Annotated in this window: 48 protein-coding genes (1 of these 48 running past the window's edge); 37 read left to right on the top strand and 11 right to left on the bottom strand. The window is 64.5% G+C overall.

The genetic code is table 11. From position 1 onward, the window contains the following. The 25 genes from icmH to dctM all read left to right on the top strand — a co-directional run. Nucleotides 1-482 carry the 3' portion of a type IVB secretion system protein IcmH/DotU gene (gene icmH, locus F753_RS39285; protein WP_014822128.1) on the top strand. The gene continues 400 nt to the left of window position 1, outside the view, so the window shows 482 of its 882 coding nt (coding positions 401-882); the start codon falls outside the window, past its left edge; it ends in the stop codon at nucleotides 480-482. 1 nt (nucleotide 483) lies between these two features. After that, on the top strand, nucleotides 484-4,023 hold the full coding sequence (gene tssM / locus F753_RS39280) for a type VI secretion system membrane subunit TssM (RefSeq protein WP_023444230.1): 3,540 nt from the start codon (nucleotides 484-486) through the stop codon (nucleotides 4,021-4,023). Beyond that, entirely contained in the window at nucleotides 4,023-4,754 is a 732-nt protein-coding gene (locus F753_RS39275; RefSeq protein ID WP_023444231.1) for a PP2C family protein-serine/threonine phosphatase, read from the top strand. The genes tssM and F753_RS39275 overlap by 1 nt, the downstream gene beginning before the upstream one ends. Then, nucleotides 4,751-5,728, top strand: coding sequence for a serine/threonine-protein kinase (locus F753_RS39270; protein ID WP_023444232.1), 978 nt, complete (start codon nucleotides 4,751-4,753; stop codon nucleotides 5,726-5,728). The genes F753_RS39275 and F753_RS39270 overlap by 4 nt, the downstream gene beginning before the upstream one ends. A gap of 21 nt (nucleotides 5,729-5,749) precedes the next feature. After that, nucleotides 5,750-7,798: a type VI secretion system Vgr family protein gene (locus tag F753_RS39265; RefSeq protein WP_023445803.1), complete on the top strand. Its 2,049-nt coding sequence runs from the start codon at nucleotides 5,750-5,752 to the stop codon at nucleotides 7,796-7,798. A gap of 48 nt (nucleotides 7,799-7,846) precedes the next feature. Continuing rightward, nucleotides 7,847-10,144, top strand: coding sequence for a lysozyme family protein (locus F753_RS50040; RefSeq protein WP_023445802.1), 2,298 nt, complete (start codon nucleotides 7,847-7,849; stop codon nucleotides 10,142-10,144). Next, a complete protein-coding gene (locus tag F753_RS39260; protein WP_023445801.1) occupies nucleotides 10,144-10,554 on the top strand; it encodes a lysozyme inhibitor LprI family protein in 411 nt (136 codons plus the stop codon). The genes F753_RS50040 and F753_RS39260 overlap by 1 nt, the downstream gene beginning before the upstream one ends. A gap of 160 nt (nucleotides 10,555-10,714) precedes the next feature. Continuing rightward, a complete protein-coding gene (locus F753_RS39255; RefSeq protein WP_023445800.1) occupies nucleotides 10,715-12,586 on the top strand; it encodes a di-heme-cytochrome C peroxidase in 1,872 nt (623 codons plus the stop codon). A 26-nt stretch (nucleotides 12,587-12,612) separates the two neighbouring features. Next, a complete protein-coding gene (locus F753_RS39250; RefSeq protein WP_023445799.1) occupies nucleotides 12,613-13,749 on the top strand; it encodes a catalase family protein in 1,137 nt (378 codons plus the stop codon). A 127-nt stretch (nucleotides 13,750-13,876) separates the two neighbouring features. After that, nucleotides 13,877-15,025 carry an MlaE family ABC transporter permease gene (locus tag F753_RS39245; RefSeq protein WP_031297882.1) on the top strand — a complete coding sequence of 383 codons (1,149 nt, stop codon included), beginning with the start codon at nucleotides 13,877-13,879 and terminating at the stop codon, nucleotides 15,023-15,025. Continuing rightward, nucleotides 15,022-15,807 (top strand): ABC transporter ATP-binding protein, encoded by a 786-nt coding sequence (locus F753_RS39240; RefSeq protein WP_023445797.1) that lies wholly within the window; start codon nucleotides 15,022-15,024, stop codon nucleotides 15,805-15,807. Before F753_RS39245 ends, F753_RS39240 begins: the two co-directional genes overlap by 4 nt. Nucleotide 15,808: 1 nt before the next feature. Further along, nucleotides 15,809-16,747, top strand: coding sequence for an MlaD family protein (locus F753_RS39235; RefSeq protein ID WP_023445796.1), 939 nt, complete (start codon nucleotides 15,809-15,811; stop codon nucleotides 16,745-16,747). After that, nucleotides 16,744-17,370 (top strand): ABC-type transport auxiliary lipoprotein family protein, encoded by a 627-nt coding sequence (locus F753_RS39230; RefSeq protein ID WP_023445795.1) that lies wholly within the window; start codon nucleotides 16,744-16,746, stop codon nucleotides 17,368-17,370. Before F753_RS39235 ends, F753_RS39230 begins: the two co-directional genes overlap by 4 nt. A gap of 117 nt (nucleotides 17,371-17,487) precedes the next feature. Next, nucleotides 17,488-18,564: an HlyD family secretion protein gene (locus F753_RS39225; RefSeq protein WP_023445794.1), complete on the top strand. Its 1,077-nt coding sequence runs from the start codon at nucleotides 17,488-17,490 to the stop codon at nucleotides 18,562-18,564. Then, nucleotides 18,561-21,302 carry a ribosome-associated ATPase/putative transporter RbbA gene (gene rbbA / locus F753_RS39220; protein WP_023445793.1) on the top strand — a complete coding sequence of 914 codons (2,742 nt, stop codon included), beginning with the start codon at nucleotides 18,561-18,563 and terminating at the stop codon, nucleotides 21,300-21,302. The genes F753_RS39225 and rbbA overlap by 4 nt, the downstream gene beginning before the upstream one ends. A gap of 1 nt (nucleotide 21,303) precedes the next feature. Continuing rightward, nucleotides 21,304-22,431 carry an ABC transporter permease gene (locus tag F753_RS39215; RefSeq protein WP_023445792.1) on the top strand — a complete coding sequence of 376 codons (1,128 nt, stop codon included), beginning with the start codon at nucleotides 21,304-21,306 and terminating at the stop codon, nucleotides 22,429-22,431. Between the two features lie 204 nt (nucleotides 22,432-22,635). After that, nucleotides 22,636-23,706 carry a dTDP-glucose 4,6-dehydratase gene (gene rfbB / locus F753_RS39210; RefSeq protein ID WP_023445791.1) on the top strand — a complete coding sequence of 357 codons (1,071 nt, stop codon included), beginning with the start codon at nucleotides 22,636-22,638 and terminating at the stop codon, nucleotides 23,704-23,706. Next, the gene (gene rfbA / locus F753_RS39205) at nucleotides 23,703-24,575 is read left to right on the top strand and encodes a glucose-1-phosphate thymidylyltransferase RfbA (RefSeq protein WP_014822145.1); all 873 of its coding nucleotides are present in this window, start codon (nucleotides 23,703-23,705) and stop codon (nucleotides 24,573-24,575) included. The genes rfbB and rfbA overlap by 4 nt, the downstream gene beginning before the upstream one ends. Further along, nucleotides 24,572-25,117, top strand: coding sequence for a dTDP-4-dehydrorhamnose 3,5-epimerase (rfbC, locus tag F753_RS39200; RefSeq protein ID WP_023445790.1), 546 nt, complete (start codon nucleotides 24,572-24,574; stop codon nucleotides 25,115-25,117). The genes rfbA and rfbC overlap by 4 nt, the downstream gene beginning before the upstream one ends. Further along, nucleotides 25,114-26,028 carry a dTDP-4-dehydrorhamnose reductase gene (gene rfbD, locus F753_RS39195; RefSeq protein ID WP_023445789.1) on the top strand — a complete coding sequence of 305 codons (915 nt, stop codon included), beginning with the start codon at nucleotides 25,114-25,116 and terminating at the stop codon, nucleotides 26,026-26,028. The genes rfbC and rfbD overlap by 4 nt, the downstream gene beginning before the upstream one ends. Before the next feature lie 125 nt (nucleotides 26,029-26,153). Continuing rightward, the gene (locus F753_RS39190) at nucleotides 26,154-27,962 is read left to right on the top strand and encodes a sensor histidine kinase (RefSeq protein ID WP_023445788.1); all 1,809 of its coding nucleotides are present in this window, start codon (nucleotides 26,154-26,156) and stop codon (nucleotides 27,960-27,962) included. After that, nucleotides 27,959-29,353, top strand: a complete 1,395-nt coding sequence (locus tag F753_RS39185; RefSeq protein WP_023445787.1) for a sigma-54-dependent transcriptional regulator — start codon at nucleotides 27,959-27,961, stop codon at nucleotides 29,351-29,353. Before F753_RS39190 ends, F753_RS39185 begins: the two co-directional genes overlap by 4 nt. A gap of 345 nt (nucleotides 29,354-29,698) precedes the next feature. Then, on the top strand, nucleotides 29,699-30,694 hold the full coding sequence (gene dctP / locus F753_RS39180) for a C4-dicarboxylate TRAP substrate-binding protein DctP (RefSeq protein ID WP_023445786.1): 996 nt from the start codon (nucleotides 29,699-29,701) through the stop codon (nucleotides 30,692-30,694). Nucleotides 30,695-30,958: 264 nt separating this feature from the next. Beyond that, nucleotides 30,959-31,585 carry a TRAP transporter small permease gene (locus tag F753_RS39175; protein WP_023445785.1) on the top strand — a complete coding sequence of 209 codons (627 nt, stop codon included), beginning with the start codon at nucleotides 30,959-30,961 and terminating at the stop codon, nucleotides 31,583-31,585. Continuing rightward, a complete protein-coding gene (gene dctM / locus F753_RS39170; RefSeq protein WP_023445784.1) occupies nucleotides 31,585-32,865 on the top strand; it encodes a C4-dicarboxylate TRAP transporter large permease protein DctM in 1,281 nt (426 codons plus the stop codon). The genes F753_RS39175 and dctM overlap by 1 nt, the downstream gene beginning before the upstream one ends. A 76-nt stretch (nucleotides 32,866-32,941) precedes the next feature. On the opposite strand, the gene F753_RS39165 is transcribed toward dctM, so the two are convergent. Then, a complete protein-coding gene (locus tag F753_RS39165) occupies nucleotides 32,942-33,550 on the bottom strand; it encodes a 2OG-Fe(II) oxygenase (RefSeq protein WP_023445783.1) in 609 nt (202 codons plus the stop codon). Nucleotides 33,551-33,704: 154 nt separating this feature from the next. Here F753_RS39165 and F753_RS39160 point away from each other — a divergent pair, with 154 nt between their 5' ends. After that, on the top strand, nucleotides 33,705-34,469 hold the full coding sequence (locus F753_RS39160; RefSeq protein WP_023445782.1) for a hypothetical protein: 765 nt from the start codon (nucleotides 33,705-33,707) through the stop codon (nucleotides 34,467-34,469). A 5-nt stretch (nucleotides 34,470-34,474) separates the two neighbouring features. On the opposite strand, the gene bipL is transcribed toward F753_RS39160, so the two are convergent. Beyond that, nucleotides 34,475-35,413, bottom strand: a complete 939-nt coding sequence (gene bipL / locus F753_RS39155; RefSeq protein ID WP_023445781.1) for a phospholipase BipL — start codon at nucleotides 35,411-35,413, stop codon at nucleotides 34,475-34,477. A gap of 84 nt (nucleotides 35,414-35,497) precedes the next feature. Here bipL and F753_RS39150 point away from each other — a divergent pair, with 84 nt between their 5' ends. The 6 genes from F753_RS39150 to F753_RS39125 all read left to right on the top strand — a co-directional run bounded on the left by F753_RS39150 (nucleotide 35,498) and on the right by F753_RS39125 (nucleotide 42,095). Then, entirely contained in the window at nucleotides 35,498-36,067 is a 570-nt protein-coding gene (locus tag F753_RS39150; RefSeq protein WP_023445780.1) for a DUF6436 domain-containing protein, read from the top strand. Between the two features lie 113 nt (nucleotides 36,068-36,180). After that, nucleotides 36,181-38,244 (top strand): TonB-dependent receptor plug domain-containing protein, encoded by a 2,064-nt coding sequence (locus F753_RS39145; protein WP_023445779.1) that lies wholly within the window; start codon nucleotides 36,181-36,183, stop codon nucleotides 38,242-38,244. Then, on the top strand, nucleotides 38,244-39,236 hold the full coding sequence (locus F753_RS39140) for an ABC transporter substrate-binding protein (protein ID WP_023445778.1): 993 nt from the start codon (nucleotides 38,244-38,246) through the stop codon (nucleotides 39,234-39,236). Before F753_RS39145 ends, F753_RS39140 begins: the two co-directional genes overlap by 1 nt. Then, complete coding sequence (locus F753_RS39135; protein ID WP_023445777.1) at nucleotides 39,233-40,024, top strand: ABC transporter permease; 792 nt, start codon at nucleotides 39,233-39,235, stop codon at nucleotides 40,022-40,024. The genes F753_RS39140 and F753_RS39135 overlap by 4 nt, the downstream gene beginning before the upstream one ends. Further along, nucleotides 40,021-40,845, top strand: a complete 825-nt coding sequence (locus F753_RS39130; protein ID WP_023445776.1) for an ABC transporter ATP-binding protein — start codon at nucleotides 40,021-40,023, stop codon at nucleotides 40,843-40,845. Before F753_RS39135 ends, F753_RS39130 begins: the two co-directional genes overlap by 4 nt. Beyond that, a complete protein-coding gene (locus F753_RS39125) occupies nucleotides 40,839-42,095 on the top strand; it encodes an NnrS family protein (protein WP_023445775.1) in 1,257 nt (418 codons plus the stop codon). The genes F753_RS39130 and F753_RS39125 overlap by 7 nt, the downstream gene beginning before the upstream one ends. Before the next feature lie 200 nt (nucleotides 42,096-42,295). Here the strand turns inward: F753_RS39125 and F753_RS39120 are convergent, their stop codons facing one another. From F753_RS39120 to F753_RS39085, 8 genes are all read right to left on the bottom strand, one after another. Then, nucleotides 42,296-43,198, bottom strand: a complete 903-nt coding sequence (locus tag F753_RS39120) for an ABC transporter permease subunit (RefSeq protein ID WP_014822162.1) — start codon at nucleotides 43,196-43,198, stop codon at nucleotides 42,296-42,298. Then, nucleotides 43,195-44,091 carry an ABC transporter permease subunit gene (locus F753_RS39115; RefSeq protein WP_023445774.1) on the bottom strand — a complete coding sequence of 299 codons (897 nt, stop codon included), beginning with the start codon at nucleotides 44,089-44,091 and terminating at the stop codon, nucleotides 43,195-43,197. The genes F753_RS39120 and F753_RS39115 overlap by 4 nt, the downstream gene beginning before the upstream one ends. Then, complete coding sequence (gene potA, locus F753_RS39110) at nucleotides 44,088-45,239, bottom strand: polyamine ABC transporter ATP-binding protein (protein ID WP_023445773.1); 1,152 nt, start codon at nucleotides 45,237-45,239, stop codon at nucleotides 44,088-44,090. Before potA ends, F753_RS39115 begins: the two co-directional genes overlap by 4 nt. A 151-nt stretch (nucleotides 45,240-45,390) precedes the next feature. Continuing rightward, nucleotides 45,391-46,476 (bottom strand): polyamine ABC transporter substrate-binding protein, encoded by a 1,086-nt coding sequence (locus tag F753_RS39105; protein ID WP_023445772.1) that lies wholly within the window; start codon nucleotides 46,474-46,476, stop codon nucleotides 45,391-45,393. A gap of 207 nt (nucleotides 46,477-46,683) precedes the next feature. Further along, the gene (locus F753_RS39100; protein ID WP_023445771.1) at nucleotides 46,684-47,781 is read right to left on the bottom strand and encodes a polyamine ABC transporter substrate-binding protein; all 1,098 of its coding nucleotides are present in this window, start codon (nucleotides 47,779-47,781) and stop codon (nucleotides 46,684-46,686) included. Between the two features lie 218 nt (nucleotides 47,782-47,999). Then, nucleotides 48,000-49,358 carry an aspartate aminotransferase family protein gene (locus F753_RS39095; protein ID WP_023445770.1) on the bottom strand — a complete coding sequence of 453 codons (1,359 nt, stop codon included), beginning with the start codon at nucleotides 49,356-49,358 and terminating at the stop codon, nucleotides 48,000-48,002. Nucleotides 49,359-49,443: 85 nt separating this feature from the next. After that, complete coding sequence (locus F753_RS39090; protein ID WP_023445769.1) at nucleotides 49,444-50,802, bottom strand: glutamine synthetase family protein; 1,359 nt, start codon at nucleotides 50,800-50,802, stop codon at nucleotides 49,444-49,446. 42 nt (nucleotides 50,803-50,844) lie between these two features. Next, nucleotides 50,845-51,591, bottom strand: a complete 747-nt coding sequence (locus F753_RS39085; protein WP_023445768.1) for a gamma-glutamyl-gamma-aminobutyrate hydrolase family protein — start codon at nucleotides 51,589-51,591, stop codon at nucleotides 50,845-50,847. Nucleotides 51,592-51,831: 240 nt separating this feature from the next. On the opposite strand from F753_RS39085, the gene F753_RS39080 reads away from it, so the two are divergent. From F753_RS39080 to F753_RS39060, 5 genes are all read left to right on the top strand, one after another. Beyond that, nucleotides 51,832-53,205, top strand: coding sequence for a glutamine synthetase family protein (locus tag F753_RS39080; protein ID WP_014822170.1), 1,374 nt, complete (start codon nucleotides 51,832-51,834; stop codon nucleotides 53,203-53,205). Between the two features lie 74 nt (nucleotides 53,206-53,279). Continuing rightward, the gene (locus F753_RS39075; protein ID WP_023445767.1) at nucleotides 53,280-53,930 is read left to right on the top strand and encodes a TetR/AcrR family transcriptional regulator; all 651 of its coding nucleotides are present in this window, start codon (nucleotides 53,280-53,282) and stop codon (nucleotides 53,928-53,930) included. 132 nt (nucleotides 53,931-54,062) lie between these two features. Then, nucleotides 54,063-54,944, top strand: coding sequence for an N-carbamoylputrescine amidase (gene aguB, locus F753_RS39070; protein WP_014822172.1), 882 nt, complete (start codon nucleotides 54,063-54,065; stop codon nucleotides 54,942-54,944). A 65-nt stretch (nucleotides 54,945-55,009) separates the two neighbouring features. Next, a complete protein-coding gene (gene aguA, locus F753_RS39065) occupies nucleotides 55,010-56,116 on the top strand; it encodes an agmatine deiminase (protein WP_023445766.1) in 1,107 nt (368 codons plus the stop codon). 43 nt (nucleotides 56,117-56,159) lie between these two features. Beyond that, nucleotides 56,160-56,564 carry a VOC family protein gene (locus F753_RS39060; protein ID WP_023445765.1) on the top strand — a complete coding sequence of 135 codons (405 nt, stop codon included), beginning with the start codon at nucleotides 56,160-56,162 and terminating at the stop codon, nucleotides 56,562-56,564. A 27-nt stretch (nucleotides 56,565-56,591) separates the two neighbouring features. Here the strand turns inward: F753_RS39060 and F753_RS39055 are convergent, their stop codons facing one another. Continuing rightward, nucleotides 56,592-57,590 (bottom strand): GGDEF domain-containing protein, encoded by a 999-nt coding sequence (locus F753_RS39055; RefSeq protein WP_023445764.1) that lies wholly within the window; start codon nucleotides 57,588-57,590, stop codon nucleotides 56,592-56,594. Nucleotides 57,591-57,671: the final 81 nt, after the last annotated feature.

Below are 57,671 nucleotides of genomic sequence, written 5' to 3'. Positions count from 1 at the left end.
GGGGCAACGAGAGCGAATGGTCGCAGATGAGCCTGCTGTCCTCCTTCCACAACGAAACCTTCGGCGGCGAGAAGTTCTTCCAGCTGCTCGAGCGGCTATCGCGCAACCCGGTCAAGCACCTGCCGATGCTCGAACTGATGTACCTGTGCCTGTCCCTCGGCTTCGAGGGCAAGTACCGCGTGTTGCCGCGCGGCATGCTCGAGCTGGAAGCGGTGCGCGACAGCCTCTACCGGCAGATCAGGCAGATGCGTGGCGACATACCGCGCGAGCTGTCGCCGCACTGGGAGGGCCTCAAGGACACCCGCCGGCGCCTGGTGCGCATCGTGCCCTGGTGGATGGTCGCGCTGTTCACCCTGATGTGCCTCGGGGTGATCTACAGCGGTTTCGCCTGGGTGCTGGGCGAACAACGCGAGAGCGTGCTGCAACCCTATCGCTCGCTGGACATGGATGCCGGCGATTCCACCTTTTCAGGGATGAAATGAGATGAAGACGTTCTTCGGCAAACTCGGCGCCGTGCTGCGCCGAACCTGGGTCTGGAGCCTGCTGCTGGTCCTGCTGCTGGCGGTTCTGGTGTGGTTCGTCGGACCGCTGCTGGCGGTGAATGACCACCGCTTCTGGGAGTCATCCAGCAGTCGTCTGCTGAGCATCAGCGTCCTGTTCCTCGGCTGGGGCCTGGCCATGGTCTTCGCCAGCTGGCGCGCCAGCGCGCGCAAGAAGCGCGATGCCGAGGACCAGGACATTCAGGAGCAGCTGCGCCGCGACGGCCTGATCGGCGAAGAGCAACAGGAGCTGCGCCATCGCTTCAGGCAGGCGCTGCGCACCCTGAAAACCTCCAGCCTCTACCGCGGGCGCAGCGAGAAATGGCGCAGCGAGCTGCCCTGGTACTTGCTGATCGGCCCGCAGGGCAGCGGCAAGACCAGCCTGCTGGATTTCTCCGGGCTGGATTTCCCGCTCAATCGCAGCGAGCAGCAGCGCCTGACCAAGGACGTCTCCGGCACCCGCTACGCCGACTGGTATTTCGCCGATCATGCCGTGCTGATCGATACTGCCGGCCGTTACCTGACCCAGCCCGACGCCGCCGTCGACGGTAGCGCCTGGGACACCCTGCTCGGCCTGCTGCGCAAGCGCCGTGCCCGACCGCTCAACGGCGTGCTGGTCAACCTGCCGTTGGATCAGCTGCTAGGCGGCAATGAACTGGAGTTGGAGCACCTTGCGCGTCAGGCCCGCCAGCGTCTGCATGAGATTCACCAGCGACTGGGCGTCGATGTACCCGTCTATCTGGTGCTGAGTAAGGCCGATCGGATTCTCGGTTTCGACGAGTTCTTCGATCAGCTGTCCCGCGAGGAAAGCGATCAGGTACTCGGTGCCAGCTTCCGTAAGGAGCAGAATGGCAGCGATGCGCAGGTGGTGCGCGAGGAGTTCGAGGAACTGCTGCGCCGGCTGAACAGCCAAGTGATCATGCGCATGCACCAGGAACGTGACAGCCAGCGCCGCGGACGCATCCTCGACTTTCCGCATCAGCTGGGGCAGATCGGCGAGCGCCTGAGCCTGTTCATCGAACTCGCGTTTGCCGGCAACCGCTATCAGCGTGCCAGCCAGCTACGTGGCTTCTACCTGACCAGCGCGCCGCAGCTACGCGAAGGTCTCGACCCGCTCACTGCCGGCATCGGCCGCCAGCTCGGCCTGGCCAGCAGCGCACTGCCGACCTTCCGCAGCGGTCGTGCACGCTTCATCAATCAACTGCTCAGCCGGGTGATCTTTCCCGAAGCCGAACTGGCGGGCCTCGATCAGCGCGAGGTTCGCCGCATCGACTGGGGCCAGCGCGCGCTTTATGCAGGCGCCTTCGGTTGCCTGGTGCTGTTCGGCGGCGCCTGGGCACTGAACTTCTCCAGCAACCACGAGCGCCTCGAACAGCTGCGCGGCATCGCCCAGACGCTGGGCGGCGAACGCAAGACCATCAAGGTGGAAGACGAAGCACTGCGCACCCTCAAGGTGCTCGATGGCAGCTACGCGGCAACCGAGGTATTTCCGCCCAGGGACGATGTGTCCTGGCTACGCCGTGGTGGCCTGTATCAGGGCGAGGCGGTCGACCCGACATTGCACGACGCCTACCGTCGCAATCTGGAAACGCTGCTGCTGCCACGGGTCGGTCGGCAGCTGGAAGCGCAGATCCGCGCCAACCTGAATGATCGCGAACAGCTGCTCGGTAGCCTGCGCGCGTACCTCATGCTGAACCTTGCCGAGCGCCGAGATGCGGCCTTCCTCAAGGACTGGCTGGCCGCCGACTGGTCGCTGCGTCATAGCGGCAACGCGGTTGCCCAGCAAGGCCTGAACACCCATTTTGCCCGCCTGCTGGAGGAGTCGTTCGCACCCTATCAGCTGAACGACAACCTGGTGGCCAAGGCCCGCGCCCAGCTACGCAGCGAATTGCTGGCGGCAGTGGTGTACCGCATGCTGCGCGATCAGGCGCGCAACCTTCCCGACTACCGACTGAACACGCAGCTCGGCCCGCAGGCGTCCCTGTTCGTCGGCGGCGACTATGCGATTCCCGGCTTCTACACCCAGCGCGGCTATCAGGAGCTGTTCGTCGCCCAGGGCGCCGAGCTGGTCAGCGAAATCCTGCGCGACAACTGGGTGCTGGGTGAAGGTGACAGTCTCAGCGCCAAGGACCTCGGGCGCCTGCTGGTGGAAATGGAACAGCTTTACTTCCGTGACTACGCCACACATTGGAGCGAGGCAATCACCCAGCTGAACGTCCTCCCGGCGGGAAGTGCGGCGCAGGGTGCCACGCAACTCGCCGGGCTCACCGCTGCCAACTCACCGCTGCTGCAACTGCTGCTTGCGGTGCGCGAAAACACCCGCTTCGCCGGCCTCGCCGACGCGACTGAGGAGGCCGGCGACCTGGCCGATGCCGCCCAGAGCGACGGCGGCAAGCTTGGCAAGGCGGCCAAGCTGGCCACCGCCGCAGCGGAGCAGGCCCAGGCCGCGCTGCTGAAAAACGTACCGGACACCGCGCGCAAGACCCTCGAACGCCGTTTTGCACCGCTGCACCAGCTGCTCGACGAAAACGGCGCGGCTGGTCCCGAGCTGACGGCAAGCCTGCAGGCACTCGACGCCCTGCAATTGCAGCTGGCCTCGCTGGCCCACGCCAGCGCACCGGAACAGGCCGCATTCGAGATGGCCAAGGCACGCATGGGCGGTCAGCGCGACGCCATCAACCAGCTGCGCAGCAGTGCTTCACGGCTGCCGCAACCAGTCGGCAAGTGGCTTGGTCTGCTGGCCGAGGACAGCTGGTCGCTGGTGCTCAGCGACGCCTATCACTACCTCAACCAGCGCTATCGCAACGAACTCTACGCCAGCTATCGCGGTTCGCTGCGCGAGCGTTATCCGTTCAGCGCACACAGCGCCAGCGACGTCGCCCTCGCCGACTTCCGCGAGTTCTTCAAAGCACAGGGCCTGGCGGACAGCTTCTTCGAGCGCTACCTCAAACCCTTCGTCAGCGGCAGCGCAGGCCAGTACCGGTTACGCCGGGTAGACGGTCGCGGCCTGCCACTGTCCGAGCAGTTCCTCGCGCAGATGAGCCGGGCGCAGACCATTCGCCGCAGCTTCTTCGCCGAGAACCCCAACGAGCCGCTGATCCTGTTCAAGCTGGAGCCCTATTCGCTGGATTCGAGCCTCGGTCGTGCCGACTTCCGCTTCGGTAACCAGCAGATGGAGTATCGCCACGGTCCGATCGTGCAGACCGCATTCCGCTGGCCAGCCGAGGCCGACGACGGGCGCACCAGCCTGGTGGTGGAAGAACTCGGCGGCCGTCGCGTCGGCATCGAGAAGAACACCGGCCCTTGGTCGCTGTTCCGCATGATCGACCTGATGCAGGTCGACTACCACAGCGGCCGCGACGTGCTGATGCTCAAGGCCGATCTCGGCGGCCTGCGCGCCAACTACCTGCTGCACGCGCAGCGCTCGCCGAATCCTTTCGACCTCGCGCTGCTGCGCGGCTTCAAGCTGCCGGCGACGCTGTGATGAGCGCGACGGCGTGTAGCTGGCGCAGCACGGCGCGCACCGACACCGGCAAGGTGCGGGCGCGCAACGAGGATGCCTTCCTCGACCTGCCGCAGGCCGGGTTGTGGGCCGTGGCCGACGGCATGGGCGGACACCAGAACGGCGCGCTGGCGAGTCGCCTGATCGTCGAGCAGCTGGCCGATCTGTCCACTACGGGCGACCTGCCTGAGCGGGTGCTGGCGCTGCGGTGCTGCCTGCACGAGCTGAATCGCCGGCTCAGCCAGGAACTGACGGTCACCGCCGAACGCCCCGATCCGGTGATCGGCAGCACCGTGGTCGCCCTGCTCGTGGTGGATGACCGCGCGGCATGCATCTGGGCGGGCGATAGCCGCTGTTATCTGTGGCGCAGCGGGCGGCTCTATCAGCTATCGCGGGATCATTCGCTGTTGCAGCAGCTGCTCGACGAGCAACAACTGAGCCCCGAACAAGCAGCCAGACATCCCGCGTCCCATGCGCTGACCCGCGCCATCGGGGCCAGTGAAGAGCTGGAGCTGGATATCCTCGAGTTCGACGTGTTTCCCGGGGACACGCTGCTGCTATGCAGCGATGGGCTCTACCAGAGCATGTCCGCCGACGCCCTCGGTGCGGCACTTAGCCTGCCATCCACACACCTGGCACTGGAGCGGCTGTTTCGCCAGGCATTGAAGGGGCCGGCACGGGACAACCTCAGCGCCGTGGTGATCCGCCGATGAACGCACCGCAATTGCAGGCCAGCGACCTCACCTACTTTGCCCTGGCGTCCACCGCGGCCACGCCAGCAGCGGTCAAACCGAAGACAGCCCCTGGCGAGCTGCCGGACGTGCTCGGTGGCCGCTACCGGATCGAGCGCCTGCTCGGCGTCGGCGGCATGGGTGCGGTCTATCGCGCGCGCGATCTGCTGCGCGAACAGTTTGGTGATCCGGAACCTTACGTGGCGCTGAAGACGCTCAGCGAGGATTTCGCCGAATACCCCGACGCCAGCGCGCTGCTCTACAGCGAGTACGCACTGACGACACGCCTCAGCCATCGGCATGTGGTGCGCCTGTACAACTTCGATATCGACCCGGCCAGCCAGCGCGCCTTCATCACCCTGGAGCTCCTCAAGGGGCCAACCCTCGACCAACTGCTGTGCGAACGCCCGCAGGGCATGGCCTGGAGCGAACTGCAGGGCATCGCGCTACCGCTGCTGGAAGCGCTGAGCTATTCCCACAGCCTGGGCGTGCTGCATGGCGACCTGAAGCCGAGCAACGTGATGCTCGCCGAGGACGGCCTGCGCCTGTTCGACTACGGCCTCGGCCAGCCGCTGGAAGGCCTGCTACCCGGCCTGCCGCGCCTGTGTCGCACGCGTTTTGCGGCCTGGACGCCGCGCTATGCGGCACTGGAACTGCTCGACGGCGGCGAGCTGACCGCCAGCGCCGATATCTATGCGCTGGCCTGCGTGCTCTACGAACTGGCCAGCGGCAGCCATCCGTTTCGCCGGCTCAGCGCTCGCCAGGCCAAGGCGATGGAGCTGGACCGCGCCCTGCAACGGCCGCCTCAGCTGCCCGCGCACTGCTGGCCGGCACTGCGTCTGGCGCTGGCATTCGACGAAGCGCAGCGCAGCATCGATGCGGCAGGCTTGCTGCAGGCCTTCAGCCGCCCCGCACCGAGCCGTCTGCGGCGCTGGTTCGGGCACTCCCACGGATGACATCAGGACAAGGAAAGCCCCATGTTCAACGCGGCCAATGAAACCCACTTCAGCCTGACGCTCGAAGGCGTGGAGCACGACCTGCAGGTCCTCGCCTTCAGTGGTCGGGAAGCCATCAGCCAACCGTATCGCTTCGACCTCGAGCTGGTCAGCGAGCTGCCTGATCTGGATCTGCAGGCGCTGCTGCATAAACCCGCCTTTCTCGCTTTCGACCCCGCCGGCATGGGCATCCACGGCCTGGTCCACCGCATCGCCCAGGGTGAATCGGGCAAACGCTTGACCCGCTATCGCCTTACGCTCGTTCCGCAACTGGCCTACCTCGCGCACCGGACCAACCAGCGCATCTTCCAGCACCTCAGCGTGCCGCAGATCATCGCCCAGGTGCTCGAGGAGCATGGCATCCAGGCCAACGCCTACCGCTTCCAGCTCGGCCCGGTGATCTACCCGCCGCGCGAATATTGCGTGCAGTACGACGAAACCGACCTGCACTTCATCCAGCGCCTGTGTGAGGAAGAAGGTATCCATTACCACTTCGAGCACAGCACCAGAGGTCATGCGCTGGTTTTCGGCGATGACCAGACCAGCTTCGCCAGACTCGGCCAGCCGACCGCCTATCTGCAGGACAACGGCATGACGGCCGACGAGCCGGTGATCAAGCGCTTCGCCGTGCGCGTCGCGACACGCACCAGCCGGGTCAGCCGCCGTGATTACGACTTCGAACAACCCAGGCTGCTGATGGAGGCAGCCCACCGCGGCGAACCGGCGGCAAACGCCATGCCGCAGCCCGACCTGGAGGACTACGACTACCCCGGCCGCTTTGCCGCGCGCGCCCGCGGCAAACACCTCTCGCAACGCGCGCTGGAGCGCCACCGCCACGACTACCGCCTGGCCGAGGGCAACAGTGACCAGCCGCGGCTGGTCAGTGGCCATCTGCTGGAAATCTCCGACCACCCGCGCCGCGAATGGAACGACCTGTGGCTGCTTACCGAAGTGCTGCACGAAGGCAAGCAGCCACAGGTGCTGGAAGAGTCGGTCACCAGCCATGTCGATACCGGTGACGGTTTCACTCAGGGCTACCGCAACCACTTCACCGCTACGCCCTGGGATATCCCTTTCCGCCCGGCACTTAACCATCCGAAACCGAAAGTCCTCGGCAGCCAGACCGCCGTGGTCACCGGCCCGGCGGGCGAAGAAATCCACTGCGACCAGTACGGTCGCGTGCGCGTTCAATTCCACTGGGATCGCGAAGGCCAGGCCGACGACAAGACCAGCTGCTGGCTGCGCGTCTCCTCCATCTGGGCCGGCGGCCGCTACGGCGGCATCGCCATCCCGCGGGTCGGGATGGAAGTGCTGGTGACCTTCCTCGAAGGCGACCCCGATCAACCGCTGGTGACCGGCTGCCTGTATCACAAGGAGCATCAGGTCCCCTACGACCTGCCGGCGAACAAGACCCGCACGGTGTTCAAGACCCTGAGCAGCCCCGGCGGTGGCGGCTACAACGAACTGCGCATCGAAGACCGCAAGGGCGCCGAGCAGATCTACCTCCACGCCCAGCGCGACTGGGACGAGAACATCGAGCACGACCAGAAGATCCGCGTCGGCCACGAACGCCACGACACCGTGGAGGCCAACAGCTACAGCGAGTTCAAGGCCGAAGAACACCTGATCGTTGCCGGCGATCGCAAGGTCGAAGTCAAACCCGACGACCACCTCACTGTCGGCCAGACCCAACACATCAAGCTCGGCACCGCCCAACTGACCAAGGCCGGCCGTGAGATCCACCTCAAGGCCGGGCAAAAGATGGTCATCGAAGCCGGTGTCGAACTGACCCTCAAGGCCGGAGGAAGCTTCATCAAGCTCGATCCGGGCGGCATCACCGTCTCCGGCCCGCTGGCGCGAATCAACGCCGGCGGCGCACCGGGCAAGGGCTCGGGGATCAAGATCAAGCCACCGGTACTGCCAGGGGTCGCGGACAGCGACAACGCCGGGAGCTTGTTGGAGCAGGCACTGCCGGCCGAGGCGGACAGCCTGCTCCGCAAACGCAAGCGCTCGCTCAATTTCTCGGGCTAAGAACAGTGCCGGCTGCGCAGCCGGATCGAACGCAAGGAAGCATCGAACATGGCCGAACACAAGCCGATCAATTGGGCTTACCCGTTTCCCAGCAAGGACACCAGCCACAATCCGCTGCAACTGCTTACACATATGGCCCAGGCCAAAGGCGGGTTCTACCCCACCGGCGAAAACGGCTTATGGCATGGCGGCGTGCATTTCGACGAAGGCACGAGTGCTGCATTCGACCAGTCGAGCGTGCGCTGTATCGCCGACGGAGAAGTAATTGCCTACCGCATCGATGAGCGCTACCCGGTCAGCGAATTCACCGACGAGATTCCCATGGTCAAACGAGCACCCTTTTCCACGGGGTTCGTTCTGGTCAAGCACAGCCTGCAGCCGCCGCCGCTGAAGAACGCTGACGGCAGCATCGTCGAAGGACAAACCCCTCCAAGCCTCACTCTCTACAGCCTGTACATGCACCTGCTGGATTGGGCGGGCTACCAGGCACAAGCGGACCTTCCGCGCCCCTCCTTCTGGGAAACCAAACGCTATACCGTGAATACGCAGCACGATGGCCTGAGCGTTCGCGCAGGCCCGAGCAAGCACACCACCAAGCTGTCGGAGCTATCCAAGGGTGCCGAGATCACCATCGGCGAGACGGAAGGCGAGTTCACCAAGCTGGTCAGCCTGATCAGCGGGACGGCACAACCCGCCCTATCAGCCGACGACGAGGAGCAACTGCCCGGCTATGTATCCACCAGCTTGCTCAAACCGCACAGCGCGCCAGCGGAATACGGCAAGGTCATCGTTCTCGACAGCGGGTTGCCGATCAAGACGGGTGACCTTATTGGCCATCCCGGCCTGTACCAGAAGCACGACAGCGCCGCTCAGCGCATGGTCCATGTCGAACTGTTCAGCTGCGACGATGTGCCCGCCTTTATCGCCCGGAGCCGCGCCTGGGCCAGCCGCTTGCCGGACGACAAGAAAATCCTGCTCAAGGTCTACAAAGGTGCGAGCAAACTGATCACCCATCGGGACGATATCAATGCCGAAAACCCGCCCAAGCTGGACGACGATGGCACGCAGATCGGCGTCGACCTGATCATTCCGCAGTCCTTGCTGGATGGGCTCCCCGCTTCGAGAAAAATCCAGGCCAAGGATGGCGCGGACAACACTATGCACTGGTGGCGGCTGGACGGCCTGTTCGCCGACGCTGACGGCAACCCCATCGACGGCTGGCTCGCCGAGCAGAAGCTGATCACTACTCGTCATAGCCCGTGGGAGTGGGAGGGTTTTGAATGCCTTGAGGATGCCGATCCTCCCATTTCGGGATTCGTCTATTACCTCAACGCGGCGCTTCGCCTGTCCGACGACGAAAAAGCCAGCTACCAGGGCGCCATCGACCAGGCCGACAAAGGTCCGGTGCGCAGCCGCCTCTACGACATCATCGACACCAACCGCGACGGCAAGATGACCTCCCAAGAAATCCAGGTGGCACTGGAAAAGCCTTGCCACGCCCAATCCATCTCGCAGCTCGTCACGCGGCATGAAAGCGAGTGGTTTTGGAATGCAGCGCGTTGGGACGAACTCGATGAGCTGATGGGCCACCGCTCCGATGACCCCAATCAGGATTGGGCCGAAGAGAAGAACCGCATCAAAACTCTAAGCTGGTGGGGCGATATCCCCGGGCGCTACTCTATCAGCGCAGATGGGAAAGCTTGGCACTTTCAACCACTTGCCCTGATCGGCATATACAGCACTGTAGCGCGTGCCAACCACACGATTAGCGAAGGGAGAATAACGTTTGATGCCGAAGGGAATAATATTCCAACCTCTCCGTTCTTCAGCCGGGTCATTCACTGGCCTGGAAACAATCTATCGGGGGTCACTCTCGGTCGCGGTTATGATATGGGTTCCCGGACCGAAATAGAAATCTACGATCATATGACAAGTGCCGGCATTGCGCATGACCAAGCAACTAAGATTGCTCAGGCGCACGGAAAGAAAGGCCTAATCGCCCAGCAATTTGTTAGAGAGAACAAATCATCTATTGGGCAAATAACTCCCGAGCAGGAAATACTTCTTTTCAACATTATCTACCCAAACTACGTAGATCGCGCTATCAGCAACTATGACCACTGGACTGCGAGCGAGCCTGATAGGACCGATTGGAACGCCCTAGATCAGGTCATCAGGGATGTGCTGGTAGATTTCGTCTATCAGGGTTTTACAAAGGGGCCCAGCCCGATGAAGGCTGGAATGAGGAATGATAAAGCCGAGCTGATACGCTACATAGAAAATACGCCTGCCATCAGGCAGTATGAGCCGGGGCGAAACAGAGCTCGTTACCTTAGGAATAACTAATGTTCAATATCCGAAAAATAACTCTAATTTTTTTGCTTCTGTTTGCACGCACAGCATTAAGCAATGATGTTAATAATCCGTGCGAAGAGATTGAAGCTTCTTCTCAAATAGCCCTGTGCGCGCAGTACAATAAAGAGCAATCAGACAATCTTCTTAATTCATCGTACAAGGCCACTCTGAATCGAATCAGACTTCAGTATAAAAACTCACCTTTGCTAGCAGACCAATACCTTTCTCTACTAAAGACGGCGCAGCGAGAATGGATCGATCTGCGAGACGCAGATTGCAAGCTTGAAGCCTTTGAAATAGAGGAGACTGCAGAGGCTTACCAAGTAACGATTGATAATTGTATCTCAAGGATGAGTGATGACAGGGCGGACTATCTGAATCGCATTGCCCCTGACATATGAGGACACTGGAAAAAACCGGTGTAAGCGTCGTTCGAGACAAATATGGGGTGGACCACACCCACGCTAATATCTGTCACCCATAAAGAATGACGCCGTATTGCCATCACCCCACAACCCTGCGATAAACGCGCACTCGCCATGACGCTACAAGGATGTACCGATGCGATTGCTGCGCCGAGCCCTGGGGGCTGTCTTGTTGTTGGCCGTGCTGGTCGTGGGGGTCGGGCTGTATTTCGTGGCCTACCCGAACCTTCCAGAGTACGAAGCGCCCGAAGCGCTGCATTATCTGGAGCAGTGGGACACCACGCAGCGGCAGACCTATTACTACACGCCGCAAGGCACCCAGGTTAAAGGACTGGAGTACGACTGGTTCCGTGCGCTGGAGCTGCCCTTCAGCCGGGACAGGTTCGCCACGCCCGACTACCTCGCGCGCTTCGGCTTTCTGGTCGATCCCGCGCAAAAAGCCACCGCGCTGAACCCCGGCAACCTGCCGGTCGGCTTTGCCCGCCACGAGGATGATGAGACCGGTCGCGCCTATCTGGATGTGACCTGCGCTGCCTGCCACACCGGCGAGCTGCGCTACGGGGGTCAGGCCATTCGTATCGATGGCGGTGCGGCGATGCACTCACTCGCCTCCACCGTACCAACGCTACGTGGCGGTGCGTTCGGCCAGGCGCTGGGCATGAGCATGGCCTTCACCTACTACAACCCGCTCAAGTTCCGTCGCTTCGCCGAGCAGGTGCTGGGCGAGCGCTACGAGCAGGACCGCGCGCAGTTGCGCCACGACTTCAAGCAGGTGCTCAACCGTCTGCTCGGCACCGCCTACAACGACTGGCACCGCGGGCTCTACCCCACCGAAGAAGGCTTCGGCCGTACCGATGCGTTCGGTCGCATCGCCAACAGCGTGTTCGGCGACACCATCGATCCGGCGAATTACCGCGTGGCCAACGCGCCGGTGAGCTACCCGCATCTGTGGGATATCTGGAAGTTCGACTGGGTGCAGTGGAACGGCTCGGCCATGCAGCCGATGGCGCGCAATATCGGCGAGGCGCTGGGTGTTGGCGCCACGCTGCGGCTGCTGCATGAGAACGGCCAGCCCGTCGCCGAAGCCGAGCGCTACGCATCGGGCGTTCGCGTACGAGACCTGCACAGGCTGGAAACCACGCTCATGCAGCTGGCCCCGCCCCGCTGGCCCGAAGACGTGCTGGGCGCGATCGATCTCACGCAGGCCAGCCTCGGTCGCGCGCTGTACAAGGAAAACTGCGCGCATTGCCACGACGCCAGGCCCAAGCCGGTCGACAAGCGTTTCGCTGCCGAGCGCGACCCCGAGTGGCGCATGAAGGTGATCCCCACCTCCTTCGTCGGTACCGATCCGACCACGGCCGACAATATCGCCGACCACCGCTTCGACCTGACCCGTCTGGGCTGGACTCAGGACGAGCTGGATCGTCTGGATGTGCAGCTGTATGGCGCGCCAGCCGGCCCGCTCGATCTCGCCAGCCTGTCCAGCGCCAAGGGGCTGGCCTATATCACGGCCTATGTCGAAGAGCGCGCCTACCGTGACGCCGGCATCGACGAGGTCGAGCGCGCGGAATTCGACGGCTTCGGCCTGCCGATCGGCGTGCAGGAACTGCGCGGCTACAAGGCACGTCCGCTGGACGGCATCTGGGCGACGCCGCCGTTCCTGCATAACGGCTCGGTCCCCACTCTGTTCCAGCTGCTGTCGCCGGTCGCCGAACGGCAGAAGCAGTTCTGGGTGGGTAGTCGCGAATACGATCCGCAGCACGTAGGTATCCGCACCGAGCGCTTCGACGGCGGCTTTCTGCTGGATACCGCGATCACCGGCAACAGCAACCGCGGCCATGAATTCCGCGCCGGCTGCCGTGGCAACGGCGTGATCGGCCGGGCACTGGCACCGCACGAGCGCTGGGCGCTGGTCGAGTACCTCAAGGTGCTCGGCGACCCCCGCTTCGAACCGCGCCTGGAGGAATTGCCGGCGCCCCCCCACAACCCCGGCCCAAGCTGCCCCTGACCTGCCCTCGCACAAGGATCTGTTTCATGCTGACAAGACTCTGGCTCTGGATCGGTCGCCTGCTGGGCCGGCTGCTGCTCGCCGCCACCGCCGTGGGCCTGGCAGGCTGGGCGATTGCCGCCGTCCACTTTCACCTCACCCATCGTGGCCCCGTCTCCAGCGAAGAAGTCATCGCGCCGAGCGAAGCGGCCGACACCCAGGCGATCATCGCCGACGCCATTGCCGTGGTGGAGCAGCACAGCGAGAACACCCGTGTGCTGCGCGACGCCCATGCCAAGGCCCACGGCTGCGTGCGCGCCGAGGTCAGCGTGCGCGCCGACCTGCAGCCCGTACTGCGCCAGGGCGTTTTCAGCGAACCGGGCAAGACCTGGCAGGCCTGGGTGCGACTGTCCAACGGCAACGCCTATCCGCAGTTCGACCGCATCCGGGACGCGCGTGGTATGGCGATCAAGCTGCTCGACGTGCCGGGGGAAAAGCTCAGCCGCGACCCGCGCCACGCCAGTGAGCAGGACTTCGTGATGTTCAACCACCCGGTGTTCTTCGTCCGCGACGTTGCCGAATACCGCAGCAACTTCGCCGCCCAGGCGCAGGGCAAGAAGGCGCTGGCGTTCTTCCCGAGCGTTGATCCGCGCAGCTGGGAGCTGCGCCATCTGTTTATCGCGTTGCAGACCCTGGCGTCTGCACCGCAAAGCCCGGTTGCCACCACCTACAGCTCGGTGGCGCCCTACAAGTTCGGTCCGCATAACATCAAGTACCGGGTCATCCCGACGCCGGAGAACTGCCCGACCTACCAGCTGCCCGAGCAGAACCGCGACCTGCCGAATTTCCTGCGCAGTGCGCTCTACCAGCAGCTGTCCCTCGACCGCGCGCCCGCCTGCTTCGCCCTGCAGGTGCAGCGGCAGAACGCCGAGCACTACATGCCCATTGAGGACACCAGCATCGAGTGGGACGAAGCCATCGCGCCATTCGAGACGGTCGCCGACATCCGCCTCCCGCCGCAGGACTTCGACAGCCCCGAGCAGAATCTCGCCTGCGATAACCTCAGCTTCAACCCCTGGCACGCACTGCCGGAGCATCGCCCCATCGGCGGCATCAATCGGCTGCGCAAGGCGGTGTACGAGGCGATCAGCAGCTATCGGCTCGAGCGTAACGGCGCACTTTGACGCGACCGTCGTGGTCCATCCGCCGGCCGTTGCCGACCACGGGCCATCCGGTCCTGTCTTGCCGGGCAGAGCCCTGCTAGCATCAATCGGGACTCCATCGCCCGACATAGGCACCCGTTTGCAGAAGATGAGCGCCACCCTGTCCTCGTCTCCCGGTTCGGTGACCCTCGATCCAGGGGCTTCACCATTGCGGGCGCACATCGTTGGTGACTGGACCCTCGCCCATTACGCAGCGCTGCGTCGTGAGGTGCAGCGGCTCAGGGCGCGGATCGACGAGCGCAGCCAGATCGAGCTGAGCGGGCTGGGTGCACTGGATACGGCAGGCGCCGGCCTGCTGGTGGAACTGCTGGGACCCGAGCGGATCGCCGCCATTGAAGCCTGGGCGCCGCAATTGCCGGCCGAACGCCTGGCGCTGCTGCGCACCGTTGCCAGCGCCCTGGATCAACCGGATGCCGCCGAGCCGCCGCGTGGCTATGCCTTCGGCGACATACTGGCCCACGTCGGTCGCACCGTCGCTGCGGTATGGAAGCAGCAGCGCATGCTGCTCGGCTTTATCGGCCTGACCCTGCAGACGCTGCTGCTGACCCTGCCGCGACCGCGGCGCTGGCGGCTGACCTCACTGGCCGTGCATATCGAACAGACCGGGCTGGACGCGGTGCCGATCGTCGCATTGCTGACCTTTCTGGTCGGCGCGGTGGTGGCCTTTCTTGGCGCGACCGTGCTCGCCGACTTCGGCGCGACTATCTACACCGTCAACCTGGTGGGCTTTTCCTTCCTGCGCGAGTTCGGCGTGCTGCTGGCGGCGATCCTGCTCGCCGGACGCAGCGCCAGCGCCTTCGCCGCGCAGATCGGCTCGATGAAATCCAATGAAGAGATCGACGCGATCCGCACCCTCGGCCTGAGCCCGATCGAGCTGCTGGTGCTGCCACGGGTGCTGGCGATGCTGATCACGCTGCCGATCCTGACCTTCGTCGGCATGCTCAGCGGCATCGCCGGCGGGCTGGTGGTGTGCGTGCTGGCGCTGGACATCTCGCCGACGATGTTCTTCAACATCATGGCGCGCGATATCGCCGTCAGCCATTTCCTGGTCGGGCTGGGCAAGGCCCCGGTATTCGCCTTCATCATCGCGGTGATCGGCTGTCTGGAAGGCTTCAAGGTCAGCGGCAGTGCGCAGTCGGTGGGCGAGCACACCACCTCCAGTGTGGTCCAGGCAATCTTCATGGTGATCCTGCTAGACGCCATCGCCGCGCTGTTCTTCATGGAGATGGGTTGGTGACGAGCAACGACTCGCTGATTCAGGTACGCGGACTGGTCAATCGCTTTGGCAGCCAGACCGTGCACGAGAATCTCGACCTGGACATCCGCCGCGGCGAGATTCTCGGCGTGGTCGGCGGTTCGGGCACCGGCAAGTCGGTGCTGCTGCGCAGCATCGTCGGCCTGCGCCGGCCCAACGCCGGCAGCGTAACGGTATTTGGCGAGAACCTGCTGGAACTGTCGGCCGAGCGCCGCTCACAGCTGGAACGACGCTTCGGCGTGCTGTTCCAGCGTGGCGCACTGTTCACCTCGCTGAATCTGCAGGAGAACGTCGCCCTGCCGCTGATCGAGCACGCCGGCCTCGAACGCAAGGATGCCGAGCACCTGGCGCGGCTGAAGCTGGCGCTGGCCGGCCTGCCAGCGGACGCCGCCTGCAAGTACCCCGACGAGCTGTCCGGCGGCATGATCAAACGCGCCGCCCTGGCGCGCGCGCTGGCGCTGGACCCGGAAGTACTGTTTCTCGACGAGCCCACCGCCGGCCTTGACCCCATCGGCGCGGCAGCCTTCGACCAGTTGATCCTGACCCTGCGCGACGCGCTGGGCCTCAGCGTGTTTCTGGTGACCCACGATCTGGATACGCTCTATACCATCTGCGACCGGGTCGCCGTGCTGTCGCGCAAGCGCGTGCTGGTGGCCGATCGCCTGGAGGTGGTGGAAGCCACCGACGACGCCTGGATTCGCGACTACTTCCACGGCCCACGTGGCCGGGCGGCGCAACAGGCTGCCGACTTGCAGGAGAACTGACATGGAAACCCGCGCCCATCACGTGCTGATCGGCCTGTTCACCGTCCTGGCAGTCGGCGGCGCCCTGCTGTTCGCCCTCTGGCTGGGTAAGTCGAGCATGGATCGCGAATACAACTATTACGAGATCAGCTTCAATCGCGCGGTCAGCGGGCTGTCCAACGGCAGCTCTGTGGAGTACAGCGGCATCAAGGTCGGCGACGTCGAAGCGCTATGGCTCGAGCCGGACGACCCGCGCAAGGTGCGGGCGCGCATCCGCGTCTATTCCGGCACGCCGATCAAGCAGGACACCCGCGCCCGCCTGGCGCTGGCCAACATCACCGGCAGCATGATCATCCAGCTGCACAGCGGCACGCCGCAGAGCCCGCCGCTGGAGGGCAAGCGCGGCGAGCCGCCGCTGATCATCGCCGACCCATCGCCGCTGAGCGCGTTGCTGGAGAACGGCGAGGACCTGATGACCAACATCAACAACCTGCTGCGCAGCGCCAACCTGATGCTCTCCGAGGACAATGCCGGTCGCATCGGTCGCACCCTGGCCAATCTGGAGCAGGCGACCAGCGTGCTGGCCGAACAGCGTGGCGATCTGAGCGAAGCGTTGACCCAGCTCGCCCAACTGGGCCAGCGGACCAACACTGCGCTGGAGGAAATCACCCGCCTGACCCAGAACGCCAACGGCCTCATCGACGATGAAGGTCGCCAGCTGCTGAGCACTGCCGGCGAGTCGATGGCGGCACTGGAACGCGCCACCTCGCGGCTGGACGCCCTGCTGGCAGACAACCAGGGCGCGCTGAACAACGGCCTGCAAGGCTTCAGCGATCTGGGCCCGGCGATCAACGAACTGCGCGGCACCCTCGGCGCGCTGCGTCGCGTCACCCAGCGCCTCGAAGACAATCCAAGCGGTTTCCTCCTCGGCCGCGAGAAGATTCAGGAGTTCACCCCATGAGCCGCCTAGCGCTGTTCCGCCCTCTCGCCCTCGCGACGCTGTTCGGCACGCTTTCGGCCTGCACCTTGCTGCCCGACGCCGAACCAATCCGGGTGTTTCTACTGCCGACCGGCGACGTGCCGGCAAATCAGTCCACTAGCACCTTGCGCCAGGCACTGCGTATTCATACCCCCCATGCAAGTCGCATCCTTGCCGGGCCACGCATCGCCGTGGTGCCGAACGGCAACCAGATCAGCAGCTATCAGGGCGCGCGCTGGGGCGATGCGGCACCGACGCTACTGCGCGACCGCTTGGTCGAGCAGTTCAGGCAAGGCGGGCAGGCAGCGGCAGTGAGCAATGAGGAAAGCAACCTGTTCGCCGAGCTGGAGCTGTTCAGCGATCTGAGGGCGTTTCAAAGCGAATACATCGACGGCCGCCCTCATGTGCGGATCCGTCTCGACGCGCAGCTCGCCTCGACCGCTGACCAGCGGATTCTCGCCAGCCGCCGCTTCGACATTCTCCAGCCCGCCCACAGCCCACAACTGGAAAGCGTCGTAGATGCCTTCGCCCAGGCCAGCGACGAGCTGAGTCAGCAGTTGCAAGGCTGGGTCGTGGCGGTAGCAAAAAGCCATCCCGCGCAGTGAAAACCGGCGAAAAAGTCGATTAAAGGCGCTGAACCGCAGTTTTATTGACTCAGGCTAAGCGTAACCTTCAGGGCAATCGCTTAGCATGCGAACTATCGCTTCACGTAAGGAACGCCCATGAAAGCGCCAGCCCAGAAAAATCTTCGACGGGTGCTGTTCGCGCTCGTCGCGCTCGTGGTAATCGGCCTGCTGGCATGGTCGGAGTTGCGCACGGATGGCTTGGGCGAGGGCTTTGCCAGCGGCAACGGCCGGATCGAGGCCACCGAGATCGATGTGGCGACCAAGCTCGGTGGTCGCATCCGCGAGATCACCGTCGACGAGGGCGACTTCGTCCAGCCGGGCCAGGTCATCGCGCGCATGGATACCGAAGTGCTCGACGCCCAGCTCAACCAGGCCCGCGCCCAGGTGCGCCAGGCAGAAAACGCCATCCTCACCGCCCAGGCGCTGGTCACCCAGCGCGAGAGCGAGAAGGCCACTGCCGAGGCAGTGGTATTGCAGCGGCGCGCCGAACTGACCGCGGCGCAGAAACGCCACCAGCGCACCGCTACCCTCGTCGGCCGCAACGCCCTGCCGCGCCAGCAGCTGGACGACGACCTCGCCGCCATGCAAAGCGCGCAGGCTGCGCTGGCTGCTTCGCGCTCGCAGGTGCTCTCGGCCGATGCCGGCATCGCCGCCGCCAGGTCCCAGGTCATCGAAGCGCAATCTGCGCTGGAGGCGGCACAGGCCAGCGTGGTTCGGCTGCAGGCGGACATCACGGATAGCGAACTGAAGACCGATCGCGTGGCGCGCGTGCAGTACCGCGTGGCGCAACCGGGCGAGGTACTCGGCGCCGGCGGCAAGCTGCTCAATCTGGTCGACCTGGCCGACGTCTACATGACCTTCTTCCTCCCCGAGCGTCAGGCCGGCCGGGTGGCGATGGGCAGCGAGGTGCGCCTGGTGATCGATGCGGCGCCACAGTACGTGATTCCCGCCAAGGTCACTTATGTCGCCAGCGTCGCGCAGTTCACGCCGAAGACGGTGGAAACCGAGAGCGAGCGCGAGAAGCTGATGTTCCGGGTCAAGGCGCGGATCGACCCGGAACTCCTGAGAAAACATATGGAGCAGGTCAAGACCGGGCTGCCCGGAATGGCCTATCTGAAGCTTGACGCTGACGCCGAATGGCCGGCGCACCTGCAGATCAATGTCGGCAAATGAACCAGTCTCCTGACCCGGTCGCCGAGATCAGCGGAGTCAGCCTGCAGTACGGCAAGACCCGCGCGCTGGACGACCTCAGCCTGTCGCTGCCGGCGCGCTGCATGGTCGGCCTGATCGGCCCGGACGGGGTCGGCAAGTCGAGCCTGCTGGCGCTGATCGCCGGTGCGCGCAAGTTGCAGCAGGGCCATGTGCAGGTGCTCGACGGCGACATGGGCGATGCCGGCCACCGCCGCGCGGTCTGCCCGCGCATCGCCTACATGCCCCAGGGGCTGGGCAAGAACCTCTACCCGACGCTGACGGTGTTCGAGAACCTCGAGTTCTTCGGCCGGCTGTTCGGCCAGGACGCCGAAGAGCGCCACTGGCGCATCGCCGAACTGACCCGCAGCACGGGCCTCGCGCCGTTCGTCGAGCGCCCGGCGGGCAAGCTCTCCGGCGGCATGAAGCAAAAGCTCGGCCTCTGCTGCGCGCTGATCCACGACCCCGACCTGCTGATCCTCGATGAGCCGACCACCGGCGTCGACCCGCTGTCGCGCGCGCAGTTCTGGGAACTGATCGAACGCATCCGCAGCGAACGCCCACAGATGAGCGTGCTGGTCGCGACCGCCTATATGGACGAAGCGCAGCGCTTCGACCATCTGGTGGCGATGGACGCCGGCCGCATACTTGCCACCGGCACGCCAGCCGAGCTGCTGGCGCGCACCGGCAGCGACTCGCTGGAGCAGGCCTTCATCCGTCTGCTGCCGGAAGCCAAGCGTAGCCAGCACCGTGAACTGGTCATCCCGCCGCAGCCGCACAGTGACAGCATCGCCATCGAGGCTCACGGCCTGACCATGCGTTTCGGCGATTTCGTCGCGGTGGATCAGGTCAATTTCCGCATCGCCCGCGGCGAGATCTTCGGCTTCCTCGGCTCCAATGGCTGCGGCAAGACCACCACCATGAAGATGCTCACCGGCCTGCTGCCAGCCAGCGAGGGCGAGGCGCTGCTGTTCGGCAAACCGGTGGACCCGCACGACATGCAGACCCGTCAGCGCGTCGGCTACATGTCCCAGGCCTTCTCGCTGTACAGCGAGCTGAGCGTGCGGCAGAACCTCGAGCTGCATGCACGACTGTTCCACCTGCCGGCCGAACGACGCGGGCCGCGCGTGCAGGAGATGCTCACCCGCTTCGACCTCACCGGCGATGCCGAAAGCCTGCCCAGCAGCCTGCCGCTGGGCGTGCGCCAGCGCCTGTCGCTGGCCGTGGCGGTGATCCACAACCCGGAGATCCTGATCCTCGACGAACCCACCTCGGGGGTCGATCCAGTGGCGCGCGACGGCTTCTGGGAGTTGCTGGTGCAGCTGTCGCGCGAGGACGGCGTGACCATCTTCATCTCCACCCACTTCATGAATGAGGCGCTGCGCTGCGACCGCATCTCGCTGATGCACGCCGGACGAGTGCTCGACAGCGACACGCCGCAGGCGCTGATGGCCAAGCGCGGGCTGCCGACGCTGGAACAGACCTTTATCGCCTACCTGGAGGAAGCCGCCGCCGCACATGCTGGGGAGCAGCCGGCAACGCCGCCCGCCGCACCGAGCAGTCCCTCCCAGGCCACAGGCAACAACGGACGCCAGGCCCGCTTCAGCCTGCGCCGCCTGCTCAGCTACACCCGCCGCGAAGCCATGGAGCTGCGCCGCGACCCGATTCGGGCGACGCTGGCGATGCTCGGCAGCGTGCTGCTGATGTTCATCATGGGCTACGGGGTCAGCTTCGACGTGGAGAACCTGACCTACGCCGTGCTCGACCGCGACCAGACCACCACCAGCCAGCACTACCTGCTGAACATGGCCGGCTCGCGCTACTTCATCGAGCAGGCGCCGCTGGCCAACCATGCCGAGCTGGACCAGCGCATGCGCAGCAACGACATCAGCCTGGCGGTGGAGATTCCGCCGAATTTCGGCCGCGACCTCAAGCGCGGCGCTGTGCCGCAAGTCGCGTTCTGGATCGATGGCGCCATGCCGATGCGCGCCGACACCATCAAGGGCTATGTGCAAGGCATCCACCTGAGCTACCTGCAGCAGCTGGCCCGCGAGGCGGGCGTCGACGGGCAGCTGGCACCGGCTGACGTGGCCATTCGTTATCGCTACAACCCGGACGTGCAGAGCCTGCCAGCCATGGCACCGGCGATGATCCCGCTGCTCCTGATGATGATCCCGGCGATGCTCACCGCCCTCGGCGTGGTGCGCGAAAAGGAACTGGGCTCGATCACCAATTTCTACGTCACGCCGACCACCCGCCTGGAATTTTTGCTCGGCAAGCAGCTGCCCTACATCGCGCTGGGCATGTTCAATTTCGCCACCCTGGCGCTGCTGGCGGTGTTCGTCTTCGGTATTCCGATCAAGGGCAGCATCCTCACCCTCTGCCTTGGCGCGCTGCTCTACGTGACCTGCGCCACCGGCCTGGGCCTGCTGATGTCGTCGATATTGAACAGCCAGATCGCGGCGATCTTCGGCACCACAATCGTCACCCTGCTGCCGGCCATCCAGTTCTCCGGACTGATCCACCCGGTTTCGGCGATGGAGGGCGCCGGCGCCTTCATCGGCAAGCTCTACCCGACCAGCCACTTCCTGATCATCAGCCGCGGGGTATTCTCAAAGTCGCTCGGGCTGGCCGAGCTGTACCCCTATTTCATTCCCATGCTGCTGGCGATCCCGCTGCTGACCCTGCTCAGCGTCGCCGGCCTGCGCAAGCAGGAGAAATGACATGGGCGGCCTGCGACGCAAACTCGGCAACATCTTCCAGCTCGGCCTCAAGGAGCTGCGCAGCCTCTACCGCGACCCGGCGATGCTGGTGCTGATCATCTATTCGTTCACCCTGGCCATCTACGAAGGTGCCACCGCTGTGCCTGAGGCACCGCACCGGGCGAGCATCGCGGTGGTCGACGAGGATCGCTCGCAAGCCTCGCTGCGCATCATCAACGCCTTTCAACTGCCCTATTTCATCGAGCCGAAAGCGATCAGCCTGCAGGAAATGGACAGCGGCATGGACGATGGCCTCTACACCTTCACCCTGAACATTCCGCCGCGCTTCCAGCAGGACCTGCTCGCCGGCCGCCAGCCGACCATCCAGCTCAACGTCGATGCCACCCAGGTCAGCCAGGCGTTCACCGGCGCCGGGCATATCCAGCAGATCATCGCCAGCGAGACCGCCGAGTTCGTCCGTCGCTACCGCAGCAGCGACGCACTGCCGGTCGAAGCGGTGGTGCGCACCGCGTTCAACCCCAACCTCAGCCGCGCCTGGTTCGGCGCGGTGAACGAGGTGATCAACCAGATCACCATGCTGGCGATCATCCTCACCGGCGCGGCGCTGATCCGCGAACGCGAACACGGCACCATCGAGCACCTGCTGGTGATGCCGGTAACGCCGTTCGAGATCATGGTCGGCAAGGTCTGGGCCATGGGCCTCGTGGTGCTGACCGCCGCCGCGTTCGCCCTGCGCTTCGTCGTCGAGGGCTGGCTGGACATCCCGATCCAGGGCTCGCTTTGGCTGTTCGCCGGCGGCGCGGCGCTGCACCTGTTCGCCGCCACCTCCATGGGCATCTTCTTCGGCACGGTGGCGCGCTCCATGCCGCAGCTGGGCCTGCTGGTGATCCTCACGCTGATCCCGCTGCAGATCCTCTCCGGCGGGGTGACGCCGCGCGAGAGCATGCCCGAGCTGGTGCAGAACATCATGCTGGTGGCGCCGACAACGCATTTCGTCGAACTAGCGCAGGCGATCCTTTTCCGCAGCGCCGGCCCGTCCATCGTCTGGCCACAGCTGCTCGCGCTGGGCGTGATCGGCACGGTGTTCTTTCTTGGCGCGCTATCGCGACTACGGGTGTCGTTGCGCTAGCGGCGAAATCTCAACCTCTATCAGGGGCTTGCGCGATTCACGCTGGCTGACCAGCAAAAGGCCACTAGCCTATACTTGCGCCCGAAACCACACGGTTACCCAACGCCCCGAAGCGCTCGGGAATTTTTGTATCAGTGGCCGGTCTATCGTGCCGACATGCTAAGAGCCTGACGCTCGACAGCGCGCCAAGGAAGCCCCATCACTATGCGCATTCTCGTTACTGGCGGAGCCGGATTCATCGGCTCCGCACTGATCCGCCATCTCATTCTCGATACCGAGCACAGCGTGCTCAACCTGGACAAACTGACCTATGCCGGCAACCTGGAGTCGCTGGCAGCCGTGGAAGACAACCCGCACTATCAGTTCCTCCAGGCCGACATCGCCGATCGTGAGCGGGTCAGCGAGGCGCTGCTGGAGTTCCAGCCGGACGCCATCATGCATCTGGCCGCCGAGTCCCACGTCGACCGCTCCATCGACGGCCCGGCCGAATTCATCCAGACCAACATCGTCGGCACCTATCAACTGCTCGAGGCCACCCGCGCCTACTGGCAGAGCCTGCCGGTCGAGCGTCGCGAGGCCTTCCGCTTCCACCACATATCCACCGACGAGGTCTATGGCGACCTGCATGGCGTCGACGACCTGTTCACCGAGACCACACCCTACGCGCCCAGCTCGCCCTACTCGGCTAGCAAGGCCTCGTCGGATCACCTGGTGCGGGCCTGGCAGCGTACCTACGGGCTGCCGGTGCTGATCACCAACTGCTCGAACAACTATGGCCCGTATCACTTCCCCGAGAAGCTGATCCCGCTGGTGATCCTCAATGCCCTCGATGGCAAGCCACTGCCGGTCTACGGCGATGGCTCGCAGATCCGCGATTGGCTGTTCGTCGAGGATCACGCCCGCGCGTTGTTCAAGGTGGTCAGCGAAGGTGTGGTCGGCGAGACCTACAACATCGGCGGCCACAACGAGCAGAAGAACATCGAGGTGGTGCGCGGTATCTGCGCACTGCTGGAAGAGCTGGCGCCGAGCAAGCCTGCCGGGCTTGCGCGCTATGAAGACCTGATCACCTTCGTCAAGGATCGCCCGGGCCACGACCTGCGCTACGCCATCGACGCCAGCAAGATCGAGCGCGAGCTCGGCTGGGTGCCGCAGGAAACCTTCCAGACCGGCCTGCGCAAGACCGTGCAGTGGTACCTGGAAAACCTCGAATGGTGCCGTCGTGTTCAGGACGGCAGCTATCAACGCGAGCGCCTCGGCGCCCTGGAGAACGCATGAAAGGAATCATCCTCGCCGGAGGCTCCGGCACCCGTCTGCACCCCATCACCCTTGGCGTATCCAAGCAGCTCTTGCCGATCTACGACAAGCCGATGGCCTACTACCCGATTTCGGTGCTGATGCTCGCTGGCATCCGCGACATCCTGCTGATTTCCACCCCGCAGGACCTGCCTCAGTACAAGAACCTGCTGGGCGACGGCAGCCAGTTCGGCGTCAACTTCAGCTATGCCGAGCAGCCCTCTCCGGATGGCCTGGCCCAGGCGTTCCTGATCGGTGAAGAGTTCATCGGTGACGATTCGGTGTGCCTGATCCTCGGCGACAACATCTTCCACGGCCAGCACTTCACCGAGAAGCTGCAGCGCGCCGCCGCCCAGCCAAGCGGCGCTACCGTATTCGGCTACTGGGTCAAGGACCCGGAGCGCTTCGGCGTGATCGACTTCGATGAGAGCGGCAAGGCACTGTCCATCGAAGAGAAGCCGAAGAAGCCGAAGTCCAGCTACGCGGTGACCGGCCTGTACTTCTACGACAACGACGTCATCGAGATCGCCAAGTCGATCAAGCCCTCGCCACGCGGCGAGCTGGAGATAACCGACGTCAACATGGCCTACCTCGAACGTGGCGACCTCAACGTCGAGCGCTTCGGCCGTGGCTTCGCCTGGCTGGATACCGGCACTCACGACAGCCTGCTCGAAGCCTCGCAGTACGTGCAGACCATCGAGCATCGCCAGGGTCTGAAGGTCGCCTGTCTGGAAGAGATCGCCTACCAGAACAAGTGGATCGATCGCGAGCAGCTGCTGCGCCGCGCCGACGCTCTGGGCAAGACCGGCTACGGCCAGTACCTGTTCAAGCTGGCGGGTGAAGACGCATGAAGGTCGTCGAAACCAGCATTCCCGACGTACTGATCATCGAGCCCAAGGTCTTCGGCGACGAACGCGGTTTCTTCTACGAGAGCTTCAACGCGGCCGCTTTCGAAGCGGCCACGGGGCTCAAGCGCCAGTTCGTCCAGGACAACCACTCCAAGTCCCAGCGCGGCGTGCTGCGCGGTCTGCACTACCAGATCCAGCAGCCGCAGGGGAAACTGGTGCGCGTGGTGGCCGGCGAGGTGTTCGACGTCGCTGTCGATCTGCGCAAGAGCTCACCGAGCTTCGGCCGCTGGTTCGGCACTCACCTGAGTGCGCAGAACCAGCACCAGCTGTGGATCCCCGAAGGTTTCGCGCATGGCTTCGTGGTGCTCAGCGAAACTGCCGAGTTCCTTTACAAGACCACCGACTACTACGCGCCGGAGCATGAGCGCAGCCTGTTGTGGAACGATCCGGAGCTCGGCATCGAATGGCCGTTCGACGAAGCACCACAACTGTCCGCGAAGGACCAGGCTGGCAAGCGCCTCAGCGATGCGGAGCTGTTTCCATGAAAATCCTGATCACCGGCAGCAAGGGGCAACTCGCCCGTGAGCTGCAGTTGGAGCTGGCGGGCGCCGGCAAGCTGCTGGCGCTTGGGCACAACGCACTGGACCTGTCCGACTCGGATCAGGTTCGCGAACAAGTACGCCTGTTGCGGCCGGATCTGATCATCAATGCGGCGGCCTACACCGCCGTCGATCCGGCGGAAAGCCACCGTGAACTGGCCTTCGCGGTCAACGCACGCGGTCCACAGGTGCTCGCCGAAGAGGCTGCACGTCTTGGCGTGCCGCTGATCCACTATTCCACCGACTATGTGTTCGACGGTCGCAAGGCCGAACCCTACTGCGAAGCGGACGTACCGCAACCGCTTAGCGTCTACGGCGCGAGCAAGCTGGCCGGCGAACAAGCGATTCAGGCGGTCGGCGGCGAATACCTCATCCTGCGTACCAGCTGGGTTTACTCGCAGCACGGCAAGAACTTCCTGCTGACCATGCAGCGCCTGCTGCAGGAGCGCGATGCGCTGTCGGTGGTCAGCGACGAGATCGGCGCGCCGACCTGGGCCGCCACCATCGCCCGCACCACGGCAGAAATGGTACGCAAGCGAAGTGCAGGCGAAGCGGGCCCCAGCGGTCTGTATCACCTCACCGCCAGCGGCGAGACCTCTTGGTACGGCTTCGCCTGCAGCATTGCCGAGCAGCTTCGCCAGCAGGGCCGCCTGCGCGCCGAGATCACGCCGATCCTGTCCAAGGACTACCCGACCGCCGCCCAGCGTCCGCTCAATTCCCGCCTGAACTGCGCACGCCTGCAACAGGACTGGGGCATCCGCCTGCCGGACTGGGAAACCGCGCTGCACGAATGTGTTGCCCAATCCCGGCACTTCGATGCGGCGAACGCGCCCCAGACCGCTGCAGCCGGTCGCTGAGGCAACAGCGGCTAGGCCTCACGGCTGCCTCTGCCACTCTGCTCCGATCCGGCCAGCTCGATAAGCGACGCTGAACGCCGGCACGCTCTGCGTGCATAATGCGCCCGACATCCAGGCGCCCACGCATGACTGCACTGCATCCACCCCGCCGCCCTCGCTGGCGCAACCTCGCCCTGCTGGCCTTGCTGCTTGCGCCTCTGCTCTGGCCGCTGCAGGAGCTCGCCGAGCGCTACTACCGCAACGAGCTGACCGAGCAGAATCGCCAGACCCTCGACCTCTACGTCGCCAACCTGCTCGGCACGCTGAACCGCTACGAGGTGCTGCCGCGCATCCTCGGCGACCTGCCGGCTTTGCGCGCCGTCCTGCAGCAGGCCGAAGCGCCGGCCGTGCGGGACAATGCCAATCGTCTGCTCAAACGCCTGCGCAACCAGACCGGGGCCGACGTGATCTATCTGATGAACACGAACGGCAATACCCTGGCGGCCTCCAACTGGGACGAGGAAGACAGCTTCGTCGACCGCAACTTCGCCTTCCGCCCCTATTTCCGCCAGGCCATGGAAGGTCGCCTGGGGCGTTTCTTCGGCCTTGGCACCACCTCCGGCAAGCGCGGTTACTACTTCGGCGCCGCCGTGCGCGACGAGCGCGGCATCCTCGGCGTGCTGGTGGTCAAGGTCGACCTCGACCATACCGAGACGCTCTGGGGCAACACCCCGGAGCAGCTGCTGGTGACCGACAACTTCGGCGTGGTGATTCTCACCTCGCGCCCGGAATGGCGTTTCCGCGCGACCCGAGGGCTGGGTGTCGACGAGCGCGAACAGATCGCCTTCGATCAGCCCTATCCAACCCTCTATCCGCAGGACCTGACGCTGGACATCGATGCCTGGCTGATCCAGAGCCGTGAGCTCAAGGAGACCGGCTGGACGGTGCGCATCCTCGCGCCGATCAACCTGATCGAGCGACCGGTGCGCACCGTGGTCGCCATCGGCGCTGCCACACTGCTCGCCCTGCTGCTCTGGATCGGCCTGCTGATGCAGCGCCGCCGGCACTTCATCGAACGTCTGGCGCTGGACACCCAGGCGCGCCAGCAGCTCGAACAGCGCGTGCTGGAACGCACGCGCGACCTGGAAGCGCTGAACAGCCGGCTCAAGGTCGAGGTACTGGAGCGCGAGCAGGCCCAGCAGGAACTGGTGCGCGCCCAGGACGAACTGCTGCAGGCCGGCAAGCTGTCGGCGCTGGGCACCATGTCGGCAAGCATCAGCCACGAACTCAATCAGCCGCTGGCGGCGATCCGCAGCTACGCCGACAACGCCGGGGTGCTGCTCGATCAGCAGCGCAACGCCGAAGCCCGCGACAACCTGCGGCTGATCAGCGAACTGACCGCGCGCATGGCGTCAATCATCGCCCACCTGCGCGCCTTCGCCCGTCGCGACCAGCACGCGCCGGAGCGGGTCGCGCTGCAGCCGGCGCTGGACGACGCCCTGGCCCTGCTCGCCAAGCGCCGCCAGGCCATGGGCGTGGAGCTGATCCGCGACCTGCCGGAGGCCACCCTGTGGGTGCAGGCCGGCGAGACGCGGCTGCGGCAGATCCTCGCCAACCTGCTGGCCAACGCCCTCGATGCGCTGGCCGAGCGGCCGCAGCCGCGACGCATCTGGCTGCGCGCCGAGCTGCAGGGTGACGGCGTGTTGCTCAGCCTGCGCGACAACGGCCCCGGCTTCAGCGAGGAAGCGCTGCAGCGTGCCCGCGAGCCGTTCTTCACCACCAAGACCAGCGCGCAGGGGCTGGGCCTCGGCCTGGCGATCTGCGATACCCTCACCCGCGCCCTGGGCGGTGAGCTGCGCATGAGCAACCATCCCGAGGGTGGTGCGCAGCTCGGCCTGTTTCTGCGTTGCGCCGAGCCCGGCGTCGCCTTCCCCACCGAGGACCATTTTCAATGAGCAGTGACCAGCCGATCAGCGCCCAGGCGCAGGTGCTGCTGATCGACGACGATCCGCACCTGCGTCAGGCATTGAGCCAGACCCTCGACCTGGCCGGTCTCAAGGTCGTCAGCCTGGGCGATGCCCGCGACCTGGCCGCGCGGCTGCCAGCGGACTGGCCAGGCGTGGTGGTCAGCGACATTCGCATGCCCGGCATCGATGGCCTGGAGCTGCTGCAACAGCTGCGCACGCGCGACAGCGAGATGCCGGTGATCCTCATCACCGGGCACGGTGATATTCAGCTGGCGGTGCAGGCGATGCGCGCCGGCGCTTACGATTTCCTGGAAAAACCCTTCCCCAGCGAAGCGCTGCTGGACAGCGTGCGTCGTGCCCTGGCGCTACGCCAACTGGTACTGGACAACCGCTCCCTGCGCCTGGCCCTGGCCGACCGGCAGCAGCTGTCGGCGCGCCTGCTCGGACAATCCCAGGCGATGCTGCGCCTGCGCGAACAGATCGGCGCGCTGGCCGGGACCCAGGCCGATGTGCTGATTCTCGGCGAAACGGGCGCTGGCAAGGAGGTGGTTGCCCGGGCGCTGCACGACCTGTCCAGCCGGCGCAACGGCCCCTTCGTCGCGATCAACGCCGGAGCGCTCGCCGAATCGGTGGTGGAAAGCGAACTGTTCGGCCACGAGCCGGGCGCCTTCACCGGCGCGCAGAAGCGGCGCATCGGCAAGTTCGAATTCGCCAACGGCGGCACGCTGTTCCTCGACGAGATCGAGAGCATGAGCCTGGATGTGCAGGTCAAGCTGCTGCGCCTGCTGCAGGAGCGGGTGGTCGAACGGCTCGGCGGCAACCAGTCGATCGCCCTGGATATCCGGGTCATCGCCGCGACCAAGGAGGACCTGCGGGTAGCCGCGGATCAGGGCCGGTTCCGCGCCGACCTGTACTACCGGCTCAACGTCGCGCCGCTGCGAATTCCGTCACTGCGCGAGCGCAACGAGGACATCCTGCTGTTGTTCCAGCATTTCGCCGAAGCCGCCGCCCAGCGTCATGGCCTGCCGATCCGCGAGCTGCAGCCGGAACAACGCGCTGCACTGCTACGTCACACGTGGCCGGGCAACGTGCGCGAGCTGCAGAACACCGCCGAGCGCTTCGCCCTGGGCCTTGGCCTGGGGCTCGACCAGTCGACCGGCGAACCGGCTGCCGGGATAGCCGGAGGTGGCAATCTGAGCGAGCAGGTCGAGGCCTTCGAGCGCGCACTGATCGCCGACGAGCTGAATCGCCCGCATGGCTCGCTGCGCAGCGTCGCCGAAGCGCTGGGCCTGCCGCGTAAGACCCTGCACGACAAGCTGCGCAAGCACGGGCTGAGTTTTACCGATGTTGGCGGAAGCTCGCCCGATGAAAACGACTAGATGGCGGAAATCCGCCATCTTCGATGCTGGCCAAGGGTCGAACTCGCCGGCACAGACCACGGCACGTGCGTGGCCCGCGCCAGCACCGGCGATCCCGCGCAAAGGTGCGACCTAGACGCGCTTGTTGGCAATTGGCCATTCAAACCTTCATCTATTGCTGGGTAAACTCGCTGCCCTCAGGCGGCTCTGCCAGCTCTTGGCACAGGCATTGCTCCTGAAACTCAATGAACCGGACGGAACGAGTCGCGATAGAGCATCGCACCCAGGCTTCAGCGCCTAGACTTGTCCAGCTGGTTACTGCCGGGATGCCGTGTGGCCTCCCACCCACAACAAGAGGAAACATCAATGTTCAAACTGACTGCCAAGGCGCTGGCATGCGCCCTGTCGCTGAGCATCGCTGGTCTGGCCCACGCGGCTGACCCGATCACCATCAAGTTCTCCCACGTGGTCGCCGAAAACACGCCGAAAGGCCAGGGCGCCGTGATGTTCAAGAAACTGGTGGAAGAGCGTCTGGCCGGCAAGGTCGAGGTACAGGTTTACCCGAACTCCTCGCTGTTCGGTGATGGCAAGGAAATGGAAGCCCTGCTGCTGGGTGACGTTCAGCTGATCGCTCCATCGCTGGCCAAGTTCGAACACTACTCCAAGGGCGTTCAGGTCTTCGACCTGCCGTTCCTGTTCGACGACATCGCGGCAGTCGACCGCTTCCAGAAGAGCGAGGCTGGCCAGGGCCTGCTGCGTTCCATGGAAGACAAGAACATCACCGGCCTGGGCTACTGGCACAACGGCATGAAGCAGCTGTCGGCCAACAAGGAACTGCGTGAGCCGAAAGACGCGCGCGGCCTGAAGTTCCGCGTACAGGCTTCTGCAGTGCTGGACGAGCAGTTCAAGGCGCTGCGTGCCAACCCGCGCAAGATGAGCTTCGCCGAGGTTTACCAGGGCCTGCAGACCGGCGTGGTCAACGGTGCCGAGAACCCCTACTCGAACATCTACTCGCAGAAGATGCACGAAGTGCAGAAGCACATCACCGAGTCCGACCATGGCCTGCTGGACTACATGCTGATCACCAACACCAAGTTCTGGGACGGCCTGCCTGCCGATGTACGTGGCGAGCTGGAAAAGATCGTGGAAGAAGTCACTGTTGAAGTGAACAAGCAAGCCGACGCCCTGAACCAGAAGGCCAAGGCTGACATTCTTGCCGCCGGCACCACCGAAATTCTGGTGCTGACCCCGGAAGAGCGTGCCAAGTGGCGCGAAGCCATGAAGCCGGTGTGGAAGAAGTTCGAAGGCGAAATCGGTGCTGACCTGATCAAGGCCGCCGAAGCTGCCAACCAGGCTAAATAAGCCTTGCCGGGGGGCGGACACCCCGCCCCTTTGCTGCACCACCCAGCGATACCCGACAGCTCAGTGAAAAAACAAAGCAGCTAGCGAAGACGAAGCCCGCACCAAGGGCAGACAGGTCAGGCCAAGGCGATCCCGGGCCCAGCCGCTTCGATGGCGACAACAAGAGTTTTTCATTGCTCTGTCTCCCAGCCTGCCCCGGCTGGTTCACGGCGCACCTCCGTGCTGCCTTCGATACAACAAGCAGTCCATCGGGAGATGTCATCCATGAACGCCCTCTGGCGCGTCTGGGACCACTTCGAGGAAGGTTTCATCGCCTTTCTGTTGGCCGCCATGACACTGGTGACCTTCGTCTACGTGATCCTCAACAACCTCTACACACTTTTCTACGACCTGGGCGACCGGTTCGAGGGAAGCGCCGACTTCTGGTTCGCCATCGGTGACTTCATCATCGGCCTGGCCCAGTCCATGACCTGGAGCACCGCGCTGACCAAGGCGCTGTTCGCCTGGCTGATCTTCTCCGGCCTCGCCTATGGCGTGCGCACCGCCGGCCACATCGGTGTCGATGCACTGGTGAAGCTGGCGCCGCGACACATCCAGCGCGTCATCGGCATTATCGCCTGCCTGCTCTGCCTGGGTTACGCCGGTCTGCTGACCGTGGCCAGCTTCGAGTGGATCCAGGCGCTGTTCGTTGCCAACATCGGCGCGGAAGACCTGGGCCATGTCGGCGTCAAGCAGTGGCACATCGGCATGATCGTGCCGTTCGGCTTCGCCATGGTGTTCATCCGTTTCGCCGAAATCTTCGTGCGTATCCTGCGCAACGAGCAGACCGGCCTCGGCCTCGCCGATGAAGCGGCCGATGCGCTCAAGCACGGCGAAGAGGAGCCCAAGTAATGACCATCCTGTTCCTGTTCGTCGCCCTCTTCGTGCTGATGTTCATCGGCGTGCCGGTGGCCGTATCCCTCGGCTTGGCCGGTTCGCTGACCATCATGATCTTCAGCCAGGACTCGGTGCGCTCGCTGGCGATCAAGCTGTTCGAGACCTCCGAGCACTACACCCTGCTGGCGATCCCGTTCTTCCTCCTGGCCGGCGCCTTCATGACCACCGGCGGCGTGGCGCGTCGCCTGATCGACTTCGCCAACGCCTGTGTCGGCCACATCCGTGGCGGCCTGGCGATCGGTGCGGTGCTGGCGTGCATGCTCTTCGCAGCGCTGTCCGGCTCGTCGCCAGCCACCGTGGCCGCGGTGGGCTCCATCGCCATCGCCGGCATGGTGCGCTCCGGTTATCCACAGGCCTTCGGCGCTGGCATCGTCTGTAACGCTGGTACCCTGGGCATCCTGATCCCGCCGTCGGTGGTCATGGTGGTCTACGCCGCGGCTACCGAGACCTCGGTGGGCAAGCTGTTCATGGCCGGTGTCGTCCCGGGCATCATGCTCGGCGGCGCGCTGATGCTGGCGATCTACATCATCGCGGTGAAGAAGAACCTGCCGGCACTGCCGCGCGCCAGCTTCCGCGAGTGGCTGTCCGCCGCGCGCAAGGCGGTCTGGGGCCTGCTGCTGATGGTGATCATCCTCGGCGGCATCTACTCGGGCATGTTCACGCCCACCGAAGCGGCAGCGGTCGCGGCGGTGTATTCGGCCTTCGTCGCGATCTTCGTCTACAAGGACCTCAAGCTGCGCGAATGCCCGAAGGTACTGCTGGAGTCGGGCAAGCTGAGCATCATGCTGATGTTCATCATCGCCAACGCCATGCTCTTCGCCCACGTGCTGACCACCGAGCAGATTCCGCAGGCAATCACTGCCTGGGTCATCGAGGCAGGTCTGCAGCCGTGGATGTTCCTGCTGGTGGTGAACATCGTGCTGCTGGTGGCCGGCGCCTTCATGGAGCCGTCGGCGATCATCCTGATCCTGGCGCCGATCCTGTTCCCGATTGCCATACAGCTGGGCATCGACCCGATCCACCTTGGCATCATCATGGTGGTGAACATGGAGATCGGATTGATAACGCCACCGGTGGGGTTGAACCTGTTCGTCGCCTCAGCGGTGACGGGCATGCCGGTGACCCAGGTGATCCGCGCAGTGCTGCCATGGCTGGCGCTGATGCTGAGCTTCCTGGTGATCATCACCTACGTGCCGTCGATTTCCCTGGCGCTGCCGAACATGCTGGGCATGTAGCCCGAAACACTTACTTCCCTTTAGCCCGGCCTGAGCCGGGCTTTTTTTCGTCTGCGCAAATGTCGATGTGGGCTCGTCAGAGCGCCAGCACATCGGCCGGCCGCCGACGGAACCAGCCGGTCAGCGACAGACGGTCGGCCTGGGTGACCAGCACTTCGTGGGGGAAATCGCCGGAGAGAAAGACCACCAGATTGCCCGCCAGCGGAGGCACGTCCAGCTGCGATCCATCAGGCATGTGCATGCGCAATTCACCGGCATGGCCGGGCTGCCAATCCGGATTCAGATACAGCACGGCGGTGACCGAACGGCTGTCGTCATCGCGAAAGCGGTCCAGGTGCGTCTGATAGAAGGCGCCCGGCGGGTAGAAGGCGAAATGGCACTCGAACTCTTCCAGCCCGAGGAACAACTCGCGGTTAAGCTGCTGGCGCAAGCCGTCCATGAGTTCGAGGTAATCGTCGCAGACTGCCGACTGGCCCGGTTCGAGCCACTGAATATGGTCGCTGCGAATGCCTTCGCGCACCGCCTGCGCCTCGCCGCGGCCGACCCCTGCCGGTGCCAGCGCACCCTCGGCTTCCCGCCTGCGGCACTCGTCGGCCAGCTTGTGGGTCACATCACTGGGAAGGAAAGAACTCTGCACCGACCAGCCGCGCTCGGCCAGGTCGTCGATGATCGAAGAGAACGGCAAGGAAGTGACTCCGAAGGGATACCGCAGGAGTCTAGGGTCTGTTGAGACTCCGCTACAAGCTGCGTCGCTGCGCCAAATGGCAGCAGTAACCGTGCGCCTCGACAAGCACGCGTCGACGCACGGAAAATGAACCGCCCGCCAGACAGGAGCTTCCATGCGCGCCCTCTTGACCTGTGTACTGCTGACCTTGAGCTTCAGCAGCTTCGCCGACACCTATCAGGAACTCTACGAAACCGCCGGCTGGACCGAACAGCGCGCCAATTTCGGCGATGCCCTGACTGCGGCCCAGCAACGCTACAAGGACACCCTGCCACCGGCGGTATTCCAGGCACTGGTGACCAACAGCAACCGCCGCTTCGCCGCCCATGCCATCGACCAGCGCGCGCAGCAGGCATTGCGCGGCAACCTGGCCGAGCCGCAGCCGGCGCTGGAATTCTTCCAGTCGACCCTGGGACGCAAGATCGTCTCGGCCGAAGTGCTCGCCGCACGGCGCGAACAGCTGGCCAAGCACGCCGCCGGCCTGCCGCGGGTGGAAGCCGGCAGCAACCGACAGCTGCTGATCCGCCACCTGGCCCAGGCGCTGCCAGCCAGCGAAGCGGGCGCGGAAGTCAGCCTGGCACTGGCCGGCGTCGCCGCCGACAGTCTCAGCCAGATGATTCCCGGCCTGCTCGGTGGCAATCAGGCGCAGAGCCTGCTGAGCAGCCAGCGCCAACGCATGATCGAGCAAATAGAGGCCGATCTCGACAACACGCTGCTGTACGTCTATCGCGACCTGTCCGATGCCGAACTGGAGGAATATGTGACATTCGCCCAGTCGGACGAAGGCAAGGCCTATTACCAGGCCGCGCTGCAGGCGCTACGCGCCGGCCTGGCGGTGGGCATGAGCGGCGCCGAGCTGGAGCCGCAGCAGGGCATCTGATCCCGCTATCTGAGGCGCTCGCGCAGGAAGTCGAAGTACGCCTGGCGCAATTCCTCGCGCTCGTTCACCAGATGGTGGCGCGCCTCGGGCAGTCGCAGCACCTCAGCACTTGGGAACTTGCGCTGCAGAATCGGCAGGTTGTACTGCCAATCCACGGTCATGTCCGCCTCGCCCTGAATGATCAACGGCGCGTGCCTACTGTCAGCCGCACCCTCGATACGGGGAATCCAGCGTGACAGGGCGCCGACCCAGGCCGTGGGCAGGATGTCCGGCTGCAGCGGGTCCTGGCTCTGGACGAATTCGAGGAAGGCCGGGTCGCCGGAGTTCTCGCTGAACGTTCGTGGGATCTGCTGAACGAAGCGTCGCAGCAACTCGTAGCTGATGCGCGAGCGCAGCCAGGCGCGCGGGCGAACCAACGGCGCCAGCAGGATGGTGCGCCCCAGGTCGGGGTTTTCGGCCTGATGCAGCAGGTGATCCAGCGCTATGGCACCGCCGGTACTCTGGCCAAGTAGGTGCCAGGGACGCGGCAGGTCGAGCTGGCGTGCCTGTTCGAACAGACCGCTCAGCACCGCCTGGTATTCGGCAAACTCGTTGATGCTCGCCCGGGGACCGCTGGACAGCCCATGGCCCGGCAGGTCGCAGGCGAGCACGGCGAACCCCATCTCCAGTCCCCAGTCGACCACATGGCGATACAGGCCCATGTGGTCGTAGTAGCCGTGCAGGATCAGCAGGCTGGCGTGGGGCTGCTCCGGCCACCAGGCCTGAGCGACGACATCGTAGTCATGCACGCGAAAGCGCCCCAGGCGGCGCTGGACCTGCGTGCGATGCGGCAGGTCGAGCCCGTAATAGGTCTGGTAATGGAGAGTTTCGGCGCTTGCGGCGACCGCCTCGGACAGGGCGGGCAGGCTGTTACGCAGGCGCTCGGGATCGATACGCGAGGGCATGGAAATTCTTCGATTGCGTTGATCTGGGATCTTCAGCTCTGCGCCGCCCCATGGCAAGCTTGCGCACCCACATCGGAGCCCGCCATGAGTGCTCGTCGCAAATACCTGATCGCCGCACTGATCGCCTTGCTCTGGGGCGGCGCCATGCTGGCTGCGTTCTGGTGGTTCGAGGCGCGCTACCTGCGCACCTTCGACGGCGAGCGCGCCGAGCTGTTCTCCGGCGACGCCCTTCGCCTGCCGGCCGAGCTGCAGGGCCCGGGACCAGTGCGCTTCGTGCATTTCTGGGACCCGGGATGCCCGTGCAACGTCGGCAATCAGCAGCATCTGGAAGAACTGCTCAAGCGCTTTGCCGGACAACCCGTGGACTTCTACGAAGTACGCAAGCCGGGCAGCAAGGGCCGCTTGCCGCAGCCGCTGGCAGCGCTGAAACCGCTGAGCGCCCCGCCCGGCTCCGAGCAACTACCGGCCAGCCCCGCTGTCGGCATCTGGGATCAAAGCGGGGAGCTGGTGTATATCGGCCCCTACAGCGAGGGTGCGGTGTGCAGTTCGGACAACAGCTTCGTCGAGCCTATCCTCGATGCCGTGCTGGCCGGGCGCAAGGTGCGCGCCACCCATTCGCTGGCGGTGGCCTGTTTCTGCGACTGGCGGCAGTAGCGCTTGCGACAGGTAAACTTGATCGCGATCAAATGATAATTATTATCAGTTAAACGAGAATTGCTCCCATCCAAGTCGGCATCACCGCCGACGAATTATCCGGGAGCCGTTCGATGATACTCCGCCTTCACCCACTCGCCATGGCCTGCCTGGCCGTCAGCAGCGCGTCCGCCTTCGCCGCTCCGCTGGAGTTGCAGGAAACCGTCGTCACCGCCAAGGGCTACGAGGCCGCAACGCAGGACATTCCGCAAGCCATCGAGGTGCTGCAGGCTCAGCCAACCGAAACGGCAGCGCCGGCCGGCAGCCTGTTTCGCGGCAAGCCCGGGCTCGCCGTGCATAGCGACGGCGCCTGGGGGCAGAACCCGGTGCTGCGCGGCATGAAGAAGGAAAGCGTGGTGCTGATGGTCGACGGCGTGCGGGTCAATTCCGGCCAGCCGCAGGGCTCCCTGGCCTCCATGCTCGATCTCGGCCTGCTGGAACGCGCCGAAGTGGTCAAGGGTCCGGGCTCGGTGCTGTACGGCAGCGGCGCCATGGGCGGGGTGGTCAACCTGATCACGCCACAGGCACGCTTCACCGACCAGGACGAACGCGGCGGTCGCTTCTCCACCAGCGCCAGCAGCGTCGACAAGGGCTTTACCGGCGCTACGCTGCTGCGCGACTCCAGCTCCGATCATGCCCTGGTGCTGGGCGTTGCCGGGCGCAAGGTCAACGATTACAAGAGCCCCTACGGTACCGAAGAGAACACCGGCAACAGCTCCGATACCCTGCTGCTCAAGTACAAGCAACGGCTGGCCGAGGATGCCAGCGTCAACCTGAACATCCAGCGCCACACCGACCGCGACGTCTGGTACCCGGGCTCGGCGCGTACCGGCGGGCAGCCGGGCGGCGCCGGCATCCCGGTACCACTCGGCACCGCGACCATCCATTCGCCGGAACAGCAGCGCGAGCTGTTCCAGATCGGCCTGGAAAACGGCCTCGGTGAAGGCACTCTGACCACCGAGCTCTATCGTCAGGAGGTCTACCGGGAGATCCGCGCCTACTCCGAGCGGCTCGACCGCGACTATGTACGCAACGACGTCAGCTTCATCACCCACGGGCTGCGCTCGAGCTGGGTGGTGCCAGTAGCCGATCACCTGCTGACGGTGGGCGTCGACGGCTGGAAGATGACCGGCGATCCGGAGCGCTACGTGGATGGCCCGCCGACCTTCAACAACAACCAGCGCAACGACCCCTTCAAGGATGCCGAGATCGAATCCTACGGGCTGTTCGTGCAGGATGAATTCGACCTCGGCCAGACGCGCCTGACGGCCGGCGCCCGCTACGACCGCGTCAGCGCCGACGCCCGAGCCAAGGGCAACGGTCCTTCGTTTACAACCAGCGGCCTGGACAGCACCGACCACAACCTGTCGTGGTCGCTGGGCGCGCTGCATCCGCTGACTGACACCCTGAACCTCTACGCCAACGTCGGCCAGGCCTACCGCGCCGCCGACATGCGCGAGCGCTACGACGACGCGCCGCGCGGCGACGGCTACTTCCACGTCGGCAACCCGCAGCTGGACCCGGAGCGCTCCACCAGCTTCGAGCTCGGCCTCAAGGGTAACGATGGCGATTTCACCTATCAGCTGGCGGCCTTCCACACCCGCATCGACGACTACATCGCCGGCCGCGTGACCGGCACCAACGCCCCGAATGGACTGCCGATCAAGCGCACCGAAAACCTCGACAAGGTGGTGATCTACGGCCTCGAAGGCAGCGCCAGCAATGCCGTTGGCGCCTTCGTGGTGGACGGCAGCTTCACCTGGCTGCGCGGCGAGAACAAACAGGACGACGAACCGCTGCACCAGATGCCGGCCCACGAGCTGACCCTGGGCATTGGCCAGCCGGCCGAGCGCGGCCTCTATTGGCATGCCCAGCTGCGTGCGGTCGCCGAGCAGGATCGTGTAGCGACCGAGTTCACCCGCGGTGGCGAGGACCGTACCGCAGGCTTCGTTACTGCCGATGCCAGCCTCGGCTGGGGCTTCGGCAAGATCGGCGTGCTGCAGACTGCCAACCTCGACGCGCGCCTTAGCAACCTGTTCGACAAGGCCTACCACGAGCATCTGGCTGACGGCATCAGCGGCAACGAGCTGCAAGCACCCGGGCGCGGCATCACCGTCGCGCTGAGCGGGAGCTTCTGATGCTGCGCCACCTACTGATGGCCGTTCTGCTGGCGGCTGGAGCGCCAGCGCTGGCGGACAAGCTGCCGCGCCTGATTCTGGCCGGCCCTTCCTCGTCGGTATCGAACCCGCTGATCCACATGGTCGAATCCGGTGCGCTGGACGACCTGGCGGACAAGGTGGAATTCGTCAGCTGGCGCGATCCCGACCAGCTGCGCCTGCTGGCGCTTAACCAGCAGGCGGACGTGCTGGCCATGCCGGTCAACGTCGCCGCCAACCTGTACAACCGCGGCGCCAAGCTGCGCATGCTCAACGTTTCGACCTGGGGGCTGCTCTGGCTGGTGTCCCGTGAACAGGGCCTGACCACCTTGGACGATCTGCGCGGCAAGGAGATCGCCATGCCGTTCCGTGGCGACATGCCGGACATCCTCTTCGGCCTGCTGGCCGAGCGTGCCGGCATCGATGTGCGTAAGGACCTGCGCCTGCGTTACGTCGCCACCCCCATCGACGCCATGCAGCTGTTGCTGATGCGCCGTACCGACCACGCCCTGCTTGCCGAGCCGGCCATCTCCATGGCACTGCGCAAGGCCAGCGAGGGTCCCTTGGGGCTGGTCGCGCCGGACCTGTATCGCAGCGTCGACCTGCAACAAGAATGGGGCAGCCTGCTGCAGCGCGAAGCACGCATCCCGCAGGCCGGTATCGCGCTGATGGCCAGCGTGAAAGACCAGCCGCAGATCGCCGCACGGATCGCCCAGGCCTACGCCGACTCGCTGCAATGGTGCAGCACCAACGCCGAGCACTGCGGCCAGCTGGTCGCCAGTCATCTGCCGATGCTCAGCGCCGAAGCGGTGACCGATTCGCTGGCCGTGGCGCAGATGGCCGCCGTGCCTGCCGCCGAGGCGCGGGCGGAAGTCGAGTATCTGTTCGAGCTGCTGCTGAAGAAGAATCCGGCGCTGATCGGCGGCAAGCTACCGGCCGATGACTTCTACTCGCCAGTCAGCGATCAGCCATGAGCCTGCTGCGCAGCTGGTTGGCTAGCCTGCCCGGCTATCTGTGGAGCGGCTGGGGCGCGCTGGCCAGCCTGTTTCTGCTGCTGGCCGGCTGGGAGGCAGTGGCTAGTCACTATGGCGCACTGGTGCTGCCGGCGCCGCTGGAGACCTTTGCCCGTCTGCTCCAGTTGATTGATGAAGGTGCCGCCTGGCCGGAGCTGCTGGCCACCAGTCGCCGGGCGCTGCTCGGCTTCGCTCTTTCCGTGGCGGTCGGCAGCGTGCTCGGGCTCGCCGCCGGTGTCTCCATGACAGCCTCGATGATGGCGCGGCCACTGGTCACCGTGCTCATGGGCATGCCGCCAATCGCCTGGCTGGTACTGGCGATGCTCTGGTTCGGCGCCAGCGACGGCACCCCGGTGTTCACCGTGTTCATCGCCAGCTTTCCGCTGGTGTTCGTCGGTGCGTTGCAAGGCACCCGTACGCTGGACAACCAGCTAAAGGATATGGCCCTGGCATTTCGCCTGCCGCGGCGGATGCTGTTGCTCGATGTCTATCTGCCGCACGTCGTCTCCTACCTGTTTCCGGCCTGGATCACCGCACTCGCCATGGCCTGGAAGATCGTGGTGATGGCCGAACTACTCGCCACCCAGGACGGCGTCGGCGCCGCGTTGGCGGTATCACGCTCGCACCTGGATACCAGCGCGACCATGGCCTGGATCACCGCGGTGGTCGGTCTGCTGCTCGCGGTGGAGTACCTGCTGCTGGAACCGATCAAGCGCGAAGTCGAGCGCTGGCGCGAGGTGTCCTCATGACGCAATTGCACATCCACGGCCTGGCCCACGCCTTCGGTCGCGACGAGATATTCAGCGGCATCGACTTCAACCTGGCGGCGGGCGAAGTGGTCGCCCTGGTCGGCCCCTCCGGCTGCGGCAAGACCACCCTGCTGCATCTTTGCGCGGGGCTGCTGGACGTCCAGGAAGGTCGCATCGACAACGGTTTCGGCAACCCCGCCAGCATGTTCCAGCAACCGCGGCTGCTGCCGTGGAAAACCACGCTCGACAACATCGCCCTGGGGCTCAAGGCGGCCGGCATGCCGCGGCAGCAACGCCTGCAGCAAGCCAGTTCCCTCGCGCTGCGCCTGGGCCTGGCTGCTGGCGATCTCGGCAAATTTCCGCACCAGCTTTCCGGCGGCATGCAGAGCCGCGTGTCCCTGGCGCGGGCGCTGGTGCTGCAGCCGGATCTGCTGCTGCTCGACGAACCCTTCGCCGCGCTGGATATCGGCCTCAAGGAAGACCTTTATGCCCTGCTGCTGGCCGAGCAGGCTGCACGCGGCATGGGCGTGCTGATGATCACCCACGACCTGATGGAAGCCGTGCGCCTGGCCGACCGCATCCTGGTCATGGCGGCCGCGCCGGGGCGCATCGTCAGCCACCTGGAGCTGGATCTGCCAGCCGTGCAGCGCAGCGATGCCTGGATCTACCAACACACCGCCGAGTTGCTGCAGTTGCCGGCCGTGCGGGAAAGTTTCGGCCTGGCCAGCCGCGCGCCGCAGACCTTGCCTGGCGCCGCCAAAGTCGCCATTCGCGAGGCGGCCCCCTTACCCTCCGCCAGCAGAGCGCGCTCACGATGCTGAAAACCTTATCGCCGCGACTCGCCAACTGGCCGCTGCTGCTGTGCAGCTTCCGTCCGCTGTTTCTCGCCACCGTGCTGCTGGCGGTGACTGGTGTTGCACTCTGGCTGGGCTTTCTCGGGTTCGGGATACCGCTGCCAGGCGTACCGGGCGGCCCGCTGGTCTGGCATGCCCACGAAATGCTGCTCGGCTTCGGCCTTGCGGCAGTCGCCGGCTTCGTCCTCACCGCGGTGCCGGAATTTACCTCCACCGCGGCATTCGGTCGGCAGGTAGGTTTCGGTTTTCTAGTGCTGTGGCTAGCGGCTCGGCTGAGCTTCTGGCTTTCCGGCGTCATCGGGCCGTGGCCGGCGGCGCTGTTCAACAGTGCCTTCGCCATCGCCCTGCTTGTGCTGCTCGCACCGCGCCTGCTGGGCGACCCGCTGCGCCGGCAGTACGGCTTCTTCGGCGGGCTCGGCACGCTGGCGCTGGTGACCGTGGGCTTTCATGTCGATGCCGTCGGCGGCCGATACCCGATGCGCTGGCTGTACGCTGGCATCGGCGTGATGATGGTGCTGATCGTGGTGGCCATGAGCCGAATCTCCATGCGCATTCTCAACGACGCCATCCAGGCACGCCGGGAGGCCGGGCACGACGTGGACGACGACTACCGCGCGCGTCCGCCACGACGCAACCTGGCGATCTTCTGCATCAGCCTGTTCACTCTCGCCGAATGGCTGGCACTGCCGGCCCCGCTGAACGGCTGGCTGGCCCTGGCCACAGCCGCCGCCATGTTCAATCTGCTCAACGACTGGCACATCGGCCGAGCGCTGCTGGAGCGCTGGTCGCTGATGCTCTACAGCGTCTACTGGCTGATGGCGCTGGGCTATGGCGCACTGGGTGTCTCGCTGCTAGCCGACGGCTTTGCCAGCAGCGCAGGCCGCCATCTGCTGACACTCGGGGCCATGGGCGTATCGATTCTCGCGGTGCTGTGCATCGCCGGGCGTACCCACAGTGGCTATGCACTGGATCAGCGGCGCTGGGTGCCGATAGCGACCTGCCTGCTGGTGCTCGCCGCGCTGCTGCGTGCCAGTGCGGGGCTGCCGGGCGCTCCCGTGCCGCTACTGAACATGCTCGCCGGGCTCGGTTGGCTGACAGTCTTTGGCCTGGCATTGCGCTACCTGGCACCGATCTGGCTGCGCCCGCGCCCGGACGGTGGTACGGGATGTGAAGAACCGATGGATGAACACAGCACGGGTTCGGGCTGCCGGACCTGAGCGGTGATCGGCAACTGGACGCGGTATTCGCTGCAGGCGAACAGACAACCGAGCCGTGAATGCGGGCTCGGGGACGGAGAAGGCGCGGCGGTGGATAAGCTTCGCGTTATTCACCCTACCGCTCTGCGGCAGGGGACACTCCATCTGAAACGAAAAGGGCGCATCGATGCGCCCTTTTCGTTTTGCTGCTCAAACCATCATCAGGTATGCGCCGAGGGCGGCACCAGCACCTTGCGGCTGTCGATCACCTGACGCCAGGTGGGATTGCCAGCGGTTTCATCCATCGCCTGCTGCATCGCGCGAATACGGCGCTTCTCGGCCCGGCGGCTGAGGTACCAGGCGAGAAAGGTCGCCAGCGACACGCTGAGCAGGATCAGACTCGCCACCGCGTTGATCTCCGGTTTCACGCCCAGGCGCACGGCGGAAAAGATCTCCATCGGCAGCGTGGTCGAACCAGGACCGGAGACGAAGCTGGCGAGCACCAGATCGTCCAGCGAAAGAGCAAAGGAGAGCATGCCGCCGGCCGCCAGCGAGGGCGCGATCATCGGCATGGTGATCAGGAAGAACACCTTCCACGGCCGCGCTCCGAGGTCCATCGCCGCTTCCTCGATGGACAGGTCCAGCTCGCGCAGGCGCGCCATCACCACTACCGCGACGTAGGCCGAGCAGAACGTGGTGTGGGCGATCCAGATGGTCACCAGCCCGCGTTGCGCCGGCCAGCCGATCAGTTGCGCCATGGCGACGAACAGCAGCAGCAGGGAGAGACCGGTGATCACTTCCGGCATCACCAGCGGTGCGGTGACCAGGCCACCGAACAGCGTACGGCCGCGGAACACCGGGATACGGGTGAGGACGAAAGCCGCCATCGTGCCCAGAGCCACCGCGGCAATCGCGGTATAGGCCGCGACTTCCAGCGAGCGCATTACCGCGCCCATCAACTGGGAGTTGTCGAGCAGGCCGGCGTACCATTTCAGCGACCAGCCACCCCACACCGTAACCAGCCGCGAGGCATTGAACGAGTAGATGACCAGGATGACCATCGGCAGGTAGATGAACAGCAGCCCGAGCACCAGGATCAGGTTGGAAAAGCTCCAGCGCTTCATAGCTTGCCCTCCAGTTCCTTGGCTTGGTTCCGATTGAACAGAATGATCGGCACCAGCAGGATCGCCAGCATCACCACCGCCAGCGCCGAGGCCACCGGCCAGTCACGGTTGTTGAAGAATTCCTGCCAGAGCACCTTGCCGATCATCAGCGTCTCCGGACCGCCGAGCAGCTCGGGGATGACGAATTCACCCACCACCGGAATGAACACCAGCATGCAGCCGGCGATGATGCCGTTCTTCGACAGCGGCACGGTGATCTTCCAGAAGCTGGAGAGGTTGCGCGCGCCGAGGTCGGACGCAGCCTCGAGCAGGCTGGGGTCGTGCTTCACCAGGTTGGCGTAGAGCGGCAGGATCATGAACGGCAGGTAGGAATAGACCACGCCGATGTATACCGCAGCGTCGGTATTGAGTATCTGCAACGGCGCGTCGATCAGGCCGAGGCCCTGCAACAGTCCGTTGAGGATGCCGTTGCTGCTGAGGATGCCCATCCAGGCGTAGACGCGAATCAGGATGGCGGTCCAGGTCGGCATCATGATCAGCAGCAGCAGAACCGTCTGCAGATCCTTGCGCGCACGGGCAATGGCGTAGGCCATCGGATAGCCGATCAGCAGGCAGAGCAGCGTGCTGAAGAAGGCGATCCGCAGCGAGCCCAGATAGGCCGCCAGATACAGCTCGTCTTCGCTGAGGAAGATGTAGTTGCCCAGGTTGATCAGCACCTGCAGCTGCTGGTCGGCGTAGGCGAAGATGTCGGTGTACGGCGGAATGGCCACATCCGCTTCGGCAAAGCTGATCTTCAGGACGATGGCGAAGGGCAGCAGAAAGAACAGCATCAGCCACAGGAAGGGCACGCTGATGACCAGTCGGCGCCCGGTATTCAGGGGCGAGCGCTTCATGCCTGCAACACCACGCCGCTGTCATCCCACCAGTACACGTACACCTCTTCCTCCCAGGTCGGCAGCTTCACGTGACGTTCGGCGTTGGCCATGAAGGCCTGCAGCACACCGCCGGACGGCAGCTTGATGTAATACACCGAGTGGCCGCCAAGATAGGCGATGTCGTGCACGACGCCTTTGGCCCAGTTGTAGCCGGGGCGCTCCAGTTCCGGAAGTTCGGTGCCGATCAGCAGCTTTTCCGGGCGGATCGCGTAGGTGATCTGTTTGTCCTGCGCGCGGGTACTGATGCCGTGGCCGACGTAGATCGGGTTCTCAAGGCCTGGGCTGGCGATGACGGCGTGGTCGCCCATGTCCTCGATCAGCTCGCCGTCGAACAGGTTGACGTTGCCGATGAATTCGCAGACCAGGCGGCTTGCCGGGGTCTCGTAGATATCCATCGGGCTGCCGACCTGGGCGATCCAGCCCAGATGCATGATGGCGATGCGTTCGGCCATGGTCATGGCCTCTTCCTGGTCATGGGTGACCATCACGCAGGTCACGCCGACGCGCTCGATGATCTGCACCAGCTCGAGCTGCATCTGCGAGCGCAGCTTCTTGTCCAGCGCGCCCATAGGCTCATCGAGCAGCAGCAGCTTCGGCCGCTTGGCCAGCGAACGCGCCAGGGCGACACGCTGGCGCTGCCCGCCCGACAGCTGATGCGGCTTGCGTTTGGCGTACTGGGTCATCTGCACCAGGCCGAGCATCTCCTTCACCCGCGCCTCGACTTCCTGTTTCGGCAGGCCATCCTGCTTCAGGCCGAAGGCGATGTTCTGCTCCACCGTCATGTGCGGGAACAGCGCGTAGGACTGGAACATCATGTTGATCGGCCGCTCGTAGGGCGGCATATCGGTGATGTCCTGGCCATCGAGGAAGATGCGCCCCTCGGTGGGCCGCTCGAAGCCGGCGAGCATGCGCAGCAAGGTCGACTTGCCCGAACCCGAGCCACCGAGCAGGGCGAAGATTTCGCCCTGATGGATGCTCAGCGAGACATCATCGACCGCCACCGTTTCGTCGAACTTCTTGGTGACGCGGTCGATCTTCAGCAGCACCTGCTTGTTCTTGCTTTCGCCACTGAGGGCTTTCTTGTAGGCGCTGGAGGCAACGGCCATGCGCGAACTCCCGAAATGAAAAAGGTTGGCCGGCCTGCGCCGGGGATCTAATGGTCGTTGCAGAGAGCGCGTCGCCTGACATGCTCCCGATCGGCCGGTTCCGATTCGTCACCGGCAATGCCGCAGACGAAACGGGAACAGGCCATGGAGTTCACTTGCCGGATTTCACCTTGGTCCAGGAGCGCGTCGAAAGACGTTGAATCTTCGGCGGCAGCTCAGCGGAGACGTACAGCCGGTCGAGCACTTCCTGCGGCGGATACACCGACGCATCGCCACGCACTTCCTGGTCCATCAGCTCGCCCGCCTTGAGATTGGGGTTGGCGTAACCGACGTAGTCGCTCACCGCGGCAATCACCTCTGGGCGCAGCAGGTAGTTGATGAAGGCATGGGCTTCTTCGACATTGCTGGCATCCGCGGGGATGGCGAGCATGTCGAACCAGAGGTTCGCGCCCTCCTTGGGAATGGCATAGGCGATCTCGACACCCTTGCCGGCTTCCTCGGCGCGGGCGGCGGCCTGGAACACATCACCGGAGAACCCGGCGGCGACGCAGATATTGCCATTGGCCAGATCGGAAATGTACTTGGACGAGTGGAAATAACGTACATGCGGCCGCACGGCCAGGAGCTTCTCCTCGGCCTTCTGATAGTCCGCAGCGTTCTCGCTGTTGGGGTCGAGCCCCAGGTAATTGAGCATGGCCGGGATCATCTCATCGGCCGAATCGAGGAAGGCGATGCCGCAACTGGCCAGCTTCTCGGCGTTCTCCGGTTCGAAGATCACCGCCCACGAGTCGATCGTGTCGACGCCCAGTGCGGCCTTGACCTTCTCGACGTTGTAGCCGATGCCGTTGGTGCCCCACAGATAGGGCGCCGCATGGGCATTGTCGGGATCGTTCTTCTGCAGCTGCTTGAGCAGTGCCGGATCGATGTTTTCCCAGTTCGGCAGCTTGCTCTTGTCCAGCGGCTGGAAGGCACCGGCGCGAATCTGCTTGCCGAGAAAATGGTTGGAAGGCACCACCACGTCGTAGCCGCTACGGCCGGCCAGCAGCTTGCCTTCAAGGGTTTCGTTGGAATCGAAGACATCGTAGACCGGCTTGATGCCAGTCTCCTTCTCGAACTCCTCCAGCGTCGTTTCGCCGATGTAATCCGACCAGTTGTAGATATGCACGGAGGCGGCCTGGGCGGTGGCCGCACCGGCTACGGCGGCGGCGACGATCAACGACTTGAGTGTCGAGCGCATGGGATGAGTCCTCTTGTTACAGGCCGCGCGTGATCCCGGCGGGAAAGGCGGGCTGTTTATTGGAAAAACCTCTGAAAATCAACAGATTTGATGCAAATGTCGGTGCATCACAAAAGACAGGGAACGTGGCTACGCGACGAGCTGCGCTCAACCGGGCTCCAGTGCCGGTACGCATGCTCCATGCGGCCCGGCAACGGATCGGTCGTATCAGCGGCCCGACTTGATCTTGGTCCAGCTGCGGGTCATGGCGCGCTGGGTTTTCGGATCGAGGTCGGGGAAGGTGTACAGCTTCTTCAGCACGTCCTGGTTCGGGTAGATGCCCGGGTCGGTGCGGATCGCTTCATCCACCAGCGGGGTGGCCGCGGCGTTGCCGTTGGGGAACTGCACGTAGTCGGTGATCGACGCCATGACTTCCGGCTTCATCAGGTAGTTGATGAAGACGTGGGCGCTCTCGACGTTCTTCGCGTCAGCCGGTACGGCCAGCATGTCGAAGAAGCTGCCGGCACCTTCCTTGGGAATCTTGTAGCCGACGTTGACGCCGTTGCCGGCTTCCTCGGCGCGCGCCTTGGCCTGATAGATGTCACCCGAATAGCCGATCGCCACGCAGGACTCGCCATTGGCCAGGTCGGAGATGTACTTGGAAGAGTGGAAGTAGGCCACATGCGGACGGATTTGCATGAACAGCTCTTCGGCCTTCTTCAGCTCGTCGGCCTTGCCGCTGTCCGGGGCGTAGCCCAGATAATGCAGGGCGGCGGGCAGAATTTCGGTCGGCGAATCGAGGAAGGAAACGCCGCAGGACTTCAGTTTCTCGATGTTTTCCGGCTTGAACACCAGGTCCCAGGAATCCACCGGCGCGTTGTCACCCAACACGGCCTTGACCTTGTCGACGTTGTAGCCGATGCCAATGGTGCCCCACATGTAGGGAATCGAGTACTGGTTGCCCGGATCGCTCGGATCCAGCGCCTTGAGCAGGTCCTTGTCGAGGTTTTCCCAGTTCGGCAGCTTGGATTTGTCCAGCTTCTGGAACACGCCGGCCTTGATCTGCTTGGCCAGGAAGGGGTTGGACGGCACCACCACGTCATAACCGGAGCTGCCGGCCAGCAGCTTGGCTTCCAGCACTTCGTTGCTGTCGAAGACGTCGTAGACGACCTTGATGCCGGTTTCCTTGGTGAAGTTCTCCAGGGTGTCTTCGGCGATGTAGTCGGACCAGTTGTAGACGTGCAGAACCTTTTCCTGGGCCTGCGCAGCCCCGGCAACGGTGCCGGCCAGCGTCATGGCAAGTAGTGTCTTGGCGAAGGGATTCATCCGTGCAGCTCCTATTGTCATCATTAATGTCGGGGCAGTGGAACAGGCCATGAACAACGCGGCGGCCTGGCGGTGTGGCGGCATCGACACACCCCTCGGCAGGTCTGGCCTCCAGCACGCGCGCAGTCTGGCAAGGTCAGGACCCTCTTTTCAACAAGCCGAACGCACAGCGGTGCAAACGACAACCTTAGCTCAGCTGGCGCGGGCCGCCGCACGGCTCAACCCAGCGCATCCTTGGCCGTGGCGTCGAGGCACAACCGCACCTTGCCAACCAGCTCGTCGATCTGCTCTTCGCTGATCACCAGCGGCGGCGAAATGATCATGGTGTCGCCAACCGCACGCATCACCAGGCCGTTGCGGAAGCAGTGCTCGCGACAGAGCATGCCCACACCGGGATCGGCAAAGCGTTCGCGGGTCTTCTTGTTCTTCACCAACTCGAGCGCGCCGAGCAGGCCGACGCCACGCGCCTCGCCTACCAGCGGATGCTCGAGCAGTTCCTGCCAACGGGATTGCAAATAGGGTGCCGTCTTCGTCTTCACCCGCTCGACGATCTTCTCCTCGCGCAGGATGCGGATGTTCTCCAGCGCCACCGCGGCGGCCACCGGGTGCCCCGAATAGGTGAAGCCGTGGTAGAACTCGCCGCCTTCGTTGAGCGTGTGCACCACTTCGTCGCGCACCACCACGCCGCCCATGGGGATGTAGCCAGAGGTCAGGCCCTTGGCGATCGGCATCAGGTCCGGCTCGAGGCCGTAGTAGTCGCTACCGAACCACTCACCGGTGCGGCCGAAGCCGCAGATGACCTCGTCGGCGATGAAGAGGATGTCGTAGCGCGCGAGGATTTCCTTGACCCGCGGCCAGTAGCTCTCGGGCGGGATGATCACGCCACCGGCGCCCTGGATCGGTTCGGCGATGAAGGCGGCGACCTTGTCCTCGCCAACCTCGAGAATCTTCTGCTCCAGCTGGTCGGCGATGCGTACGCCGAACTCTTCCGGGCTCATGTCGCCGCCCTCGCCGAACCAGTAAGGCTGGTCGATATGCTCGATGCCCGGGATCGGGCCGTCACTCTGCTCGTGCATGGCCTTCATGCCACCGAGGCTGGCGCCCGCGATTGTCGAGCCGTGATAGCCGTTCCAGCGGCCGATGACCACCTTCTTCGCCGGCTGGCCCTTGATCGCCCAGTAATGGCGCACCATGCGCAGCACGGTGTCGTTGGCTTCAGAGCCCGAGCCGGTGAAGAACACATGGTTCATCCCGGCCGGCGCGATGTCGGCGATCGCCTTGGCCAGGGCCACGGCCGGCGGATGGGCGGTCTGGAAGAACAGGTTGTAGTACGGCAGTTCGCGCATCTGCCTGGTCGCAGCCTCGACCAGTTCTTCACGGCCATAGCCCAGGTTGACGCACCAGAGCCCGGCCATGGCGTCGAGGATCTTGTGCCCTTCGCTGTCCCACAGATAGACGCCGGACGCCTTGGTGATGATGCGCGTGCCTTTAGCATTCAGCGCCTTGTAATCGGTAAACGGCGGCAGATGATGGTCGCGGCTCAGCGCTTGCCAGTGCAGGGTTTGCGAATCGCTCATCAGTCACCTCTCGATAAAGTTCGTGCATGTTTGGTGGATGAGAAACGCGTCACCCACCCTAGGACCGGCTCCGGCGGAAGCGGCCCTACACCGACAGCATCAGGAATTCCCGCTCCCATGAGCTGATCACCCGGTGGTAGTTCTCCTGCTCGGTGCGCTTGACCGCGACGTAGCCGGTGATGAATTTCGGGCTCAGGTATTTCTCCAGCTCACGACAGGTTTCCATCCGCTCCAGCGCTGCTTCCAGGGTCAGCGGCAGGCGCAGGTTGCGCCGTTCATAGCCACGGCCCTTGACCGGCTGGCTCGGTGGTAGCTGCTCGACCATGCCGATGTAGCCGCACAGCAGGCTCGCGGCGATGGCCAGGTAAGGGTTGGCGTCGGCGCCCGCGAGGCGGTTCTCGACGCGGCGGTTCTGCGGGTCGGAGTCCGGCACGCGCAGGCCCACGGTGCGGTTCTCCTCACCCCACTCGACGTTCACCGGCGCCGAGGTGTCGGGCAGGAAGCGGCGGAACGAATTGACGTTCGGCGCGAACATCGGCAGCAGCTCGGGGATGTACTTCTGCAGGCCGCCGACGTGGTGCAGGAACAGCTGGCTCATGGAGCCGTCTTCACTGGAGAAAATGTTGCGCCCGGTCTTGAGGTCGATGACGCTCTGGTGCAGGTGCATCGCGCTGCCTGGCTCGCCGGTCATCGGCTTGGCCATGAAGGTGGCGGCAACGTTGTGCTTGAGCGCCGCCTCGCGCATGGTGCGCTTGAACACCAGGATCTGGTCGGCCAGGTGCAGTGCTTCGCCGTGACGGAAGTTGATCTCCATCTGCGCGGTGCCTTCCTCGTGGATCAGCGTATCCAGATCCAGGCCCTGCGCTTCGCACCAGTCGTACATGTCCTCGAACAGCGGGTCGAACTCGTTGGCGGCGTCGATGGAGAACGACTGGCGGCCGGTTTCCTGGCGGCCTGAGCGGCCGATCGGCGGCTGGAACGGCAGGGCCGGGGCTTCGCAGCGCTTGGTCAGGTAGAACTCCATCTCCGGCGCGACGATGGGCTGCCAACCGCGGTCGGCGTACATTTTCAGCACGCGCTTCAAGATGTTGCGCGGCGACAACTCGATGGGGTTGCCCATCTTGTCGTAGGTGTCGTGGATCACCTGAGCGGTGGGCTCGATGGCCCAGGGCACGAGGAACACCGCGTTCGGGTCGGGTCGGCAGAACATGTCGATATCGGCCGGGTCGAGCAGTTCGTAGTAGATGTCGTCCTCGACGTAATCGCCGGTCACGGTCTGCAGCAGCACGCTTTCCGGCAGGCGCATGCCCTTTTCGTCGAGAAACTTGTTGGTCGGTGAAATCTTGCCGCGGGCGATCCCGGTCAGGTCGCTGATCAGGCATTCCACTTCGGTGATCTTGTGTTCTTTCAGCCAGCCGGTGAGCTGGTCGAGTTGGATACTCATGTTGACCTCGGGGTTGCTGGGGAGGGCCGCCTGGGTCGGCCGTCAGCGTTGTCGGGCGCGCGCCTCGCAGGCTTCGGCGAAGCCGCGGAACAGCGTCAGATAATGCGGATGCTCGTGAACCTTCCACTCTGGGTGCCACTGCACGCCGAGGGCGAAGCTGCGCGCCTGCTCGACGGAGAACGCCTCGATCAGCCCGTCCGGCGCCAGCGCCTCGATGCGCAGACCGGCTCCAAGCCGCTCGACGCCCTGGCCATGCACCGAGTTGACCTGGATCTGCGCCGGCAGGCCCAGCCGCTCGAGTAGCCCGCCCGGCTGCACGTGCAGCGGATGGCTGAGTCCGTACTGCACCTCCAATGGATCGTCCGGACGTTCGCGGTGGTCCTGATAGGGGCCGGCTTCGTGAACCTTCTGGTGCAGGCTGCCGCCAAAGGCTACGTTCATTTCCTGAAACCCACGGCAGATGCCGAACACCGGGATGCCCGCCTCGACAGCCGCGCGAATCAGCGGCAGGGTGAGACGGTCGCGCAGCGGATCATGATGGGTGCCCGTCTCGCTCGCCGGGCCGCCATAGTGATGTGGCTCGACGTTCGACGGCGAGCCGGTGAACAGCAGGCCATCGAAGGTTTCCAGCAGCGTTGCCGGATCGATCAGCTCATCCAGCGCCGGAATCACCAGCGGCACGCCGGCAATCGCCGCGGCACGCAGGTACTTGTCACCGGCGATGTGGAAGCCGTGATGTCCGATCTGCTTGGTACAGGCCGAAACGCCGATCAGGGGCTTGCGAGGCATGGGATACTCGTCGTTCGAATGGGGCATACCGGAGAGTAGTCTTGTTCATTTTTATAGACAATAGCCCGAGTATTAGCCCGGCGCGCGATGGATTCAGCGTACCGGAGATGCCCCAAAAAAGGCCCATTGTGGGCACTCATGGGGCGCTGGCGGGCTACTATTGACAGTGAACAGGCTTTTCGATTGACTCCCAGACAAGCATCTGATGATTGAAATTTTTAACAATTAAGGTAATTCATCATGGCCCCGCCGCGTGCCGTTCAGCTCAACGAAGCTAACGCATTTCTCAAGGAACATCCGGAGGTTCAGTACGTCGATCTGCTGATCACCGACATGAATGGAGTCGTGCGCGGCAAGCGCATCGAGCGCGCCAGCCTCCACAAGGTCTACGAAAAGGGCATCAACCTCCCCGCTTCGCTGTTCGCCCTCGACATCAACGGAATCACCGTTGAAAGCACCGGCCTTGGCATGGATATCGGCGACTCCGACCGCACCTGTTTCCCGATCCCCAACACGCTGTGCAAGGAACCCTGGCAGAAGCGTCCCACTGCGCAGCTGCTGATGACCATGCACGAGCGCGACGGCGACCCCTTCTTCGCCGACCCGCGCGAGGTCTTGCGCCAGGTGGTGAGCAAGTTCGACGAGCTGGGCCTGACCATCTGCGCCGCCTTCGAGCTCGAGTTCTATCTGATCGATCAGGAGAACATCAACGGCCGGCCGCAGCCACCGCGCTCGCCGATCTCCGGCAAACGCCCGCACTCGACCCAGGTCTATCTGATCGACGATCTCGACGAGTACGTCGATTGCCTGCAGGACATTCTCGAAGGCGCCAAGGAACAGGGCATCCCGGCCGACGCCATCGTCAAGGAAAGCGCCCCGGCGCAGTTCGAGGTCAACCTGCATCACGTCGCCGATCCGATCAAGGCGTGCGATTACGCGGTGCTGCTCAAGCGCCTGATCAAGAACATCGCCTACGACCACGAGATGGACACCACCTTCATGGCCAAGCCCTATCCGGGACAGGCCGGCAACGGGCTGCACGTGCATATCTCGCTGCTCGACAAGAATGGCAACAATATATTCGCCACCGAGAATCCGCTGGACAGCGAGCCGCTGCGTCACGCCATCGGCGGCCTGCAGCAGACCATGGCCGCCTCGATGGCCTTCCTGTGCCCCAACGTGAATTCCTATCGCCGTTTCGGCGCCCAGTTCTACGTGCCCAATGCGCCGTGCTGGGGCATGGACAACCGCACCGTGGCGCTGCGCGTGCCGACCGACAGCCCCGACGCCGTGCGTGTGGAACATCGGGTCGCCGGTGCCGACGCCAACCCCTACCTGCTGCTCGCCGGCATCCTCGCCGGGGTGCACCACGGCCTGACCAACAAGATCGAGCCGGATGACCCCATCGAGGGCAACTCCTACGAGCAGGTCGAGCAGAGCCTGCCGACCAACCTGCGCGACGCCCTGCGCGAGCTGGACGACAGCGAAATCATGGCGCGCTACATCAGCCCGGACTACATCGACATCTTCGTCGCCTGCAAGGAAAGCGAACTGGCCGAGTTCGAACACTCGATCTCGGACCTTGAGTACAACTGGTATCTGCATACCGTCTAGCCGCAGGCCCGCGTGCAGCGGGGCGACCACCACGGCGGTTTGCATCCGCCGCCGTGCTGGCTTCAAATAGGCCGATGACCAAGCCCAGCCCCGCGACGCCCAGTCGCCGCCCGCGCGCCAGCAGCCAGGCGCGCATCCGCCAGATTCTCTCCAGCGCCCGTGAACTGCTCGCCGAGCAGGGCGCCGCGACGCTATCGGTGTACGCGGTGGCGGAGCGCGCCGGCATTCCGCCCTCCTCCGTCTACCACTTCTTCTCTGGAGTGCCGGCATTGCTCGCGGCGCTCACGGCCGATGTGCACGCGACGTTCAGGGACAGCCTCGAGCAGCCCATCGATCACCAGAGCCTGAGCAGCTGGCGCGACCTGTCGCGACTGATCGAACAGCGCATGCTCGGGGTCTACGAACAGGACAGCGCCGCCCGCCAGCTGATCCTCGTGCAGCACGGCCTCGGCGAGGTGACGCAGACCGATCAGCGCCTGGACCTGGAACTCGGCCAGGCGATGCAGGCCGTGTTCGAGCGACATTTCGCCCTGCCGCCTCTGCCGCAGGACATTGATGTGTTCGCCATGGCCGTGGAACTCGGCGACCGCGTCTATGCTCGATCCATACAGCTGTACGGCAGCCTGACGCCACGCATGGCCGAGGAAGGCCTGCGTGTATTCGATGCCTATCTCGGCCTGTATCTGCCGCCATGCCTGCCGAAGCGGGAAACATCGAGCCACTGACCGATAAATATCGATAAACGGTCAGCCCTTTCTTTGCCATCGGCGTTCAGCCCCCTATCAATCCAGATAACTATCGAATAAATTTGCGCTTTCGATAGCCGTCGCCCTTTCAACTGCAGCCGCGAGGTTTCCATGTCCCGAGTCGTTACCGTTGCCGCCACCCAGATGGCCTGTTCCTGGGATAGCCAGGCCAACATCGCCAATGCCGACAAGCTGGTGCGCGAGGCCGCCGCCAAGGGCGCGCAGATCATCCTCATTCAGGAGCTGTTCGAGACGCCCTACTTCTGCCAGAAGCCCAACGCCGAGTACCTGCAGCTGGCGACGCCGGTCGAGGAAAACCCGGCCATCCAGCATTTCCAGAAGGTCGCCGCCGAACTGCAGGTGGTGCTGCCGATCAGCTTCTTCGAGCTGGCCGGACGCGCCCGCTTCAATTCCATCGCCATCATCGATGCCGACGGCAAGCTGCTCGGCGTCTACCGCAAGAGCCACATTCCGGATGGCCCCGGCTACCACGAGAAGTACTACTTCAACCCGGGCGACACCGGCTTCAAGGTGTGGAACACCCGCTACGCCAAGATCGGCGTGGCCATCTGCTGGGATCAGTGGTTCCCAGAAACCGCGCGCAGCATGGCGCTGATGGGCGCCGAACTGCTGTTCTACCCGACCGCCATCGGCAGCGAGCCGCACGACCCGAACATCACCTCGCGCGACCACTGGCAGCGCGTGCAGCAGGGCCATGCCGGCGCCAACCTGATGCCGCTGATCGCCAGCAACCGCATCGGCCGCGAAGAGCAGGACGGCTACGACATCACCTTCTACGGCTCGTCATTCATCGCCGACCAGTTCGGGGCCAAGGTCGAGGAAATGGACGAAACCAGCGAGGGCGTGCTGGTGCACCAGTTCGATCTCGACCAGCTCGAACACATCCGCAGCGCCTGGGGCGTGTTCCGCGATCGCCGGCCGAATCTCTACGGGTCGATCCGGACCCTGGACGGCTCGCAGCCTTCAGAGTGAGCCGCGCGCCCGCCGATACGAACCACGGGAAAGGCCTGTCCTTTCCCGCTTCATGAGAAATGCAGATGACCACCCTGACGACCACGCCGCGTACCGATGGCTACTTCATGCCTGCCGAATGGGCACCGCACAGCCAGACCTGGATGGTCTGGCCGCAACGCCCGGACAACTGGCGTGACAACGGCGCGCCCGCGCAGGCCGCGTTCACCGCTGTCGCCAAGGCCATTGCACGCTTCGAGCCGGTTACCGTCTGCGCCAGCGCCGAGCAGTACCTCGCAGCTCGCGCGGCACTCGACGATCCGCGCATCCGCGTGGTGGAACTGAGCACCGACGACGCCTGGATGCGCGATACCGGGCCGACCTTCGTCATCGACGACCAAGGCGGCCTGCGCGGCGTCGACTGGACGTTCAATGCCTGGGGCGGTGAAGACGGCGGCCTCTATGCCGACTGGCAGCGCGACGACGAAGTGGCGCGCAAGATCCTCGAACTCGAATACTGCGACCGCTACCGCACCGAGGGCTTCGTGCTCGAGGGCGGCTCGATCCACGTCGACGGCGAGGGCACGCTGATCACCACCGAGGAATGCCTGCTCAATCGCAACCGCAACCCGCATCTGTCCCGCGAGCAAATCGAGAGCGTGCTGCGGGAACAGCTGGCGGTCGATAGCATCATCTGGCTGCCGCACGGCCTGTTCAACGATGAAACCGACGGCCACGTCGACAACTTCTGCTGCTTCGTGCGCCCGGGCGAAGTACTGCTGGCCTGGACCGACGATGCGAACGACCCCAACTTCGAGCGCTGTCAGGCGGCCATGGCCGTGCTGCAGAGCGTTCGCGACGCCAAGGGCCGCACGCTGACGGTGCACAAGATGCCGATTCCCGGCCCGCTGCATGCGACTGCCGAAGAATGCGCCGGGGTCCTCGCCCTGGACGGCAGCCAGCCGCGCGACCCGTCGATACGCCTGGCCGGCAGCTACGTGAACTTCCTCATCGTCAACGGCGGCATCATCGCCCCAGCCTTCGGCGACCCGCTGGACGCCGAAGCCGAGCGCATCCTGGCGCAGGTATTCCCGGAGCACCGGGTCGTCATGGTGCCAGGGCGCGAGATCCTCCTCGGCGGCGGCAATATTCACTGCATCACCCAGCAGCAGCCGGCACCGCTATCGCGCTGAAACGCTGGCCTTGAGCCTGCCAAGCCAGGCAAGGGGAGGTTGGATGGAGTTTCTGGTCAACCTCGACGTCGACGACTTGGAACGGGCCGTCGACTTCTACGGATCGGTGTTCGGTCTACGGGTCGGCCGCCGCCTCGGCACCTTCGCGGTGGAAATGCTCGGCGGCCCGACGCCGATCTATCTGTTGCTCAAGGATGCGGGCAGCGCCGCGACGCCCGATGGCTCTCGGCAACGCGACTACGCGCGGCACTGGACGCCGGTGCACCTGGACTTCGTCGTCGACGACATCGAAGCCGCTACCACCAGAGCCGTCACTCACGGCGCGCAGCTGGAACAGCCGATAACGGCTCAGGCCGGGCACAAGCTGGCGTTGATGGCCGATCCATTCGGCCATGGCTTCTGCCTGCTGCAGTTCATCGGCCGGGGTTACGACGAGCTGGCCAACTGAGCTGATCGGACATCCCCACCTGTCTGCTCAGCCGACGATCACCTGGTTCTTGCCCAGGCGCTTGGCGGTATACATCGCCGCGTCGGCGCGGGCGAACACGCTGCTCAGCTCGGGATCGCTGGCTTTCAGGTAGGTCAGGCCCAGGCTGGCGGTGACGCGGAAACGTTCGCCGTTGTCGGCGGTAAACACTACCCGTTCGATCTCGCGCTGCAGGCGTTCGGCGATCTGTTCGGCCAGATCCGGCTGACAGCCCGGCAGCACCGCGGCGAATTCCTCACCACCGATGCGCCCGAACAGGTCGCTCTGGCGCAGCACGGCAGCGCCGCAGCGGGCCACCTTCTGCAGCACCTGATCGCCCATCTGGTGGCCGTGGGTGTCGTTGATGCGCTTGAAGTCATCGATATCCAGCAGCAGGAACGCCAGCGAGGAAGCAAACTGCCGCGCCCGCTCGAACTCGCCGCGGGCGCATTCGAAGAAGTGCCGGCGGTTGCTGCTCTGGGTCAGTACATCGGTGGTGGCCAGACGCTGCAGTTCGCCTTCGAGCTGCTTCTTCTCGGTGATGTCTTCGGCGATACCGACAATGATCGGGCCCTGGCCACGATCGGCGCGACGGCCGAGGAAACACTTGTCGCTCAACCAGCGCAACTGCCCGTCGCCACGGATGATGCGGTACTCGCGGGTTTCCACTGCGCCCTCGTCGAGCACGGCGAGCATGCTCTTCTGCGCGAACTCGACGTCATCCGGATAGATCGCATTGCGCCACTCGCCGTAATCGGCCAGCAGCAGGGCCGGCGAGCGACCGAAGATGCGCTCGTAGGCCGGGCTGACGTAGATCATCCGCTGCGCCTGCCAGTCGAACGCCCAGAGCACGGCGTTGACACCGCCCAGCAGGGTGCTGAACAGTTGCTCGCGCTCGCCTAGGCGGGCAGCCTCCGCGCGCGCATGCATCAGCGCCAGCAATGTCTGCGCATCGCCGCCCGGTGGCATGCCCATACCCGAATCACCCTGATTACTCGCCAGCCGCATAGCCTTCTTCCTGAAACGACCGTCGCGATTGCGACGGTACTGCATGTTGAGAATGCTGTTCAGAGAGCCCGCCAGAGGCAA

Origin of the sequence: Stutzerimonas chloritidismutans AW-1, assembly GCF_000495915.1 — a bacterium.
In the GTDB taxonomy this organism is placed as follows: Bacteria; Pseudomonadota; Gammaproteobacteria; order Pseudomonadales; family Pseudomonadaceae; genus Stutzerimonas; species Stutzerimonas chloritidismutans.
The sequence above is the reverse complement of the archived record's forward strand: the minus strand, read 5'-3'. Positions and strand labels throughout refer to the sequence as shown.

What these genes read in the sequence shown, in the direction of transcription:
- F753_RS39055 (WP_023445764.1), bottom strand. Translation starts at nt 57,590, where the DNA reads ATGCGGCTGGCGAGTAATCAGGGTGATTCGGGTATGGGCATGCCACCG.
- F753_RS39190 (WP_023445788.1), top strand. Translation starts at nt 26,154, where the DNA reads ATGACTGCACTGCATCCACCCCGCCGCCCTCGCTGGCGCAACCTCGCC.
- F753_RS50040 (WP_023445802.1), top strand. Translation starts at nt 7,847, where the DNA reads ATGGCCGAACACAAGCCGATCAATTGGGCTTACCCGTTTCCCAGCAAG.
- F753_RS39260 (WP_023445801.1), top strand. Translation starts at nt 10,144, where the DNA reads ATGTTCAATATCCGAAAAATAACTCTAATTTTTTTGCTTCTGTTTGCA.
- F753_RS39145 (WP_023445779.1), top strand. Translation starts at nt 36,181, where the DNA reads ATGATACTCCGCCTTCACCCACTCGCCATGGCCTGCCTGGCCGTCAGC.
- F753_RS39245 (WP_031297882.1), top strand. Translation starts at nt 13,877, where the DNA reads ATGAGCGCCACCCTGTCCTCGTCTCCCGGTTCGGTGACCCTCGATCCA.
- F753_RS39230 (WP_023445795.1), top strand. Translation starts at nt 16,744, where the DNA reads ATGAGCCGCCTAGCGCTGTTCCGCCCTCTCGCCCTCGCGACGCTGTTC.
- F753_RS39135 (WP_023445777.1), top strand. Translation starts at nt 39,233, where the DNA reads ATGAGCCTGCTGCGCAGCTGGTTGGCTAGCCTGCCCGGCTATCTGTGG.
- bipL (WP_023445781.1), bottom strand. Translation starts at nt 35,413, where the DNA reads ATGCCCTCGCGTATCGATCCCGAGCGCCTGCGTAACAGCCTGCCCGCC.
- F753_RS39120 (WP_014822162.1), bottom strand. Translation starts at nt 43,198, where the DNA reads ATGAAGCGCTGGAGCTTTTCCAACCTGATCCTGGTGCTCGGGCTGCTG.
- F753_RS39085 (WP_023445768.1), bottom strand. Translation starts at nt 51,591, where the DNA reads ATGCCTCGCAAGCCCCTGATCGGCGTTTCGGCCTGTACCAAGCAGATC.
- F753_RS39275 (WP_023444231.1), top strand. Translation starts at nt 4,023, where the DNA reads ATGAGCGCGACGGCGTGTAGCTGGCGCAGCACGGCGCGCACCGACACC.
- rfbD (WP_023445789.1), top strand. Translation starts at nt 25,114, where the DNA reads ATGAAAATCCTGATCACCGGCAGCAAGGGGCAACTCGCCCGTGAGCTG.
- F753_RS39150 (WP_023445780.1), top strand. Translation starts at nt 35,498, where the DNA reads ATGAGTGCTCGTCGCAAATACCTGATCGCCGCACTGATCGCCTTGCTC.
- F753_RS39235 (WP_023445796.1), top strand. Translation starts at nt 15,809, where the DNA reads ATGGAAACCCGCGCCCATCACGTGCTGATCGGCCTGTTCACCGTCCTG.
- F753_RS39225 (WP_023445794.1), top strand. Translation starts at nt 17,488, where the DNA reads ATGAAAGCGCCAGCCCAGAAAAATCTTCGACGGGTGCTGTTCGCGCTC.
- F753_RS39265 (WP_023445803.1), top strand. Translation starts at nt 5,750, where the DNA reads ATGTTCAACGCGGCCAATGAAACCCACTTCAGCCTGACGCTCGAAGGC.
- F753_RS39215 (WP_023445792.1), top strand. Translation starts at nt 21,304, where the DNA reads ATGGGCGGCCTGCGACGCAAACTCGGCAACATCTTCCAGCTCGGCCTC.
- F753_RS39105 (WP_023445772.1), bottom strand. Translation starts at nt 46,476, where the DNA reads ATGCGCTCGACACTCAAGTCGTTGATCGTCGCCGCCGCCGTAGCCGGT.
- F753_RS39140 (WP_023445778.1), top strand. Translation starts at nt 38,244, where the DNA reads ATGCTGCGCCACCTACTGATGGCCGTTCTGCTGGCGGCTGGAGCGCCA.
- F753_RS39160 (WP_023445782.1), top strand. Translation starts at nt 33,705, where the DNA reads ATGCGCGCCCTCTTGACCTGTGTACTGCTGACCTTGAGCTTCAGCAGC.
- rfbA (WP_014822145.1), top strand. Translation starts at nt 23,703, where the DNA reads ATGAAAGGAATCATCCTCGCCGGAGGCTCCGGCACCCGTCTGCACCCC.
- F753_RS39080 (WP_014822170.1), top strand. Translation starts at nt 51,832, where the DNA reads ATGGCCCCGCCGCGTGCCGTTCAGCTCAACGAAGCTAACGCATTTCTC.
- aguA (WP_023445766.1), top strand. Translation starts at nt 55,010, where the DNA reads ATGACCACCCTGACGACCACGCCGCGTACCGATGGCTACTTCATGCCT.
- F753_RS39250 (WP_023445799.1), top strand. Translation starts at nt 12,613, where the DNA reads ATGCTGACAAGACTCTGGCTCTGGATCGGTCGCCTGCTGGGCCGGCTG.
- F753_RS39095 (WP_023445770.1), bottom strand. Translation starts at nt 49,358, where the DNA reads ATGAGCGATTCGCAAACCCTGCACTGGCAAGCGCTGAGCCGCGACCAT.
- rfbB (WP_023445791.1), top strand. Translation starts at nt 22,636, where the DNA reads ATGCGCATTCTCGTTACTGGCGGAGCCGGATTCATCGGCTCCGCACTG.
- F753_RS39075 (WP_023445767.1), top strand. Translation starts at nt 53,280, where the DNA reads ATGACCAAGCCCAGCCCCGCGACGCCCAGTCGCCGCCCGCGCGCCAGC.
- dctP (WP_023445786.1), top strand. Translation starts at nt 29,699, where the DNA reads ATGTTCAAACTGACTGCCAAGGCGCTGGCATGCGCCCTGTCGCTGAGC.
- dctM (WP_023445784.1), top strand. Translation starts at nt 31,585, where the DNA reads ATGACCATCCTGTTCCTGTTCGTCGCCCTCTTCGTGCTGATGTTCATC.
- F753_RS39270 (WP_023444232.1), top strand. Translation starts at nt 4,751, where the DNA reads ATGAACGCACCGCAATTGCAGGCCAGCGACCTCACCTACTTTGCCCTG.
- rbbA (WP_023445793.1), top strand. Translation starts at nt 18,561, where the DNA reads ATGAACCAGTCTCCTGACCCGGTCGCCGAGATCAGCGGAGTCAGCCTG.
- rfbC (WP_023445790.1), top strand. Translation starts at nt 24,572, where the DNA reads ATGAAGGTCGTCGAAACCAGCATTCCCGACGTACTGATCATCGAGCCC.
- F753_RS39115 (WP_023445774.1), bottom strand. Translation starts at nt 44,091, where the DNA reads ATGAAGCGCTCGCCCCTGAATACCGGGCGCCGACTGGTCATCAGCGTG.
- F753_RS39175 (WP_023445785.1), top strand. Translation starts at nt 30,959, where the DNA reads ATGAACGCCCTCTGGCGCGTCTGGGACCACTTCGAGGAAGGTTTCATC.
- F753_RS39090 (WP_023445769.1), bottom strand. Translation starts at nt 50,802, where the DNA reads ATGAGTATCCAACTCGACCAGCTCACCGGCTGGCTGAAAGAACACAAG.
- tssM (WP_023444230.1), top strand. Translation starts at nt 484, where the DNA reads ATGAAGACGTTCTTCGGCAAACTCGGCGCCGTGCTGCGCCGAACCTGG.
- F753_RS39185 (WP_023445787.1), top strand. Translation starts at nt 27,959, where the DNA reads ATGAGCAGTGACCAGCCGATCAGCGCCCAGGCGCAGGTGCTGCTGATC.
- F753_RS39130 (WP_023445776.1), top strand. Translation starts at nt 40,021, where the DNA reads ATGACGCAATTGCACATCCACGGCCTGGCCCACGCCTTCGGTCGCGAC.
- potA (WP_023445773.1), bottom strand. Translation starts at nt 45,239, where the DNA reads ATGGCCGTTGCCTCCAGCGCCTACAAGAAAGCCCTCAGTGGCGAAAGC.
- F753_RS39255 (WP_023445800.1), top strand. Translation starts at nt 10,715, where the DNA reads ATGCGATTGCTGCGCCGAGCCCTGGGGGCTGTCTTGTTGTTGGCCGTG.
- aguB (WP_014822172.1), top strand. Translation starts at nt 54,063, where the DNA reads ATGTCCCGAGTCGTTACCGTTGCCGCCACCCAGATGGCCTGTTCCTGG.
- F753_RS39060 (WP_023445765.1), top strand. Translation starts at nt 56,160, where the DNA reads ATGGAGTTTCTGGTCAACCTCGACGTCGACGACTTGGAACGGGCCGTC.
- F753_RS39125 (WP_023445775.1), top strand. Translation starts at nt 40,839, where the DNA reads ATGCTGAAAACCTTATCGCCGCGACTCGCCAACTGGCCGCTGCTGCTG.
- F753_RS39100 (WP_023445771.1), bottom strand. Translation starts at nt 47,781, where the DNA reads ATGAATCCCTTCGCCAAGACACTACTTGCCATGACGCTGGCCGGCACC.